This window comes from Pseudomonas sp. A1230 (genome assembly GCF_044218825.1).
GTDB lineage: Bacteria > Pseudomonadota > Gammaproteobacteria > Pseudomonadales > Pseudomonadaceae > Aquipseudomonas > Aquipseudomonas iridis.
The window spans coordinates 854804-912474 of sequence record NZ_CP162582.1 but is presented as its reverse complement, the minus strand read 5'-3'; the positions used below and the strand labels follow the sequence as shown (position 1 = coordinate 912474).

Annotated in this window: 45 protein-coding genes (2 of these 45 running past the window's edge); 31 read left to right on the top strand and 14 right to left on the bottom strand. The window is 59.0% G+C overall.

The window, feature by feature from the left end; genetic code table 11:
* From AB4P97_RS04295 to AB4P97_RS04275, 5 genes are all read left to right on the top strand, one after another.
* Window positions 1–641, top strand: partial view of a hypothetical protein gene (locus AB4P97_RS04295; RefSeq protein WP_395602098.1) — the 3' portion only. Its footprint begins 1273 nt before the window's first position; only the last 641 of its 1914 coding nucleotides appear in the window; its start codon lies off the left edge, out of view; the stop codon is at window positions 639–641.
* Between the two features lie 108 nt (window positions 642–749).
* Window positions 750–4367: a calcium-binding protein gene (locus tag AB4P97_RS04290; RefSeq protein ID WP_395602097.1), complete on the top strand. Its 3618-nt coding sequence runs from the start codon at window positions 750–752 to the stop codon at window positions 4365–4367.
* Between the two features lie 307 nt (window positions 4368–4674).
* The gene (locus AB4P97_RS04285) at window positions 4675–6339 is read left to right on the top strand and encodes a hypothetical protein (RefSeq protein ID WP_395602096.1); all 1665 of its coding nucleotides are present in this window, start codon (window positions 4675–4677) and stop codon (window positions 6337–6339) included.
* Window positions 6340–6458: 119 nt separating this feature from the next.
* Complete coding sequence (locus AB4P97_RS04280) at window positions 6459–8411, top strand: hypothetical protein (protein ID WP_395602095.1); 1953 nt, start codon at window positions 6459–6461, stop codon at window positions 8409–8411.
* A gap of 201 nt (window positions 8412–8612) precedes the next feature.
* Window positions 8613–12116, top strand: a complete 3504-nt coding sequence (locus tag AB4P97_RS04275) for a calcium-binding protein (protein ID WP_395602094.1) — start codon at window positions 8613–8615, stop codon at window positions 12114–12116.
* A gap of 147 nt (window positions 12117–12263) precedes the next feature.
* On the opposite strand, the gene uraH is transcribed toward AB4P97_RS04275, so the two are convergent.
* Entirely contained in the window at window positions 12264–12617 is a 354-nt protein-coding gene (uraH, locus tag AB4P97_RS04270; protein WP_042558430.1) for a hydroxyisourate hydrolase, read from the bottom strand.
* 442 nt (window positions 12618–13059) lie between these two features.
* Here uraH and puuE point away from each other — a divergent pair, with 442 nt between their 5' ends.
* The 8 genes from puuE to AB4P97_RS04230 all read left to right on the top strand — a co-directional run bounded on the left by puuE (window position 13060) and on the right by AB4P97_RS04230 (window position 21225).
* Window positions 13060–13986, top strand: a complete 927-nt coding sequence (gene puuE / locus AB4P97_RS04265) for an allantoinase PuuE (RefSeq protein WP_042558428.1) — start codon at window positions 13060–13062, stop codon at window positions 13984–13986.
* Window positions 13983–14498, top strand: coding sequence for a 2-oxo-4-hydroxy-4-carboxy-5-ureidoimidazoline decarboxylase (gene uraD / locus AB4P97_RS04260; RefSeq protein ID WP_042558427.1), 516 nt, complete (start codon window positions 13983–13985; stop codon window positions 14496–14498). Before puuE ends, uraD begins: the two co-directional genes overlap by 4 nt.
* Before the next feature lie 89 nt (window positions 14499–14587).
* Window positions 14588–15583, top strand: coding sequence for an allantoicase (gene alc / locus AB4P97_RS04255; protein WP_042558426.1), 996 nt, complete (start codon window positions 14588–14590; stop codon window positions 15581–15583).
* Between the two features lie 147 nt (window positions 15584–15730).
* Entirely contained in the window at window positions 15731–16234 is a 504-nt protein-coding gene (locus AB4P97_RS04250) for an ureidoglycolate lyase (protein WP_042558425.1), read from the top strand.
* A gap of 50 nt (window positions 16235–16284) precedes the next feature.
* A complete protein-coding gene (locus tag AB4P97_RS04245) occupies window positions 16285–17598 on the top strand; it encodes a urate hydroxylase PuuD (RefSeq protein ID WP_047300351.1) in 1314 nt (437 codons plus the stop codon).
* 166 nt (window positions 17599–17764) lie between these two features.
* Window positions 17765–19123, top strand: a complete 1359-nt coding sequence (locus AB4P97_RS04240) for a nucleobase:cation symporter-2 family protein (protein WP_115148220.1) — start codon at window positions 17765–17767, stop codon at window positions 19121–19123.
* 158 nt (window positions 19124–19281) lie between these two features.
* Window positions 19282–20067 carry an outer membrane protein OmpK gene (locus AB4P97_RS04235; protein ID WP_042558423.1) on the top strand — a complete coding sequence of 262 codons (786 nt, stop codon included), beginning with the start codon at window positions 19282–19284 and terminating at the stop codon, window positions 20065–20067.
* A gap of 372 nt (window positions 20068–20439) precedes the next feature.
* Window positions 20440–21225, top strand: coding sequence for an outer membrane protein OmpK (locus AB4P97_RS04230; protein ID WP_042558422.1), 786 nt, complete (start codon window positions 20440–20442; stop codon window positions 21223–21225).
* A gap of 137 nt (window positions 21226–21362) precedes the next feature.
* On the opposite strand, the gene AB4P97_RS04225 is transcribed toward AB4P97_RS04230, so the two are convergent.
* Together AB4P97_RS04225 and AB4P97_RS04220 are read right to left on the bottom strand one after the other, a co-directional pair.
* Complete coding sequence (locus AB4P97_RS04225; RefSeq protein WP_042558421.1) at window positions 21363–22535, bottom strand: patatin-like phospholipase family protein; 1173 nt, start codon at window positions 22533–22535, stop codon at window positions 21363–21365.
* A gap of 35 nt (window positions 22536–22570) precedes the next feature.
* The gene (locus tag AB4P97_RS04220) at window positions 22571–23503 is read right to left on the bottom strand and encodes a lipid A biosynthesis lauroyl acyltransferase (protein ID WP_042558420.1); all 933 of its coding nucleotides are present in this window, start codon (window positions 23501–23503) and stop codon (window positions 22571–22573) included.
* A gap of 117 nt (window positions 23504–23620) precedes the next feature.
* On the opposite strand from AB4P97_RS04220, the gene minC reads away from it, so the two are divergent.
* The 7 genes from minC (at window position 23621) to AB4P97_RS04185 (ending at window position 30316) form a co-directional block, all read left to right on the top strand.
* Window positions 23621–24358, top strand: a complete 738-nt coding sequence (minC, locus tag AB4P97_RS04215; RefSeq protein WP_042558419.1) for a septum site-determining protein MinC — start codon at window positions 23621–23623, stop codon at window positions 24356–24358.
* A 169-nt stretch (window positions 24359–24527) separates the two neighbouring features.
* Window positions 24528–25340 (top strand): septum site-determining protein MinD, encoded by an 813-nt coding sequence (gene minD / locus AB4P97_RS04210; RefSeq protein WP_042558418.1) that lies wholly within the window; start codon window positions 24528–24530, stop codon window positions 25338–25340.
* Window positions 25340–25594: a cell division topological specificity factor MinE gene (gene minE / locus AB4P97_RS04205; RefSeq protein ID WP_003223146.1), complete on the top strand. Its 255-nt coding sequence runs from the start codon at window positions 25340–25342 to the stop codon at window positions 25592–25594. The genes minD and minE overlap by 1 nt, the downstream gene beginning before the upstream one ends.
* A gap of 91 nt (window positions 25595–25685) precedes the next feature.
* A complete protein-coding gene (locus AB4P97_RS04200; RefSeq protein WP_016982865.1) occupies window positions 25686–26321 on the top strand; it encodes an RluA family pseudouridine synthase in 636 nt (211 codons plus the stop codon).
* A 194-nt stretch (window positions 26322–26515) separates the two neighbouring features.
* The gene (locus AB4P97_RS04195; RefSeq protein ID WP_042558417.1) at window positions 26516–27805 is read left to right on the top strand and encodes a M18 family aminopeptidase; all 1290 of its coding nucleotides are present in this window, start codon (window positions 26516–26518) and stop codon (window positions 27803–27805) included.
* A 100-nt stretch (window positions 27806–27905) separates the two neighbouring features.
* A complete protein-coding gene (locus tag AB4P97_RS04190; RefSeq protein ID WP_162835980.1) occupies window positions 27906–28082 on the top strand; it encodes a hypothetical protein in 177 nt (58 codons plus the stop codon).
* A 77-nt stretch (window positions 28083–28159) separates the two neighbouring features.
* Window positions 28160–30316, top strand: coding sequence for a mechanosensitive ion channel family protein (locus AB4P97_RS04185; protein ID WP_042558416.1), 2157 nt, complete (start codon window positions 28160–28162; stop codon window positions 30314–30316).
* A 49-nt stretch (window positions 30317–30365) separates the two neighbouring features.
* On the opposite strand, the gene AB4P97_RS04180 is transcribed toward AB4P97_RS04185, so the two are convergent.
* Together AB4P97_RS04180 and AB4P97_RS04175 are read right to left on the bottom strand one after the other, a co-directional pair.
* Window positions 30366–30614, bottom strand: coding sequence for a bacteriocin immunity protein (locus tag AB4P97_RS04180; RefSeq protein ID WP_235378442.1), 249 nt, complete (start codon window positions 30612–30614; stop codon window positions 30366–30368).
* Between the two features lies 1 nt (window position 30615).
* Window positions 30616–32562 (bottom strand): S-type pyocin domain-containing protein, encoded by a 1947-nt coding sequence (locus AB4P97_RS04175; protein ID WP_052491506.1) that lies wholly within the window; start codon window positions 32560–32562, stop codon window positions 30616–30618.
* A gap of 305 nt (window positions 32563–32867) precedes the next feature.
* On the opposite strand from AB4P97_RS04175, the gene AB4P97_RS04170 reads away from it, so the two are divergent.
* Window positions 32868–34202, top strand: a complete 1335-nt coding sequence (locus AB4P97_RS04170) for an amidohydrolase (protein WP_042558414.1) — start codon at window positions 32868–32870, stop codon at window positions 34200–34202.
* A gap of 481 nt (window positions 34203–34683) precedes the next feature.
* On the opposite strand, the gene AB4P97_RS04165 is transcribed toward AB4P97_RS04170, so the two are convergent.
* Window positions 34684–35397: a UTRA domain-containing protein gene (locus tag AB4P97_RS04165; protein ID WP_042558413.1), complete on the bottom strand. Its 714-nt coding sequence runs from the start codon at window positions 35395–35397 to the stop codon at window positions 34684–34686.
* 350 nt (window positions 35398–35747) lie between these two features.
* Between AB4P97_RS04165 and AB4P97_RS04160 the strand changes: the two genes are divergently transcribed.
* The 6 genes from AB4P97_RS04160 to AB4P97_RS04135 all read left to right on the top strand — a co-directional run bounded on the left by AB4P97_RS04160 (window position 35748) and on the right by AB4P97_RS04135 (window position 41182).
* Window positions 35748–36815: an ABC transporter substrate-binding protein gene (locus AB4P97_RS04160; protein ID WP_042558412.1), complete on the top strand. Its 1068-nt coding sequence runs from the start codon at window positions 35748–35750 to the stop codon at window positions 36813–36815.
* A gap of 180 nt (window positions 36816–36995) precedes the next feature.
* Window positions 36996–37802, top strand: a complete 807-nt coding sequence (locus AB4P97_RS04155) for an alkaline phosphatase family protein (protein ID WP_395602093.1) — start codon at window positions 36996–36998, stop codon at window positions 37800–37802.
* A gap of 5 nt (window positions 37803–37807) precedes the next feature.
* Window positions 37808–38644, top strand: a complete 837-nt coding sequence (locus tag AB4P97_RS04150) for an ABC transporter permease subunit (RefSeq protein ID WP_162184598.1) — start codon at window positions 37808–37810, stop codon at window positions 38642–38644.
* Window positions 38631–39431: an ABC transporter permease gene (locus tag AB4P97_RS04145; RefSeq protein WP_042558409.1), complete on the top strand. Its 801-nt coding sequence runs from the start codon at window positions 38631–38633 to the stop codon at window positions 39429–39431. Before AB4P97_RS04150 ends, AB4P97_RS04145 begins: the two co-directional genes overlap by 14 nt.
* Window positions 39428–40417, top strand: coding sequence for an ABC transporter ATP-binding protein (locus tag AB4P97_RS04140; protein ID WP_042558408.1), 990 nt, complete (start codon window positions 39428–39430; stop codon window positions 40415–40417). The genes AB4P97_RS04145 and AB4P97_RS04140 overlap by 4 nt, the downstream gene beginning before the upstream one ends.
* A 111-nt stretch (window positions 40418–40528) precedes the next feature.
* A complete protein-coding gene (locus AB4P97_RS04135) occupies window positions 40529–41182 on the top strand; it encodes an HAD family phosphatase (protein WP_042558407.1) in 654 nt (217 codons plus the stop codon).
* 97 nt (window positions 41183–41279) lie between these two features.
* Here the strand turns inward: AB4P97_RS04135 and AB4P97_RS04130 are convergent, their stop codons facing one another.
* Window positions 41280–42242 carry a zinc-binding dehydrogenase gene (locus AB4P97_RS04130; protein ID WP_042558406.1) on the bottom strand — a complete coding sequence of 321 codons (963 nt, stop codon included), beginning with the start codon at window positions 42240–42242 and terminating at the stop codon, window positions 41280–41282.
* 138 nt (window positions 42243–42380) lie between these two features.
* On the opposite strand from AB4P97_RS04130, the gene AB4P97_RS04125 reads away from it, so the two are divergent.
* Together AB4P97_RS04125 and AB4P97_RS04120 are read left to right on the top strand one after the other, a co-directional pair.
* Window positions 42381–44465, top strand: coding sequence for a carboxy terminal-processing peptidase (locus AB4P97_RS04125; RefSeq protein WP_162184575.1), 2085 nt, complete (start codon window positions 42381–42383; stop codon window positions 44463–44465).
* 134 nt (window positions 44466–44599) lie between these two features.
* A complete protein-coding gene (locus AB4P97_RS04120) occupies window positions 44600–46390 on the top strand; it encodes a bifunctional diguanylate cyclase/phosphodiesterase (protein WP_042558404.1) in 1791 nt (596 codons plus the stop codon).
* 20 nt (window positions 46391–46410) lie between these two features.
* On the opposite strand, the gene AB4P97_RS04115 is transcribed toward AB4P97_RS04120, so the two are convergent.
* The 7 genes from AB4P97_RS04115 to AB4P97_RS04085 form a co-directional block, all read right to left on the bottom strand.
* Window positions 46411–46827, bottom strand: a complete 417-nt coding sequence (locus AB4P97_RS04115) for a hypothetical protein (RefSeq protein ID WP_042558403.1) — start codon at window positions 46825–46827, stop codon at window positions 46411–46413.
* Window positions 46827–51623, bottom strand: coding sequence for an RHS repeat-associated core domain-containing protein (locus AB4P97_RS04110; RefSeq protein WP_395602092.1), 4797 nt, complete (start codon window positions 51621–51623; stop codon window positions 46827–46829). Before AB4P97_RS04110 ends, AB4P97_RS04115 begins: the two co-directional genes overlap by 1 nt.
* Before the next feature lie 236 nt (window positions 51624–51859).
* The gene (locus AB4P97_RS04105; protein ID WP_047300331.1) at window positions 51860–52267 is read right to left on the bottom strand and encodes a sel1 repeat family protein; all 408 of its coding nucleotides are present in this window, start codon (window positions 52265–52267) and stop codon (window positions 51860–51862) included.
* Window positions 52268–52639 (bottom strand): hypothetical protein, encoded by a 372-nt coding sequence (locus AB4P97_RS04100; RefSeq protein ID WP_003223109.1) that lies wholly within the window; start codon window positions 52637–52639, stop codon window positions 52268–52270. It lies immediately after the preceding gene.
* A complete protein-coding gene (locus AB4P97_RS04095) occupies window positions 52636–52977 on the bottom strand; it encodes a helix-turn-helix transcriptional regulator (RefSeq protein WP_042558400.1) in 342 nt (113 codons plus the stop codon). Before AB4P97_RS04095 ends, AB4P97_RS04100 begins: the two co-directional genes overlap by 4 nt.
* A gap of 112 nt (window positions 52978–53089) precedes the next feature.
* Window positions 53090–53545: a YkvA family protein gene (locus AB4P97_RS04090; protein ID WP_042558399.1), complete on the bottom strand. Its 456-nt coding sequence runs from the start codon at window positions 53543–53545 to the stop codon at window positions 53090–53092.
* 294 nt (window positions 53546–53839) lie between these two features.
* A complete protein-coding gene (locus AB4P97_RS04085; protein ID WP_042558398.1) occupies window positions 53840–54556 on the bottom strand; it encodes an FKBP-type peptidyl-prolyl cis-trans isomerase in 717 nt (238 codons plus the stop codon).
* Window positions 54557–54826: 270 nt separating this feature from the next.
* Between AB4P97_RS04085 and AB4P97_RS04080 the strand changes: the two genes are divergently transcribed.
* The gene (locus tag AB4P97_RS04080) at window positions 54827–56635 is read left to right on the top strand and encodes a di-heme-cytochrome C peroxidase (RefSeq protein WP_042558397.1); all 1809 of its coding nucleotides are present in this window, start codon (window positions 54827–54829) and stop codon (window positions 56633–56635) included.
* Window positions 56632–57671, top strand: partial view of a catalase family protein gene (locus AB4P97_RS04075; RefSeq protein ID WP_042558396.1) — the 5' portion only. 127 nt of this gene lie beyond the right edge of the window; only the first 1040 of its 1167 coding nucleotides appear in the window; it begins with the start codon at window positions 56632–56634; its stop codon lies beyond the right edge, outside the window. The genes AB4P97_RS04080 and AB4P97_RS04075 overlap by 4 nt, the downstream gene beginning before the upstream one ends.

The following is a 57671-nucleotide window of genomic DNA, read 5'->3' as shown; positions in this document are numbered from 1 at the left end:
AGGGGACGGCACAGACGGTCGCCAAAACCCTGTTCGAACGCGCTGACAATTCCGCGCAAATTACTTCCACCGGCCTGCACCATATTTATCAGGTACTGACGCAGTGGAACTGGCGAGCCACCTCCGGCGTGCCGCCACTCGGCGATCCCATGCTCATGTTGCGAGAGGCCCCGCGTGTCGAACATAACGGGCGAACCTTGCTACCGCTGACCGCCGCGCCGGACGCGCCACTGCATAGCCTGACCTTTGATCCGCAGCGTTTTCCCGAAGACTGGAGTTACTACCTCAGGACCCTTTCCAACCAGGCCTTGAAGCAGTTGACCGGTGGCCTGCTGGTGCGCGCCGGTTATGACGTCTTCCCGCTGACGCCTCACCATCAACGGCCCACGCTGGTGTTTCGCGGTCCAGCCACCGATGACGTGTTCATCTTGAAACTGGGGGTGGTCGAGGGTAATGCCATTGCCCTTCACACCCAGGCCGGCACCGAACTGCTGGACCCGGCCCTGCCCGCCAGCATTGGCCAGCCAGCGTATGCCGCAGTACAGGCGGCCCATGCGAAGAATCAGCTGATCTGGCTTCTGGGCGGCGTGCTCAACGTCAGGTCGAAGCCTGAGTCCGTGTTCATTATCCGAGAGCGCTGAAATCCGTAAGCGACGCCAGCCTGGCAGCGTGCCCCTGCGCTGCAAGGCTGCGCGCCCGCTCTGCGTTTTTTTCAACGACCGATCAGCAGCCAGCAAAAATGAACAAGGATGCTCAAATTGCCTAGCACTCAGTCTTCCACGAATATCCATCTGGATGACGCCGTCGTCGTCACCGACATTGGCCTGCGCGCCAATCAGAAAACGCCGTCGACACTCGACATCAGCGCCGCCGAGAGCACGCCTGCGAACGCCAGGCGCAACAGCAAAGCCTCGCAGTTGCGCATCGTCGACGAGCTCTTCGGCCCGCTACAAATCGGCCCTTATTCCGTCACCCGGACATCCCTCGACGCTCTGGGCGCCACCCTGCTCGGAGAACAGCTGAACGGAAAAAACACTTTTTTCCGAGAGCCGAAACAATCCTTCTTGAACCAGCTGCAGTTAGACCCGATAGCCATCGAAGCGCAGATGAAATTGACCACAGGCGCAGACGATTATTTGCTGCCCTCGCTGCTGTTCGAACTGGCGAGCATGCGCCCCCTGACTGCCCCGGCGATGCTCAGGGAAACCGATCCGTCGCTCGCCGATCCGCGCAAATACCGCCATGCGCTGGGCAAGCTGTTGAACGCTGCGCAACGGCTCGATATCGGCGACACGCAACTGCCCGGACAAGCGTCCGGACGCCTGTCCGGCTGGGTCAATCACGCGAAGAGTGCGGGCATGGCCAGCATGGGCATGGGGCTGCAGTCATTTGGCGTCTACAGCGGTCTGCGTGGCTTGCATGACGCCATCCGCAACAAGAATGAATACGAGACGATATTCAACGGTGCCAGCGTCGCCGGTGAGCTGGCTTCAATGGTGGTTGAAGTGTCCGTGGCCAAAAAAGCAACGCTGATGATTCAGGCCAGTCGTAGTGCCTGCAAAGGCTTCGTCCACACGCGGATCGGCGTACGGCTCGGACGCTCGGCCGGATTGCTCGCCAGCGTCCTGACCCTGCCCTTCGACATCATCGCCGCCGTCGACGCTTTTGATGCAGCGTCCAAGGCCACCGGCAAGCAAGCGGTTGACCACTACGTCGAGGCCGGCCTGAGCGTCACCAGCGCCGCCATGACCGTGCTGCTGGGCTTCGCGGCGTTGGCAGGTTTCTCCGCGGCAGGCCCGGCGGGTCTTCTGGCCGGGCTGTTTCTGGTGGCCGGTGCCCGCGTGTGGGCCGGAGTGCGCGCCGTGGATGACATTGATGACTACATCGAACTCACCACCCATGAGCGACTGCGCACCGGCTGGTTTGCCTTCTGGGGCGTCGACCCCGACACCGCGGTGCAGAATCGTTATGACCTCGCCAAGGCAACGGCTGAGCACGCGAGGTTGCTGCAAACCACCGCGCGACGACTGCTCGACGGAACGCTCAAAGAGCAGATTGAAGCCGTGGTCGATGGCGGCTTTGTCGCGGAATCGAACCCGGTGCAAATCCGCTTCTACAACTGGTCGCGGGAAACCATGGAAGACGCCACGGTCAGCCGTGTGCAAATACATGACACCGATGACACGCTGGACGCCCGTGGCGGGGTGAATGAGCAAACCCCGGGGGCGTCACTCGGCACTGCCGGCGAGCACAAGGGCGTGTTGTGGTTTATCGGGGGCGGTGACGACGACATCCGCGGCGTCGAACACAAACCCAACGTGTTTCATTACAGGAGCGGCACCAAGAAGCTGACCGGGGGCAACAGCGGCGATCAGTTCGTGTTCAAAGACGCAGCCAATCAACTCAAGAACGCCTCGGCGCAGGGTCGGCTATCGGCACTCGACGGTGGTGAAGGCAACGACACATTGTCATTGGCCGATGCCATTGCCGAACCAGGCGCAGGCAGGCTGGGCTACCACGTAGACCTCAAGGCAGGGCTGATGTCGGTGATCAGCCTCGACGATTCCACCCATCAGCGAAAACTCGAGCCGCACACGTCCCTGACCAGCATCGAGAATGTGACAACCCTTGCGGGCGCCAGCAATGAAGTCATCGCCACGCAAGCAGCCAACATTATCCAGGCGTGGGGAGACGACGATATCCACGCCGCCGAGGGCGATGACCGCATCGATGTGTTCGGCGCTCATGCCACAGTGCACGGAGGAGCCGGCAGCGATACCTACAGCATTGCTCACGTGGCCGGTCATGTGTCGATCATCGAGGATGGCGCGCAAGACAGCATCATCGGTCTGGACTGGCGCAAGGAACTGATTGTCAGCTGGACGCTGGAAGGCGCACACCTGGTCATCACCTCGCGGTTTGATCTGGATGACGACCTGAGTCGAATCGTCAGGATCAAGGATGTCTACCAACAGCGCGGCGAGCAACGCGTGCTGCAAAATGCGAAATTGCTGTTCATCACCCGCGATGGTTTCCACCTGGTACCGGACCTGCCCGCCACGCTCGACACCCCAGGGCCGATCACTCTGCAGGTGACGATCATCCGACCGGGCAGCACAGCCGGCCCGGTGATTGTCTACGAAGATGAACAGACGGACCCGCGGAAAAAGCTTGAGCGTTACTACATTCCCCGAGGCGAACGCCTCACCACGCTGCGCATTACCGAGCACTCACCGAAAGCCCTGAGCATGGTCTACCTGGATTACGCCAGCCAGGAAATCTCCAGCATCGAGGCGTACTACAACGCCACGATCAAATGCGAGCTGGCGTTCGACCGCATCATGTATACCGAATGCGGCCTGTCCCTGCGCTTCGGCCAACATGAATTGCTCATCAAGAACCTCGCCAGTTCTCACAGTGTCGGCACTATCGCCATCGGGGAGCGCTTGACTCGACCGGCCCTGGCGGTGAATCAGCCGATCATTCTGGTCATGAACGACGGCGTGTCATGGCGGCTCGAACAACCGCCCATGGCCGACGATTTTTTCGCCAACGAAACGTTTCGCAACAGCACCTCCAACGCCTGGAAAACCAGCGTCGCGCTTCCCCTCAAACCATGCGCCGGCACCTACCCTTTCTATCGGCCTGCAGACAATCCCGGGCATCAGCTGCGCGCCAGCAACGTCTGCATCGGGTTGAAAAGCCTGCCGCGGCAACGCGCAATCGAGCACCTCGTCGGCGAGGGATCCACCTACCTCGTGCACCTGACGCGCAATATAACGTTGCGTATCTCGACCCCCGGCGCACTGGCCGACGCCCCGGCGCAGTTGCCTTATTCATCGGTATGGGAGCTCGACGCGACGCAACTGGGCGCAGTCGAGATCAGCCTCGCCGATCATCTGCTGCGCATCGGCGACGTCATTGTTCATCTGCCGCAATACAGCCAGCCAGACGACCTGATTGACCAGGTGCACGTCATCACCCGCGGGGGGATCGTGCACAGCGTCTACATCGAGTTCGAAACGATCTCCGTCAAGCACATTGATGCGCGCTACTTCGATCCCGAATTCGACTACGCCAACGCGTTAGCGGCGACCCCTGCGCGAGCGCGACACCTGGCGGTACAAAATGCCGTGGTCCGGGAAAACGCTCTGGCCCAGCCGATTTTTGATCCGCGCGACCGCAGTTGGGCAACGTCAGACGAGCCGCTGCACAAGCTCGCGTTCACCCAGCTGCAGGTCTTGAACCGTTGCGACCACCAGCTTGAGGTTTGCCAGGATTTACTGCAGTTCGCCCTTCAGGCCGACCCGCCGGTGACCGCCGAGCAACTGATGGCGCTGAAGCAACATTGCCTGGCGCTGCTCTGACCTTCAGGCAGTGCGTTGAAAACCGGTGCCCGGCGCGCGGCTTGTCCAGCGGAGCGCATGACACCGTAAAACCGACCGCCTCGCCATCTGATGGCTCCCCCCTTTATTCAGGAAGATACCTATGGCCAAGCCGCCCAGGAAAACCAGCGTAACCACGACACCGCCCACATCTCCAGCCTCAAGGCCGGTTGCGGGTGCGGAAGTAATCCCCGCTCCGATCACAATCTCTCACGTCATGGGCGCCGCTCATGCCCACAGTTCGACACCCTCCGCACCGCCGACTTCCCCCTCTTCTGGCGGAGCGAACGTGCAATCGGCCGTCGTCGTTACGGCCATTGCGGACCCGTCGCGCGCCCGAACGCTGGGCGCCATCAGCGCCACTAACTGGCCGAAGGACAAAATCCATGAGCTGCGACCCGTGTCGAGCGACAGTGGCCTGTTCGAAGGTTTCGACGGACAGATTTATGCGTTCGTCGGCGACCGCGATTACATGTGGGTCGAGCGCCGCGCAAATGGCGAATATCGAAGTCCTTTGGTGACGCGGCCGGGCGCAGAATTGAGTTTCAGAAAACTCGAAGGTGAAGCCCGCTGGCATGCCGATTGGCTGCCTTCGCAGCCGGTACCCGACCCAGATGTGACGCGCAACGACGCCCGGCCCAAGCCTCTCGGGTTCATACCGCCATTTCTGGCGGCCACCCTGACCTCCCGCGAACACTCGGCGCAGGGCTTGCGTTACGACGCTGCCAACCGGCCCTATGTCGATACACTCGAAGGCACCATCATGATTCATCGTCATCCGGATGGAAGCTATCAACAGAAATCCGCTGACCGCTTCATCCCGACGGGCCCGATGGTGGAGCAAATGGCGGGGCAGAAAATCTGGCGGTTCATTCAGAACGCCGAAGAAGGCCAGGCATCGAGTCAACATTCGGCCAGTACTGATGGCGCCAGCGTTGACGCCATTGCTCAACCGGGCACGCGCCCCCACGTGGCAGAACGGCCACAGCCGCTGGCGAATGAACAATGGATAAACTGGGGCAAGGAAAACAAGCCGGAAAACGGTGAATCCATTGCCATCAACGGCCGCCACTACCCTATCGTGCCGGTAGGCAACCAGACGAACGACGCCACACGCGTGTACTTTCTCAGCCATCCGGATTTTTCGCCGAGCCATTTCGAGACGTTCGAGCGCATGCTGCGCGAGGCGCCGGCCCTTCAACCCGTGCCGATCTGGCGTAGCACTGATACGCCATTGAAGGTACGCGTCGGCGAGACATCGTTCACCCAGCCCCTGACGCAATCGGTCAGGGACATGTTCAGCGAGTTTTCCGATATCACTGCCCGAGCCGTCGCCAGAATGTTGTTCGAGCGTGCCGACAACTCGCGCACGATCACCTCCGCCGGTCTGTTGAAGCTGCAGTGGATAACCGATCAATGGCGGCGCAAGCCACTGGGTGCGGCTTCGTCGTTCGCTGATCCGGTGGACATGCTGCCAGTGGCGCCACGGGCGCAAATTGGTGGCCGAACCACCGTCCTGCTGCCGCCCGAGGTGGACGGCCCGCTGCAACGCCTGACATTCGACCCGCTGCGTTTCCACGAGGAGTGGACCAAATACCGCAGCAATTCGACGTTTGCCGGCCTCAGGTTGCTGGTCAGCGGGGTGCTCAGACGCTGCGGCTACGAAGTGGCGCCCTTCACCCGCTTTCAGGATTGGTCGTCGCTGGTTTTCCAGGGCAGCAACCGGGACAAGGTCTATTTCATGAAGGTGGGACAAGTCACCGGCAACGCTTTTGCGCTGGGCCATTCTCCGGAAGCGGAATTCGCTGACCCGCATCTGCGGGCAAGGATTGGCGACCCCGCCTATACCGCCCTTATGCAAGCCAGGACGGAGGACAGAATCGTCTGGCTGCAGGGCGGTGTCCTCAGTGACGGACTGGGCCGCTACTGTGTGTTCATCATCAGAGAAGCGTGACGTCAGCCCTGACACGGGGAGGCGCAGACGTGACGATTTTTGAGGACGATATATAGATACCGCCAGTGAAAAAACCGCTTCGAAGATGATGGAACTTCAATCATCAGCGGTACACAACCATGGCCAAACCTCCACGCAAAATCCCCTCTTCTTCGACCTCCCCGGACGGCTCCACGTTGCCCACCCGCTCGACTGCCGCGCAAGGCCCCGATGCCATTGCAGCCGTGAGCGGGCCGGGATCAAGCAGGCAAACCCGCGCACCCGGCACCGATGAGCACGCGGTCGAAGCCACCGCCAGTGAAACCCCTTGGGAAAGCGCCGTTGTCGTCAATCCGCTCCCTGGGGCAACGCCCGAGCGAGTGGCGGCAGCCATGGCCATGATTACGCTGCGCCCGGAGCAGGTGGCCACGTTGCGCACCATTGACAACGAACCGGGGCTGTTCACGAGCGAGGACGCAAGAACGTATGCCCACCTTGGCGAAGGCACCTACTTTCTGGCAGAACGCAACGCGGCCGGCGAGTACCAGGTGCCTTTACTCGCCACCCCGCATTTGCCCGGCCCGACGCTCAGAAGAATCGACGGACAGGCGCTGTGGCGCATTGAGGCTCCAGACTGGATGCGCGCCCCACCCTCTGACTCATCGCCCTCGGCTGGCGCGCCTGCCAGGCCTGCCACGCCGCTGTTCCTTTCACGGCAAATGGCAGAGACGTTGACCCATCCGGACGACTCGAGCCTGGGACTTCGCTTTGACCGAAAAAAACGCACGTACGTCGACATGCAAGACCCGCAACCGGCAGATTCGAACCTGAGCAATACGGTGCAGGTGCGCAGAAATTCCGATGGAATCTATCAGCAATGCCATGCGGGAGAGCGCACGCCCTCGGGGCCGCTGGTCGAACAGATTCCAGGCACCCGACTCTGGCGAGAAATTCCCCGGGCGACGACAGCCGAACAGGCGCACTCGCGGCCAGACGTCGATCAGCGCGCTGTCAGGCCTGACTCGCCGGAACCGGGCCCGAGCAAGCGTCCCCGGCTGGAGGCTGAAGAGCGACTCACCCCAGATACGGACCTGTTCGCTGACCGTCTGTTGCTCGATGCCAGCGGCGCATTGAACCTGTCCACCGGCTACTGGCGCAACTGGGGCAAACCGCAAAAACCGGCGGATGCCTCAATAGAAATAGCCGGGCTTCATTATCCGATCGTGCCGCAGCCGCTGCAGGCCAATCCACGTCTGGTCTATCTGCAAAACCCACGATTTGCGCCAGGTCGTTTTGACGCATTTGAGCGAATGCTGGTGGAAGAACCTGCGCTGCAACCGATATGGGCCGTCAAGCGCGAGAGTGGCTGGGCCGTGATGGAAAATCGCATGCCGTTCGCGACACCGCTGACGCAGCAAGTCGCCAACTCGTTCAATTACATGGCGCCCGACTCGGCGAGCGCCATTGCCCGGGAAGTATTTGACCGGGCGGCCTATCAAAGAGCAATTGACGGCAACGGACTGGCGCGACTCAATCAGACTTTCCGGCATTGGAGCGACAGGGCCAAAACCTTTTCACCCCGTCGCGATCTGAGCGATCCACTGATGATGCTGCCAGCGCTGCCCACCACATTTGGCGCGACCGCACCTCACTGGAGGATCCAACTCCCGACCCGCACTGCCGACGAGTTCCAGCGCCTGAACTTTGATCCCTCGCGCCTGCCCGAGTGGAGCGCCTATCTGGCGGGCCCTGACAGCGCCAGCCTGCAGACCCTGTTCAAAACCGTCCTGCAGCACAATGGCTACAGCCTGTATGCCAGCAGTCGGGCACTCAACGAGAACGCCGTGGTGTTTCACCGTGAAGGACTCGATGCCGTGTTTGTGCTGAAAATTCCGGATGATCCGCACAACCTGTTGCACCGTGCCACGCTGCCGGGGTTCGAGATTGCCAACCCGCAATTTCGCGCCGTAGTGGGCGAGGCGGCGTACCTGAGGCTGCTTACGCTAGTCAGCGAGATGAAAATCATCTACCTGGTGGGTGGCATTGAACTGACGGGTATGTCGCCCGCGCTCTATATCGTGCGTGAAAGTTGACTCCCTCACTTAAACAAGCTTGGTAAACACTGAATCAGAGATAACTGGAGCAGCCTTATGCTGCTCCAATTGGCATGCCTTTTAATAAATAACCGACAGCAGTTTGCCGCAATGGGCGGTAACTTCCCGCCGATATACACCTGAAAAACTTGCAATTAGCATGGCGGCGCACATTCAACGCAACTGAACAAGGAAGTTCAAATGACTGGCCCCGTGAAACATCCGTTTCCAATGCAGGATGCTGTGGTTGTTACAGAGTTTGGCGATCATGCCAACCTCTATACGGAATCAACGATTGATTTTGACCGTGACACCGCCACTGACAACGAGACATCCCATACCCAACGCAAGCCCAATCAATTAAAAGACCTCGACGCTTTATTCGGTCCGATGAAAATTGGCGCCTACTCGATCACACGAAGATCACTCGATGCCCTCGGCGCCACGGTTAACGGCGAACCGCTGACGGGCGATAACACGCTGTTTCATACCCCCCGCCGCTCTTTCATCAATTCGCTGCAATTCAATTACAGCGAAATCGAAAAACGCATCAAGATCACCTCCTTCGGCGACAACTACCTGCTTCCAACCTTTCTCTACGAAATGGCGATCGCACGCCCCGCCGATGCGCTTGCGATCATAAAGGAAGAAGCCAATCCACCGCTGGACGAAAGTGGCTATCGCAAAAAAACCATCCAGCTTTTGAATGCAGCCCAGAAGATCGATCTGCGCCTGATCAGTGACGGCAAGGCCAACTACCCCCGCTGGGCGCTGATCAGGCAATACGGCACCCTCGGCGCGAGCGTCGGCCTGCAACTGTTCGGCATATTGATGGGCCTGCGCGGAGTCCACGACGCCCTCCAGGTCAACAATGGCGGCGAGGCCATTTTCAATGGCCTGGGGGTGGTGACGGAAGGTGCTTCGATCGCTTTCGACGTGGCCACGACGCGCATCGGCAAGGGCATGATCGAAGCCGGCAACAATGCTTTCAAGGACTTCGCCAAAACCCGGGCCGGACTCAGATGGTCGCGCACTGGCGGAATCGTCGGGGGGGCACTGACCTTGCCTTTCGACATCATGAGTGCGGTGAGGGAGTTGAAGGCTGCCGAGGCACGATCCGGAAAAGAAGCGGCAGACCACTATGTAGGCGCCGGTTTGAACATTGCCAGTGCCGCGATGACGGTAGTTCTGGGGTCCGCGGCCATGGCCGGATTTTCGTTCGCCGGCCCGGTCGGCCTGGCTGCCGGCGCGATGATGGCCATCGGCGCGCAGATCTACGGCGCGGTGCGCCTGGTCGATGACATCGATGACTACATTGAACTCACACTGGAGGAGCGCTGGCGTACCGGCTGGTTCAAGTTCGTATTCATGGATCCCGACCAGGACATTCTCAATCGCTATGAAAGCGCCAAGGCTCGGGCCGAACATGCTCGCCAATTGAAAACAACGGCCAGGAAATACCTCGACGAGACCATGAAAGACACCACGGAGGCGGTGGTTAACGGTGCATTCGAGGTCACGCTGCTTCCCCGGCGCGAGTACGTCACACAGTGGGGTCTGAAAACCTCGAAAATCGTCTACATCCCGCATCTCAGCGATGCAGACGATCTGATAGACGCGCGGGATGGCGTCACCACGCAAACACCCGGCGCCGAACTGGGCAGCGCCGACAACGGCAAAAACATTTTATGGCTGCTGGGCGGCGGGAATGACACGGTCACAGGCGTGGAAAACAAACCCAATGTTTTCTACTTCACGAACGGCAAGAAAGTCCTCACCGGGGGCGTCGAGAATGACCGGTTCATTATGCAGAACGCGGCCCAGGTGCTCGACAACCCTGACCCCGACGATACCCGGCATTCCATCCTCAGAGGGGGTGGCGGTCGCAATTCGCTGGAGTTCGACGGTACGCAGACATCGCAGGCTGGCGGCCGCGGCTATGACCTGGACCTGTCCGCCGGGACCTTGCATGTCTTCACCCCGGATGCCGCGTCCGAAGAGGGCAACAGGTACTCCTTCAAAGCGCTGCTGGAGCGTATCAACGAGATTCATACACTGAGCAATGGCACGACGATCGTTACCGGCTCAAAGGACGCCGATATCATTGTGTCGCGAGGCAAGGATACGATCCACGCAGGCGACGGTGACGACACGATCCATCTGCACAAGGAAGGCGCCGCAGCCTTCGGCGGGTCGGGACAGGATATCTACAACCTCCCGCAAACCGCCAATAACCTGTCAATTACGGAGGACGGTGTTGAAGAAAGCGCGATCGTGCTCGACTGGAGAATGGATCTCATCGAAACATGGCGAATCGTCAAAACCACGCTCGAGATCACATTGAAGTTCGACTTTGATGACGCTCGTCGCAGCAAGCTGTACATCCACGATGTGTACCGACAGACGGATGGCGTGCGAGTGTTGATCAATAACAGAATTACCGTTGTCACTCGGGACAGGTTCCACCTCAAACCCGATCTGCCTGAACAAATTACTGAAGCCACATCCGTTGAGATCAAGGCAATCGTCACCCGTGAAGGTGGGCAGGAACCTGTCACCATTCTCGATGCACGGTTGGCCCACAATGTCCCGGCCAATACATTCACCGATTACTACGTCCAGCGTCATACCCGGCACAGTTCAATCATTTCCGGCCAAAGCGCGGCCCTTTACGGTTCGCGTATATTTCTCGATTTCGACAGTAGTGAATTGACCTCGGTGAACATCTTTTTCGACACAGAGATCGACTGGGAACATTCATCGCCGAGTGACAAGATCAACATCACCTGCAGTTACTATTTCCATTTCGAAGATAAAGTTCTGGAGATCAGCAAGTTTGCCACTCACAAGGCCATGACGCTGGAAGACGCGCTGCAGAAGATCGTGAATAACCAGATCAACCATGGCTACTCTCTCGTCTTCAGGGACGGCAAGGTTCATACCGTCACCCTGACCAAAGAGATGGCTGCGGCGCCGAGAACCGACTTGTATCGTCTCGCACGCAACTCGCGCTCCTTCGCCCCCGTTGCCCTGCCATTGAAGATGAAACCCGACACCTACTTCTTCCGGCTGCCTGAACAGGCACCTTATGAACTCGGCGACAGAAACTCTTGCAGCCTGTTGACCTACATTCCTGGCCAATCGCGTATCACCAGCATCGAGGGCAACGGGGGAACCTACCTGGTGCATCTGTGCGAAAAAATGATATTCCGCCTGTCCACTCCCGGTGGCCTCGAGAATGCCGTCCACAGGCTGGACTATTCATCCACGTGGGAGCTCGATGCCCGGGAGCTCGGCAAGTTCACCATCGAGTTGCTTGGAACGCGCTTGTATCTGGGCTCAACCACCATTCATGTGCCCGAATACAGCGGCGAAGACCTCGTGGACCAGATCTTCGTCATCGACGCCCACGGGATTATTTATACCGTCGACCTGATCTTTGACATGGTGTATCCCGGTGGTCTGGACGGGAGATATTTCGAGCCGCCCAAAGATGACCAATCACCCTGGCCGGAGGCATTCGCCGGGATTGCCGACAAGGAAATGCGCGTCAGCCACATGATTATGGCCGATGGCAGCGCAGGCCACTTGAAGTACAACCTGGCGCAACGCAAATGGACCTTGAGCAGCGACCCGTCTCGCGACATCAGCTATTCAGATTTGCTTGTGCTCAACCGCTGCGGGCACCAACTGGCGAAGGCATGAGCACTTCGCCCGGTCTGAGCCTTGAGCGCGCGCGACCGAACATGGCAGGCCGATTCGCAGACGAAAAAAAGCCCGCAGTGTGAGCGGGCGAAAGACCAAAGAAGCTATATGCGCAGTCGCTTCCCGGCAGGGGCAGCCGCTTGGGGGTCAGCTGCCCCGATACGTGGAGTAGCTGTAAGGCGAGATCAGCAATGGAACGTGGTAGTGATCCTGTTCGGCAGAGATGCCGAACCGCAGCACTACCACATCCAGAAACGCCGGCTCCGGCAGTTGCACACCACGGGCGCGGTAGTAATCGCCAGCGTGGAACTGAACCTGATAAACCCCGGTACGGTAGTCATCGCCCTGCAACAGCGGCGCATCGACCCGGCCATCGCTGTTGGTTGTCGCGCTGGCGACCAATTCCAGCTGCGAACCTTCAACGCGGTATAACTCGACCTTGATCGAGCTGCCCGGGCAACCGTGTGCAGCGTCCAAAACGTGTGTAGTCAAACGTCCCATTGATTCTGCGCGCCTGCCTGCATGGAGCAGTCAGACTTCGCGCCTCCCGAAGTCAGTTGAAAAGGAGACCGCACCGATTCGGAGCACGAAAAGCTGCGGCGAGCGGCTGATTAAGACACTTTTCAAAAAAATTGTACACAATAAAAACGACATTTTTTGCTTCGTCCCCGCCATCCGGGGCTTTTCTCCCGGTCTACCCCGCAAGCGCATGAACATTGCACCTTACATCCATTAACTGACTAGTCAGGCAGGTTTCTTGCAGGCTCACGCCAATAGCAGCAAAAGATGACAGTCGGTGAAAAATGCGAAAATTCAGGCTTACAAAGTGCGATTAAAGTTGTATACAATCAGCCCATCGCTGTGACGCCAGCCTGCAATCTCATCGCCAGGCAGCCACGTAATCCCGACTTTGAATAAGTCATGAACAAGAAGGAAGACTGCAGTGAGCGCTGACTACCCACGCGACCTGATCGGTTACGGCAGTAACCCTCCTCACCCACACTGGCCGGGCAATGCCCGTGTAGCCCTGTCTTTCGTGCTCAATTACGAAGAAGGCGGCGAGCGCAATATTCTGCACGGTGACAAAGAATCCGAAGCGTTCCTCTCTGAAATGGTTGCCGCCCAGCCGCTGCAAGGCGAGCGCAACATGAGCATGGAATCGCTTTACGAGTATGGCAGCCGTGCGGGCGTCTGGCGGATCCTCAAGCTGTTCAAGGAATTCGATATTCCGCTGACCATCTTCGCCGTCGCGATGGCTGCCCAGCGCCACCCGGACGTGATCCGCGCGATGGTCGAGGCCGGTCACGAGATCTGCAGCCACGGCTACCGCTGGATCGACTACCAGTACATGGACGAGGCGCAGGAACGCGAGCACATGCTCGAAGCCATCCGCATCCTCACCGAACTCACCGGTGAGCGCCCGTTGGGCTGGTACACCGGTCGCACCGGCCCGAATACTCGTCGCCTGGTCATGGAAGAAGGTGGTTTCCTTTACGACTGCGACACCTACGACGACGACCTGCCCTACTGGGAACCGAACAACCCGACCGGCAAGCCGCACCTGGTGATCCCGTACACCCTCGACACCAATGACATGCGCTTCACTCAGGTGCAGGGTTTCAACAAGGGCGACGACTTCTTCGAATACCTCAAAGACGCGTTCGACGTGCTCTACGCCGAAGGTGCCGAAGCGCCGAAGATGCTCTCGATCGGTCTGCACTGCCGCCTCATCGGCCGCCCGGGTCGCATCGCTTCGCTCAAGCGCTTTATCGAATACGCCAAAAGTCATGAACAGGTGTGGTTCAGCCGTCGCGTCGACATCGCGCGTCACTGGCACGAAACCCACCCGCACCAAGAGGCAGCCAAATGAGCCGCTTTCAAACCCTGCAACCGTCGACCCTGAGCCGCGACGCCTTCGTCAAAGCCTTCGCCGACATTTACGAGCATTCGCCATGGGTGGCCGAGAAGGCCTACGACCTGGGCGCAGACGCCTCGATCGACGAGATCGAAACCCTGCACCAGCGCATGAGCGACATCCTGTTGAGCGCCGATCACGCCAGTCAACTGGCACTGATCAACGCTCACCCGGACCTGGCCGGCAAAGCCGCCGTCCAGGGCGAACTGACCGAAGCCAGCACCAATGAACAGGCTGGCGCCGGTATTCACCAATGCACGGCCGAAGAGTTCCAGCGCTTCACCGAGCTGAACGACGCCTACAAAGCCAAGTTCAAGTTTCCCTTCATCATGGCGGTAAAAGGCAGCAACCGGCATCAGATCCTCGCGGCGTTCGAAACGCGCATTCACAATTCGGCGGATACCGAATTCAAATGCGCGCTGGCGGAGATCAACAAGATCGCCCTGTTCCGTTTACTGACCCTCTAGCGAAGCCTGACCCGAGCATGTCAGACGCGGAGAATGCCCAGGGTCTTGCAAGCATCCCCAGCCAACTTATTTAAAGGCAGACAAGAAGAATGAAAGCTTACGCCGTACCTTTCGAGAAGTTCGTCAACCTGGCCGATGCCCGTCTGGGCACCAAAATCATCTCGGTCACCGATGACTGGTTCGCAGACGCCAATCGTCTGTTCCAACCGACCCCGGCCGTATGGAAGGAGGGCGTGTTCGATGACAACGGCAAGTGGATGGACGGCTGGGAATCGCGCCGCAAGCGCTTCGAAGGCTTCGACAGCGCCGTGATCCGCCTGGGCGTTCCGGGTTCGATCAAAGGCGTGGACATCGACACTTCATTCTTCACCGGCAACTACCCGCCATCGGCCTCTCTGGAAGCGTGCTTCCTGGCGTCGGGCGAGCCTGACGAAAACACCCAGTGGACTGAAGTGCTGTCGGCCGTCGAGCTGCAGGGCAACAGCCACCACTACCACGAAATCAGCAACGACAAAGCGTTCAGCCACCTGCGCTTCAACATCTACCCGGACGGCGGTGTTGCCCGTCTGCGCGTGTACGGTGTGCCGCATCGCGACTGGTCGGCTGTTGGCGACAATGAGCAAATCGACCTGGCAGCCGCCCTTAACGGTGGTCGCGCCCTCGCCTGCTCCGACGAACACTTCGGCCGCATGAGCAACATCCTCAACCCGGGCCGTGGCATCAACATGGGCGACGGCTGGGAAACTGCACGTCGTCGCACGCCGGGCAATGACTGGGTGATCGTCGCACTGGGCCACCCGGGCGAGATCGAAAAAATCATCGTCGACACCCTGCACTTCAAGGGCAACTACCCGGACACCTGCTCGATTCAGGGCGCGTTCGTCAAGGGCGGTACTGACAGCCAGATCGAAACCCAGTCGCTGTTCTGGCGCGATCTGCTGCCAAGCCAGAAACTGGAAATGCACGCCGAACACACCTTCGTCGAGCAGATCAAGGCACTGGGCCCGATCACCCACATCCGCCTGAACGTGTTCCCGGATGGTGGTGTGAGTCGCCTGCGCGTACTGGGCAAGGTCGCGAAGTAATGCTGAGCCTGTAGGAGCTGCCGCAGGCTGCGATCTTTTGATCTTAAAAACAAAATCAAAAGATCGCAGGCTTCGCCAGCTCCTACAGGAATCGCGCAAGACGCACTGACAAGTTGAACAACACAGAATTCGGATAAGAAGAACAGCATGCGCACACTGACGATTGAACCGCTGAGCAAAGAAGCCTTCGCCCCTTTCGGTGACGTGATCGAAACCGACGGCAGCGATCACTTCATGATCAACAACGGTTCGACCATGCGCTTCCATAAACTGGCGACGGTCGAAACCGCTCAGCCGGAGGACAACGCGATCATCAGTATCTTCCGCGCCGACGCGCAGGACATGCCGCTGACCGTTTGCATGCTGGAACGCCATCCGCTGGGCAGCCAGGCTTTCATTCCGCTGCTCGGCAACCCCTTTCTGATCGTGGTCGCGCCACTTGGCGATGAACCTGTATCAGGCTTGGTCCGCGCCTTCGTCACCAACGGCAGGCAGGGCATTAATTACCATCGCGGCGTTTGGCACCATCCGGTGCTGACGATCGAAAAGCGGGATGACTTCCTGGTGGTTGATCGCAGTGGCACAGGCAATAACTGCGATGAGCATTTTTTCAAAGAGGATGAGCGTTTGATCCTCGCCCCCCACCAATAAGAGAAGGTCTGATCACTCGACAACAGAGTGACAGGCGAGAGGTAAAGACTGTGGAAGCACATCTGTTGGAATGGCTGAACCTGAGCGTGCGCTGGGTTCACATGATTACTGGCGTGGCCTGGATCGGCGCGTCGTTCTATTTCGTCTGGCTGGAGAACAACCTCAACCGCGTCAACCCGAAAACCGGTCTGGCCGGTGATCTGTGGGCGATCCACGGTGGCGGCATCTATCACCTGGAAAAATACAAACTGGCTCCCCCGACCATGCCGGACAACCTGCACTGGTTCAAATGGGAAGCCTACTTCACCTGGTTGTCGGGGATCGCGCTGCTGTGCGTAGTCTTCTACTACAACCCGACGCTGTACCTGCTGGCACCCGGCAGCAGCCTGACCGGCCCTGAAGGCGTTGCACTGGGCATTGGCTCTCTGTTCGTCGGCTGGTTCGTCTACTCCTTCCTTTGCGACTCGGCGCTGGGCAAACGCCCTGCCCTGCTCGGCTTCATCCTGTTCGTGCTGATCATCGGCGCGGCGTATGGCTTCAGCAAGGTGTTCAGCGGTCGTGGTGCGTACCTGCATGTTGGCGCGATCATCGGCACCATCATGGTCGGTAACGTGTTCCGCATCATCATGCCGGCGCAACGTGCACTGGTAGCGGCGATTGCCGAGAACCGCACGCCGGATCCGGCGCTGCCGGCCAAAGGCCTGCTGCGTTCGCGTCACAACAACTACTTCACCCTGCCGGTGCTGTTCATCATGATCAGCAACCACTTCCCGAGCACGTATGGCAGCCAGTACAACTGGTTGATCCTGGCCGGGATCGCGGTGTTTGCAGTGTTGGTGCGTCACTACTTCAACACCCGCCACGACAGCCACAAGTTTGCCTGGACGCTGCCTGTTGCAGCGGTGGGCATGATCACTCTGGCGTACGTCACCGGCCCTGCGCCGATGTCGACCGCACCGGAAGTGGCCAAGGCTCCAGCGAAAATCGAGTACCAGCCATTGCCGGAAACTGCAGTGGGCGGTGGCTTGAAACCGGCTGAAGCGGCGCAACCTGCTGCACCTGCCGAACCTGCAGCAGCACCAGCGCAAGCCTCCAACGCCGGCCCAGGCTTCGACAAAGTGCACAACGTGATTCAAGAGCGTTGCACAGTTTGTCACTCGGCCAAACCAACCAGCCCGTTGTTCAGCGCAGCTCCGGCCGGTGTGATGCTCGACACCCCTGAGCAGATCCGCCAGAACGCGGCGCGGATCCAGGCGCAGGCCATCACCACGCAGATCATGCCACTGGGCAACATCACACAGATGACCCAGCAGGAACGTGACCTGATCGGTGCATGGATCGCCCAGGGAGCCCAGACCAACTAAGTAACAAAGCTTCGCGAGCAGGCTCGCTCCCACAGAGATCGCGCATTTCCTGTGGGAGCGAGCCTGCTCGCGAATCGCCTTAGCGCAGTTTTACCTGATGCAAAGAAACAGCTGTGAGCCACCCGGCAGCTGTTAATCACAAGAATAAAAAGATCCGAGGTGTTGCATGTCCGAGCTGTCCAAAGCGCGCATCCCCGACGCACCCGCCATTCAGCGTTTGCCCCTTTTGCAACTGATTCTGGTCGGTTTGCAACATGTTCTGCTGATGTACGGTGGTGCCATTGCGGTGCCGCTGATCATTGGACAGGCCGCTGGCCTGAGTCGTGAAGAAATCGCCTTCCTGATCAACGCCGACCTGCTGGTCGCTGGTATCGCCACCATCGTGCAGTCGCTCGGTATCGGCCCGATGGGCATTCGCATGCCGGTGATGATGGGCGCCAGTTTTGCCGCTGTCGGCAGCATGGTCGCCATGGCCGGCATGCCCGGTATCGGTCTGCAAGGCATCTTCGGTGCGACGATCGCCGCCGGATTCTTCGGCATGATCATCGCGCCGTTCATGTCCAAGGTCGTGCGCTTCTTCCCGCCGCTGGTGACAGGCACCGTCATCACCTCGATCGGTTTGTCGCTGTTCCCCGTGGCCGTGAACTGGGCTGGTGGCGGCGTTGATGCCGAACAATTCGGTTCACCGATTTATCTGGCCATTGCCGCACTGGTGCTGGCCACCATCCTGCTGGTCCACCGTTTCATGCGCGGTTTCTGGGTGAACATTTCCGTGTTGATCGGCATGTGCCTGGGCTACGTGCTTTGCGGCGCGATCGGCATGGTCGATCTCAGTGGCATGGCCGCTGCGCCGTGGGTTCAGTTCGTCACTCCGCTGCATTTCGGCATGCCGAAGTTCGAACTCGCACCGATCCTGTCGATGTGTCTGGTGGTGGTGATCATCTTCGTGGAGTCCACCGGGATGTTCCTCGCGCTGGGCAAAATCACCGGCCAGGAAGTCTGCCCGCGCATGCTGCGTCGCGGCTTGCTGTGCGATGCCGGCGCCTCGTTCTTCGCCGGTTTCTTCAACACCTTCACCCACTCCTCCTTCGCGCAGAACATCGGCCTGGTGCAGATGACCGGCGTGCGCTGCCGTTCGGTGACCATCGTTGCCGGCGGCTTGCTGATCGTCTTGAGCCTGCTGCCCAAAGCCGCGTTCCTGGTGGCATCGATTCCTTCAGCGGTACTCGGCGGCGCAGCGATTGCGATGTTCGGCATGGTCGCCGCCACCGGGATCAAGATCCTTCAGGAAGCCGATATCGGTGACCGGCGCAACCAGTTGCTGGTGGCGGTGAGCATCGGCATGGGCCTGATCCCGGTGGTGCGGCCGGAGTTCTTCGCCCATCTGCCGATGTGGATGAGCCCGATCACCCACAGCGGCATCGCCATGGCAACGCTCAGCGCGCTGACGCTGAATCTGCTGTTCAACATCCTTGGCGGCGCCGAGCGCGCCGCGATCAACGACTGCCACGCGCACCCGCATTAACAGCAACACCGATAGCCCCTTGTGGGAGCGAGCCTGCTCGCGAAGACGTCATCAGCTTCAACACTCTCGTTGACTGATACACCGCTTTCGCGAGCAGGCTCGCTCCCACAGGGAAAGCAGCTCTGCGCCTGAAAAATAAGAACAAGAGGGAGCAACAGATGATTCGCACGCAAACCAACCTGCTGTTGAGCGGCGGCCTGCTCGCCGCATCCCAGGCCATGGCCGGCGATTTACTGCTCTGGCAGACCAACAGCCTCAGCTACCTGTACGGCAAGAACTTCGCGATCAACCCGTCGATCCAGCAGACGGTGACCTTCGAGCACGCCGACAAGTGGAAGTACGGCGACAACTTTCTGTTCGTCGACAAGATCTTCTACAACGGCCAGGAAGACCGCAACAAAGGCCCGCACACCTTCTACGGTGAATTCACCCCGCGCTTCTCGTTCGGCAAGATCTTCGACCAGAAAATCGAGTTCGGCCCGATCAAGGACGTGCTGCTGGCGATGACCTACGAGTACGGCGAAGGTGAAAGCGAGGCCTACCTGATCGGCCCCGGCTTCGACCTCAAAGTGCCTGGCTTCAATTACGTCACCCTGAACATCTTCCGCCGCCAGACCGAAGGCCCACGCCCCGGCGATGGCGTCTGGCAGATCACGCCCGGCTGGTCCTACAGCATTCCGGTGGGCAATTCCGACCTGCTGATCGATGGTTATCTGGATTGGGTGGTCGACAACGACGAGAACTCGCGCGGCACCTACCACGCCAATCTGCATATCAATCCGCAGATCAAATATGACCTGGGCAAAGCCCTGGGCTGGAGTCAGAAGCAGCTGTATGTCGGCACCGAATACAGCTACTGGAAGAACAAATACGGCGTCGAAAACAGCCATAACTTCGACACCAATCAGAACACCGCCAGCCTGCTGGTGAAGGTGCACTTCTAAGATGGCCCGCAACCGTGCCCCATGCCTGTCGTCGGTGCTCTGTTGCGGGGCACTTGAGGCGAGGCCTGCGAGTCAGTATTCTCCGCGGCCTCTTGAATTCGGTCTAAAAAAAAGCCCGAATTTAATTCCTGACCAGCGGGCCAACTTATCCCGGCCCCGGTCAGTACCGAGGCACTCCGAAAACACGCTCAATCGACTGTTTTTCAGCAGCCGACGGGCGTTTTTTTGCTTTTCGAAAAGCCTTGGCTCAGCTTTTGCTAACAGCAAACAAGCTGACCGATCGGATGACTTTTTGCAGCAACGAAAAAAGGCGCCACACCAGAGCGCCGATCAAAAAAATAAACGTGGAACACCTACTTTGGGAGCAACCGAATGAAACGTATGTGCACCAGCCTGATGCTTGCGGGATCCTTGCTGGCCGGGGGGCAGGCCATGGCCGAAGGCCTCCTGCAATGGCAGGACAACAGCCTGACTTACCTCTATGGCAAGGACTTCCAGGTCAACCCGCGCATCCAGCAGACCGTCACCTTTGAACACGCTGACGGATGGAAGTACGGGGACAACTTCTTCTTCCTCGACAAGATCTTCTACAACGGTGAAAAGGACTTCAACAACGGTCCGAACACCTACTACGGCGAGTTCCAGCCACGCATCTCGCTGGGCAAGGTTCTCGACCAGAAGATCGAGTTCGGCCCGATCAAAGATGTCCTGCTGGCGATGACTTACGAGTTCGGCGAAGGTGACACCGAGTCCTACCTGATCGGTCCGGGCTTCGACCTGGCCATCCCGGGCTTCGACTACTTCCAGCTGAACTTCTACCAGCGTCACACCGAAGGCTCGCGCGCCGGTGACAACGTCTGGCAGATCACCCCGGTGTGGTCCTACACCGTGCCGGTGGGCAACTCGAACATCCTGATCGACGGCTACATGGACTGGGTGACCGACAACGATTCCAACTCAAAAGGCGACTACCACGCCAACCTGCACTTCAACCCACAGGTCAAATACGACTTGGGCAAGGCGCTGAGTTATGGCGAGAAGCAGTTGTATGTGGGTGTTGAATACGATTACTGGAAAGACAAGTACGGGATCGACGACACCGGTGCGTTCAAAACCAATCAGAGCGTGACCAACTTCCTGGTGAAGTTCCACTTCTGATGCGGGTATAAGTGGCGTCTGCAAGGACGCCATCGCTGGCAAGCCAGCTCCCACAAGTTCTTTGGTGTAGACAAAATCTGTTTACGACGCAAAGCCCTGTGGGAGCTGGCTTGCCAGCGATTGCCGCACCACCGGGTTCAGGCTGGAACCACCGCTTCGGACAGCCCCAGAAACCGGCACAGCTCCTCACGCTTGGCCAACGCATCCCGCCGCCCCAAATCAATCAGCTCGCTGCAATACCCCGCCTCGAACAGCAGGTAACTCAACACCCCTGCCCCACTCGTCCTGGTCGCACCCGGCCCACGCAAGAACAACCGCAACGCCGCCGGCAATTCCTGGCGATGCCGCGCCGCGATCTCATCGATCGGCTGACTTGGCGAAATCACCAGCACCTCCACTGGCGCCACGCCCAATGCGCGGGTCGGCGTGCCATCGGGCATCAAATGGCTGAACTGGTTCAAGCGCTGAAGCAACTCGATGTCGCTCTCCAGACTGTCAATGAACGTGCTGTTGAGCATGTGCCCGCCGATCTGCGCCAGCGTCGGCTGCTGACCGGTGTAGGTGCGTTCCAGCGGCTGCTGCGGATCAACCCCGCGCGGGTTGCCGCTGACGCCCACCACCAGCACGCGAGTCGCGCCCAGGTGCAGCGCCGGGCTGATCGGCGCTGATTGGCGCACCGCGCCGTCACCGAAATACTCCTCGCCGATTTTCACCGGCGCGAACAGCAACGGAATCGCCGAACTGGCCAACAGATGCTCCACCGACAACTGCGTCGGCACGCCAATGCGCCGATGACGCAGCCACGCATCGATCACGCCGCCGCCCTGATAGAACGTCACCGCTTGCCCCGATTCGTAGCCGAACGCGGTCACCGCCACGGCGCGCAATTGCTTTTGAGCGATGGATTCGGCAATGCCGGGCAGGTGCAGCTTTTCATTGAGCAGATCGCGCAGTGGCGAACTGTTGAGCAGCGCCACCGGCATTTGTCGACCGATGCCGAGCAAGCTATGGCTGACAAACCGACTGGCCTGATGGATCACGCCAGGCCAGTCACTGCGCAGCACGCGATGGCTGCGAAAGCCCTGCCAGAACAGTGTGAGGCGTTCGATGGCGGCGCGAAAATCGGTGGCGCCGCTGGCCAGGCTGACCGCGTTGATCGCCCCGGCCGAAGTGCCGACGATCACTGGAAAAGGGTTGTCCGCGCCCAATGGCAGCAACTCTGCAATCGCCGCCAACACCCCTACCTGATAGGCCGCCCGAGCCCCGCCGCCGGAAAGAATCAAACCTGTGACCGGTTCAGCAGGGCTCATCGCAACACTCCATGGTGCTTAGGGGGATGGGTCAATCAACCGCGTTTGGCGTACAACTTCGGCTCGCCCGGCGGACGGCTCTTGAAGCGGCGATGCGCCCACAGGTATTGCTCGGGGCAGGCCCGCAGCGCGCTCTCGACCCACTGATTGATGCGGATGCAGTCGGCCTCTTCGGTCTCACCGGGGAAACCTTCCAGCGGCGGATGGATGACCATGCGGTAACCGCTGCCGTCGGCCAGGCGCTCCTGAGTGAACGGCACCACCAACGCCTTGCCCAACCGTGCAAACTTGCTGGTCGCGGTCACGGTGGCGGCCTGAATGCCGAACAGCGGCACGAAGATGCTCTGCTTGGCGCCGTAGTCCTGATCCGGTGCATACCAGATCGCCCGACCTGAGCGCAGCAACTTGAGCATGCCGCGCACGTCGTCGCGCTCCACCGCCAGCGAATCGAGATTGTGCCGCTCGCGCCCACGACGCTGAACAAAATCGAACAGCGGATTCTTGTGTTCGCGGTACATGCCGTCGATGGTGTGTTGCTGGCCGAGCAGCGCCGCGCCGATTTCCAGGGTGGTGAAATGCGCCGCCATCAGGATCACGCCTTTACCTTCGCGCTGAGCTTGCTGCAAATGCTCAAGACCTTCGATGTGCGCCAGTTTTGCCAGGCGCTCGCGGGACCACCACCAGCTCATCGCCATTTCAAAAAAGGCGATACCGGTTGAGGCAAAGTTTTCCTTGAGCAGACGCTTGCGCTCGGCGGCGGACTTTTCCGGGAAGCACAGTTCCAGATTGCGTTTGGCGATGCGCCGCCGGTCGCCGGCCACGCGATACATCAACGCGCCCAAAACTCGACCGATGGTCAGCAGTGCCGGATACGGCAACTGCACAATCAGCCACAAAAGCCCCAGACCGCACCAGAGCGGCCAGAAGCGTGGAGCAAGAAATGCTTTTCGAAAACGCGGGCGATCCATTAAAGCTTCCGTAAATACAGTGGCCGCGCATTCTACATCGTTCGACCCGGCTTGCGGCTCGCGGGCGTTCTCGTTATAAGTCTCGGCACTTTTAGTGACAAGCCGTTGTATGCCGATATGAGCCAAATCCAATCGCCAGACCAAGATCCCGTGTTCCAGTTGAAGGGCAGCATGCTGGCCATTACCGTGCTGGAGCTGTCCCGCAACGATCTCGAAAGCCTTGATCGGCAACTGGCCGCCAAAGTCGCACAGGCGCCAAATTTTTTCAGCAATGCACCGCTGGTCCTGGCGCTGGACAAACTGCCGCCCGGCGAAGGCGCCGTCGATCTGCCAGGGCTGATGCGCATATGCCGTCAACATGGCCTGCGCACCCTGGCGATTCGCGCCAGCCGCATCGAAGACATCGCCGCTGCCATCGCCATCGACATCCCGGTGCTGCCGCCGTCCGGCGCCCGTGAACGACCGCTGGAAACCCCGGAAGTCGAAGTCAAAAAGAAGCCGGAAAAACCGCCAGAGCCGACCATCAAACCGACCCGTGTTATCACGACGCCAGTGCGTGGTGGCCAACAGATATATGCCCAGGGTGGCGATCTGGTTGTGGTTTCGTCGGTCAGTCCGGGCGCGGAACTTCTCGCCGATGGCAACATCCATGTATACGGCCCAATGCGTGGCCGGGCGCTGGCCGGCGTGAAGGGCGATACCAAGGCACGGATTTTCTGTCAGCAATTGAGCGCTGAACTGATCTCCATCGCCGGTCATTACAAGGTTTCCGAAGATTTGCGTCGCGACCCCATGTGGGGCTCGGGCGTACAGGTCAGCCTGTCGGGCGACGTGTTGAACATCATTCGGCTTTAACGGATACTGCCGCATTTTCCAAGCATCTCTAAAACGTAGCGAAAACGGCTCAAACGAAGTAGGAAAAAGGCCAAAAGCCAAATTCCAGCCAAGGCTGTCCGACTGCAGTAGTTTTCAAGAGATGTTTTTCAGGGGCTAAACAGTCCTTCTTCCTTAGGGGTGAAACACCTTGGCCAAGATTCTCGTGGTTACATCCGGCAAGGGTGGTGTGGGTAAGACCACCACCAGCGCCGCTATCGGTACCGGCCTCGCTCTGCGCGGCCACAAAACAGTGATCGTCGACTTCGACGTGGGCTTGCGTAACCTTGACCTGATCATGGGTTGCGAGCGCCGCGTGGTGTATGACTTCGTCAACGTGGTCAACGGCGAAGCCAACCTGCAACAGGCCCTGATCAAAGACAAGCGCCTGGAAAACCTCTACGTACTGGCCGCCAGTCAGACCCGCGACAAAGACGCGCTGACCGTAGAAGGCGTGGAAAAAGTCCTGATGCAACTCAAGGCAGATTTTGACTTCGTGGTGTGCGACTCCCCGGCGGGCATCGAGAAAGGTGCACACCTGGCCATGTATTTCGCCGACGAAGCGATCATCGTGACCAACCCGGAAGTGTCCTCGGTACGTGACTCCGACCGCATGCTCGGCCTCTTGGCCAGCAAGTCGCGTCGTGCCGAACAAGGCGAAGAGCCGATCAAGGAACACCTGCTGCTGACCCGATACAACCCGCAGCGCGTCAGTGATGGCGAAATGCTGGGCGTCGAAGACGTGAAGGAAATTCTGGCAGTGACCCTGCTGGGTGTCATCCCGGAATCCCAGGCTGTCCTGAAGGCTTCCAACTCGGGTGTCCCGGTTATTCTCGACGACCAGAGCGATGCCGGTCAGGCCTACAGCGATGCCGTTGATCGTCTGCTGGGCAAAGAAAAAGAACATCGTTTCCTCGATGTTACGAAGAAGGGATTCTTCGAGCGCCTGTTTGGAGGTAGGTAATGAACCTTTTTGACTTCTTTCGTGCCAACAAAAAGCCAAGTACCGCCTCGGTAGCGAAAGAGCGTCTACAGATCATCGTGGCGCATGAGCGCGGCCAGCGCAGCACGCCGGATTACTTGCCAGCCTTGCAGAAGGAACTGGTCGACGTGATCCGCAAGTACGTCAACATCGGTAACGACGACGTACATGTTGCACTGGAAAGCCAGGGCAGTTGCTCGATTCTGGAACTCAACATCACCCTGCCTGATCGTTAAGTCGATCCGGTAGTCGCTACGGCGGCTCAGGGCCATTCCGACCCCGGAATGGTTCTGAGCCGCCGTTGGCATTTGTTACGAGGCTGTTTTAATGCCGTTGTCCAACATCCACATCCTCCATCAGGACGCCGCCGTACTGGTGGTCAACAAACCGACCCTGCTGCTCTCGGTGCCCGGCCGCGCCGACGACAACAAGGACTGCCTGATTACCCGCCTGCAGGAAAACGGCTACCCGGAAGCGCGCATCGTTCACCGTCTGGACTGGGAAACCTCGGGGATCATTCTGCTCGCCCGTGACGCCGATACCCATCGCGAACTGTCGCGCCAGTTTCACGACCGCGAAACCGAAAAGGCCTACACCGCGTTGGCCTGGGGTCAGCCGGAACTGGACAGTGGCAGCATCGACCTGCCGCTGCGCTACGATCCGCCAACCAAGCCACGTCACGTGGTCGATCACGAGTTCGGCAAACATGCGCTGACCTTCTGGCGTGTGCTGGAGCGTTGCGGCGACTGGTGTCGCGTCGAGCTGACGCCAATCACCGGCCGTTCGCACCAGTTGCGGGTGCACATGCTGTCGATCGGTCATCCGCTGCTCGGTGACGGCCTCTACGCACACGAGCAAGCGCTCGCCGCCTGGCCACGTCTGTGCCTGCACGCGAGCATGCTCAGCTTCACCCATCCGCAAACCGGCGAACGCCTGCGCTTCGAGTGCCCGGCGCCGTTCTGACAAACTCCGCAAGGCCCATGCAGGAGCTGCCGCAGGCTGCGATCTTTTGATCTTGCTTTTGATTGACGGAATTCAAGATCAAAAGATCGTCCGGTCGCGGCGCGAGCCTGCGGCAACTCCTACACGGATCCACTTCAGATTCAATTCCCTGGTCAATGCGTTAAACTCCCGCCCATTGCTGTCTGGAGCTTCTTATGCGCGAAGAGTTGAACCAAGGCCTGATCGACTTCCTCAAGGCCTCCCCTACCCCGTTCCACGCTACCGCCAGCCTGGTGCAACGTCTGGAGGCTGCCGGTTTTGTGCGCCTCGACGAGCGCGAGCCATGGACCACCGAGGCCAACGGCCGCTACTACGTCACCCGCAATGACTCCTCGATTGTCGCGATCAAAATGGGCCGCAACTCGCCGCTGCACGGTGGCATCCGCCTGGTTGGCGCACACACCGACAGCCCGTGCCTGCGGGTCAAGCCGCAACCGGAACTGCAACGCCAGGGCTTCTGGCAACTGGGTGTTGAAGTCTACGGTGGTGCGCTGCTGGCGCCGTGGTTCGACCGTGACCTCTCGCTGGCCGGCCGCGTAACCTTCCGCCGCGACGGCAAAGTCGAAAGCCAGTTGATCGACTTCAAGGCGCCCATCGCGATCATCCCCAATCTGGCCATTCACCTGAACCGTGAAGCCAACATGGGCTGGGCGATCAATGCCCAGACCGAATTGCCGCCGATTCTTGCGCAGTTCGCCGGTGACGAGCGCGTCGACTTCCGTGCCGTGCTCACCGATCAACTGGCGCGCGAACATGGTCTGAACGCAGACGTCGTGCTCGATTACGAGCTGAGTTTCTATGATACGCAGAGTGCTGCAGTCATTGGCCTGAACGGTGACTTCATTGCCGGCGCGCGACTCGACAACCTCCTGTCGTGCTACGCCGGCCTGCAAGCCTTGCTCACTGCCGAAACCGACGAGACCTGCGTGCTGGTCGCCAACGACCACGAAGAAGTCGGCTCCTGCTCGGCCTGCGGTGCCGATGGCCCGATGCTCGAGCAGACCCTGCGCCGTCTGTTGCCCGAAGGTGATGAGTTCGTCCGTACCATTCAGAAATCCCTGCTGGTTTCGGCCGACAACGCCCACGGCGTGCACCCCAATTACGCCGACAAACACGACGCCAACCACGGCCCGAAACTCAACGCCGGCCCGGTGATCAAGGTCAACAGCAACCAGCGCTACGCCACCAACAGCGAAACCGCCGGGTTCTTCCGTCATCTGTGCATGGCTGAAGAAGTACCGGTGCAAAGCTTCGTGGTGCGCAGCGACATGGGCTGCGGCTCGACCATCGGCCCGATCACCGCCAGCCACCTGGGCGTGCGCACCGTCGACATCGGCCTGCCGACGTTCGCCATGCACTCGATCCGCGAACTGTGCGGCAGCAATGACCTGGCGCATCTGGTCAAAGTGCTGAGCGCGTTCTACGCCTGCCGCGATTTGCCGTGACCCACTGTAGGAGCTGCCGAAGGCAGCTCCTACACAGATCAATACCGATCAGCCCAAAGCGGCCTAGACTTACATCATTCATTTCGACAAGGCAGTCACCATGATCTCGATGTCCTCTTTCCACGCCATGCTCATTCCCATACTGTGCGGAATGATCCTGCTGGCCATCGGCTTCAACTTCCGCGACAAGAACGCGGGTGTGTTCGCGATGTGGATCGGCATGCTGACGATCCTCGCCACCGTGGTCTACAAGATCCTCGCCAAACTCAACGAATAAACCCGCGCCCGGCTCGCATTGCTTTCGGCGGGCTCGTACACTTCAGCGAATCCGCCCGTTGCGAGGTTGACCGCCTAGTGTTTGCTCGTCTGTTTGCTCTGCCCTGTATTTTCCTCATCTGCCTGATGACGTTGCTGCCAGTGGCGCCTGCCCACGCGGTCGGTCTGCCGGGCCTGCTCAATACCAGCAAGGCGCAGCCCGAAGCCCAGGAACCGCTCGGGCAGTCCCTCGACGAAGTCATCAAGTCGCTGGAAAACGACAAGCAACGCGCGCAGTTGCTGACCGATCTGAAGAAACTCCGCGACGCCACGAAAAAAGCCCAGGCCTCACCTGAACAAGGCGTGCTCGGCCTGATTGGCGGCACACTGAGCAATTTCGAGAAACAGTTCTCCGGCGCCGACAGCCCGGTGACGCGCTGGTCCAGCGAGTTCGATCTGGCCAAGGATGAGTTCAAGGCGCTGATACTGCCGGCCAGCGAATGGCTGCCCATCATCTTTGCCTTCGCCATCATTCTGATGGTCTGGAGCCTGCTCGCCGCCGCGCTGATCTGGCTCGGCCATCGCGTACGCATGCGCTTCGGTCTCACCGAAGAACTGCCGCAACACCCCAAGGCCCTCGACATGTTGCGCTTCGCTTTACGCAAACTCGGGCCGTGGCTGATCGCCCTGGTGATCACCGTTTACATGAGCTACGCGCTGCCATCGTCACTGGGCAAAAGCCTGGCGATGCTATTGGCCTACGCGCTGGTGGTTGGCACCTGCTTCTCGGCAATCTGCGTCATCGCCTTTTCCCTGCTCGACGGCCCGCACCGCCATCGTGCTCTGTACATCCTGCGCCATCAGGCGTTTCGGCCGCTGTGGCTGATCGGCAGCTTCGCCGCGTTCGGCGAAGCCCTGAGCGACCCGCGACTGGTCGAAGGACTCGGCGTGCATCTGGCGCACACTGCCGCGACCATCGCCAATGTGCTCGCGGCACTGTCGACCGGATTGTTCATCCTGCGTTTCCGCCGGCCGGTAGCGCACCTGATTCGCAACCAGCCGCTGTCCCGCCGCCTGACCCGCCGCGCCCTCAGCGACACCATCGACATCCTCGGCACCTTCTGGTACGTGCCAGCGCTGGTGCTGGTCGGCATCTCGCTGTTCGCCACTTTCGTTTCCGCCGGCGACACCAGCACCGCGCTGCGCCAGTCGCTGATTTGCACCGTGCTGCTGGTGTTGTGCATGGTCATAAACGGCCTCGTCCGCCGTCATTCACTCAAACCGCAACGCGGGCCGAAACGCCACGCGCTCTATTCCGAGCGCCTGAAAAACTTCTTCTATACCCTCGCGCACCTGTTTGTGTGGCTGGTATTCATCGAACTCGGCCTGCGCGTCTGGGGCCAGTCGCTGATCGGTTTCGCCGAAGGTGACGGCCATGACATCAGCGTCAAACTGTTCAGCCTGATCGGCACACTGATTTTCTCCTGGCTGATCTGGATCCTCGCCGACACCGCCGTGCACCACGCCCTCACCCGCTCGCGCAAAGGCCTGGCCAACGCACGCGCGCAAACCATGATGCCGCTGATCCGCAACGTGCTGTTCGTGACGATTTTCATCATCGCGCTGATCGTCGCTCTGGCGAACATGGGCATGAACGTCACGCCACTGCTGGCCGGTGCCGGTGTCATCGGTCTGGCCATCGGTTTCGGCGCGCAGTCACTGGTCGCGGATTTGATCACCGGCCTGTTCATCATCATCGAAGACTCGCTGGCCATCGACGACTACGTCGATGTCGGCGGCCACCTCGGCACCGTCGAAGGCCTGACCATCCGCACCGTACGCCTGCGCGACATCGACGGCATCGTCCACACCATCCCGTTCAGCGAAATCAAAAGCATCAAAAACTACTCGCGGGAATTCGGCTACGCGATCTTCCGCGTCGCCGTGCCGTACAACATGGAAATCGATGACGCGATCAAACTCATGCGCGACGTCGGCCAGAAAATGCGCACCGACCCGCTGCAACGTCGCAACATCTGGTCGCCACTGGAGATTCAAGGCGTGGAAAGTTTCGAGTCCGGCAGTGCGATCCTCCGCGCGCGATTCAAGACTGCGCCGATCAAACAGTGGGAAGTTTCGCGGGCCTTCAACCTGTCGCTCAAACGCCATCTCGACGAAGCCGGACTCGACTTGGCAACGCCGCGCATGAGCGTGCAAGTGATCACACCGGGCGCGGAGTATAAAAAGGAGAACTGAACCCGAATGTGCCCCCCTATTGGCAGGCAGTGCCAATAGGGGGGTATTTTTATTGATCTTTGAAACCGGGTTTACCGTTAGCGGAGCGCCAGTTTTTTACCTCCAAGACAACATTTTCAGGCCCATCCTTGCCTTCTTCCGGGTAGTAGATCAAATCTGAGCCAGAAGGATGCTCAACTAGCCGCTTAAACTCAAGAATGGCTAAAATTTGCTGTTTCTCTGTACGAAATCCTGAGTTATAGATTTTCCTGACAAATTCAAGAAAACTTTTTTCACTCATTTCCTGTATTGATTTCACATCAAAGCCCTTTATGAATTTCAATATGCGCCTTAGGGGTGACAATACTTATATTGTCAGCATTATATAAATCCCCACCCTCTGCCAAACCCAACTTGTGATGCAGCTCGTACTTTACTCTTGCTCCCGCAAAATCACTATCTCTTACTATCGGAGCTTTACCTTTTTTCATTTCGCTTAAACTCGCCGCATTAAACAACTCAGCTAATCTTTCCTCGTTGAAAACAGCCTTCCACAATCTCTCTCTAAAAGCCCTGAAGCTTTTGAACTGCCGCCCTCTCAACTTCTCAGCGATTTCCGCTGGAATCGCCGCGCCCTCGCCTTGCGCAGCCGCCTCCAGCCATCTACTCGGAACCGGTTCTCCATAACCGCTGGCAACCCCCGGATCATTCCGACGGTCCCGGAACATGACGTACTGCGGTGGCAGTCCCGATTCCGGCGGAAAAACCAGAATGAAGTCGTCGAAGTGAATGTTGCCCGGGACAGGATAGGTATCGATCCGTCCCTCAATCGGGACGAGATTGCCGCCGAAGTATCGCGGTGGAGCTGATTCTTCGACGGGCAACTGCGTTGAACTGTCAGTCGGCGTTACTGAAGGCGTCCAGACCACGGTTGTTGGCGGAAGGTCAGTAAGCGTGGTGCCGTAGGTGTTTTCCCCGGGGTTATAACCGGCTGCAATCACCCGTACGCCGGAAGGGAGTCTTTTACCGCCGACCGGAACAACGAGCAGTTCCACCAGATTGCTTGTCAATGGCCGGGGACTTAAACGTACGGGTAAATCCAGCAACGCCCTTTCGCTTGCCAGCCTGTGCAGATCCGGTAAAGGCCCGGGTAGCAGGTCCGACAACGGATGGCTGAGCACGAAGCGCTCGGGCAACTCACCATTGCCCAGCGTCGGTGAATAGATGAACGCACTCACACCCACCATCAGACCCGACGCCGTGCCTGCAGCGAGACCCGACAGGCCGGCAACCGCCGAGCGAATGACGGCAGCTAAACCAGCCATCAGATTGTCGGCAATGGCCACTGCGCCACTGGATGTCGCAAAAACCAACTGGGCGTTGGCGACATTGCCCTGAAGGCGCAAGGGAACGCCATGACCCAGACCTGGGCGCTGGTCTTCAATCGAGCGATTGGCCTGTTCGGCATCCTCCAGTCGGCGCTTTTCCTCTGCGAGCCGGCGTGCTTCAGCTTCTGCCTCAAGCGTTGCCCGCTCCTCGGCGAGCTTTCGCTCCCGGGCTTGCGCCGCCAAACGGGCTTGCTCTTCCGCCAGTCGCTTGATTTCATTGGCGGCGGCAATACGCGCTAACTCTTGCGCCATACGGCGCGCTTGATCCTGCGCAGCACGGGCCTGTTCCTCAGCAACCTGCCGAGCATGTTCCGCCGCCAATCGCGCCTGCTCTTGGGCAATCCGCTCAGTCTCTTGTGCTTGTACGACGGCAACAACTTCCCTGAGTCTTGCGGACTGGGTGTTCAGCAACCCGATGCCTTCAACCAGCAACTTGGCGTTAAACAGCGCACTGTAGGCTTGCAACACAGTGACGCCAGAGTTTCGCCGATTCACCTGTGGCAAGCGGCCGCTATTATAAAACCGTTCAACTTGCGCCTGACCGAATCGCTGGATGGCAACATCCTGTGTCGACAACAAAGCCGTGTACTTGCGGGCGATCAGCGAATCTCTAAAGCGCAACTCTCTCGCCAAGGCCTCCAGCGGAGGGAGTGGAATTGAATCGCCTCCGTTTCTGACGTGCGCAAGTTCAACTTCAAGTACTTGTGCCAGGTTTCCGGAAACCGACTTGTAAGCATTTTCCAAATCCAGAATTTCACCCAGCGGGGCGAAATCAACATTTCGCCCCGAACCATCCCCCTGCCCTAAATAATGTAAATATTCATCTTGTTTATCCGGACGCACAACAATCGGCGGAAGCGTTATTCCATTACGCTGCATTTATAAATCCTCCATGGACAATAGTTTTCGTCGCGCTGGCCGGTCACCCTCAAACAGCCACTAACGTGACCGGCATCTGGAGAAATTTATGGAAATAAATGTTGTGCAGTGCGGTACATAGTTATCGCCCGCGTTTTTTCTGTCACGCCGGAAGGAACTGATAAAGCGGTAGGACGTTTCTCTAATACTCTTTTTCTTCAGCAACTTTGGAAGGTAGCGCAGCGCTTCAATCACCCAAGAGCACTTACCTGCTGGGCGTTTGTCACAGACAGGGAAGCCAAGAACAATAAACAAGGAGAAACCCGATGCAGCTGACACGCATTGCCCAAGCCGTTTTCATTTCCCTGCTCGCTGGTCACGCCGGTGCTGCCACGCTGGACAGCACCCGCGAACAAATCGCCGCACAAGCCAAACAGCTTGAACCGCAACTGCTGGAAACCCGCCGCGACATCCACGCCCACCCCGAGCTCGGCAACACCGAAAAACGCACCGCCGAGCTGGTCGCCAAACAACTCAAAGCCCTGGGTCTGGAAGTCAAAACCGGCGTCGCCCGCACGGGCGTAGTCGCCATCCTCAAGGGCGGCCTGCCCGGCCCGACCGTGGCCTTGCGCGCCGACATGGATGCACTGCCAGTCAAGGAAGTCGCCGACCTGCCATTTGCCTCCAAAGCTAAAGGCACATACCTCGGCAAAGAAGTCGGCGTCATGCACGCCTGCGGCCACGACGCCCACACCGCGATCCTGCTCAGCACAGCGAAAATTCTCACAGGCATGCGCGACACCCTGCCCGGCACCGTGGTGTTCTATTTCCAACCGGCCGAAGAAGGCCCAAGCGACTTCATTCCCGACGGCAAAAACACCTGGGGCGCGAAAATGATGGTCGAGGAAGGCGTGATGAAATCGCCGAAACCCGACGCCGTTTTCGGCCTGCACGTCTGGGCCGGCATCCCCGCCGGCCAGATCGCCTACCGCCCCGGCGCCACCCTCGCCAGCTCCGATGACCTGCGCATCAAAATCCTTGGCAAACAAACCCACGCCGGCCGCCCGTGGGACGGCATCGACCCGATCACCGTCGGTGCACAAACCATCGTCGGCCTGCAAACCGTGGTCAGCCGCCGCACCGATATTTCGTCTTATCCGTCGGTGGTCAGCATCGGCACCATCAATGGCGGCACGCGCTACAACATCATCCCCGAATCAGTCGACATGACCGGCACCATCCGCTCGTACGACTACGGCATCCGTCAGAAACTGCACGCCGACGTACGCCAGACCATCGAGAAAATCGCTGAAAGTGGCGGTGCGAAAGCCGATGTCACCATCATCGAAAAATACGACCCGACGATAAACAACCCGGCGCTGACGGACAAAATGCTGCCGACATTGAAGTGGGCAGCCAGGGATGACGTGGTGAATGCGCCGCTGGTGGGTGGCGCGGAAGACTTCTCGTTCTTCGCCAAAGAAGTGCCGGGATTGTTTGTGTTTCTGGGCGTGACGCCAAAAAATCAGGACATGAGCAAGGCTGCACCGAACCACAATCCGGGGTTCTTTGTGGATGAGTCGGCGTTGGTGGTGGGGGTGAGGACACTGGCCTCGCTGGCGACGGATTATTTGTATGCCAATGCGGGGGCGGGCAAATAAGCTTGAGGTGAACGTGGGGGCGCTTTCGCGAGCAGGCTCGCTCCCACATTTGGACCGTGTGCAGCTTGCCAGAGACTGGTCGGCTGTCACGCCGCCAGCGCTGGCAAACCAGCTCCCACACAAAAGCAAACCCCGCCCTTCGCTTTTCACCACTCAACAGGATGAGCGTTAGCTCGGCTGCAGCTCTTGATCTCAAAGGCCCGTCGGCAGGCTGAGTGGAGGGATTGATCCGGGGGTGGGAGCGAAGCGACCGTTCGACGAAGTCGAACACATCGAGAGGAGGTGCAGCGAAGCAAACCGGAGACGATGCGCCCGGATCAATCCCGGAGCGAAGGAACCCGAGCCACAGCGAGGGCCGAACGTCAGGGTAAAGCCCTTTGCTTCCTTTGGGGCGTTTGCCAAAGGGAGTCGACCGTCAGGGCGAAACCATAAGAGGCCGTTACCGCAGCAACGAATATTCACCCAAAACAGTCAAACAACATCAAACAACATCAACCCCTACGTGAATCGCATCATGTCGCCAAAACTCCAGATCACAATCAATCAACCGCTCATGCTGATCATAATTAACCCGGGCAATCCGCAACCCCGGGCTCCCCACCGACACCCGTAAAGCCGCCGCCGCATCCACCGACAAAGACGTCGGCACAATCTCGAACCGCACTCGCCCATAGTGCAAATCGTAATGCCGCGCATACAACTCGGTAATCGACTGATTCAGATCAAACTCCAGAATCCCCGGAAAAAACTGCGGATTCAGATAATGCTCAACATAAAGCACCAGCCGCCCATCAATCCGCCGCGACCGACAAATCTGAATCACACTCGACAACGCCGGCAGTTGCAACCACGCACACACCGCCGCCGAAGCCGGTTGTAGTCGGGCCGAAATAACCTCGGTCGAAGGTACCCGTCCCTGCGCACTGACCATCGCGTGAAAGTGACTGCGCTGTATCAGGTTGTACGCCAGACGCGGCGGCGAAACGAACCAGCCCCGCCGCTCCTCACGATAAATCTGGCCCTGCGCCTCCAACTGCAACAACGCCTCACGCACAGTTATCCGCGTCGTGCCGAACAACTCACTGAGCTTGCGCTCGGCCGGCAATTTGCTGCCGGGCGCCAAAAGTCCGTGGTCGAGTTGCTCCTGCAACACCTGGCCGATCGCTGTCACCGCTTTTGTTGCCTCATCGCGCATCAACGTTACCTATCTGGACTAGACCAGCACTGTTTCGGGGCAAGACTGCACGACGATCACGCCGTTTCCATGTGCTGCAAGCCTAGGCAGTGCAGATGACCGAGAGATGACAAAACGGCTCAACGGTCGCACTCACGACTTGCAATACATCGGCCAAATCCCTGCCCTCCGGGGCTTTGGGCATGGTCTACGCTTATCGAGCAGCCGCAAAAACCGGGCAAAAAAAAGGCCTGACGCCAGGTCACCGACATCAAAGTGTCATCCAGCCCCCTTAAATTGGCTCAGGTATTGCTGACCTAGACCAACACAAACCGCAATCGCAGCGTTGAACACGACCAAGGAGCTTCGGAATGAAACAGCTTTTCCTGGCAACACTGTTAGGCTCGACCATTGCCATGTGCACCGCCGCCATGGCGGCCGACACCGATCTGAAAACCCTCGAAGCCGCTGCGAAAGCGGAAGGCGCCGTCAACAGCGTCGGCATGCCCGATGACTGGGCGAACTGGAAAGGCACCTGGGAAGACCTGGCCAAAAAATACGGCCTGAAACACATCGACACCGACATGAGTTCAGCTCAGGAAATCGCCAAGTTCGCCGCAGAAAAAGACAACGCCAGCGCAGACATCGGCGACGTCGGTGCTGCCTTTGGCCCGATCGCGGTCAAACAAGGCGTGGTGCAACCCTACAAGCCAAGCACCTGGGATCAAATCCCGGACTGGGCCAAGGACAAGGATGGCAACTGGGCTCTGGCCTACACCGGCACCATCGCCTTCATCGTCAACAAGAAGCTGCTGCACGGTTCCGAAGTGCCAACCAAATGGGCTGACCTCAAGGGCGGCAAATACAAGGTTTCCATCGGTGACGTGAGCACCGCCGCACAAGCTGCCAACGGCGTTCTCGCCGCAGCACTGGCCAACGGTGGCGACGAGAAAAACATTCAGCCTGCCCTGCTGCTGTTCGCAGACATCGCCAAGCAAGGTCGTCTGTCGATGGCCAACCCGACCATCGCCACCATGGAAAAAGGCGAGATCGAAGTTGGCGTGGTCTGGGACTTCAACGGCCTGAGCTACAAAGCCAAGATGGCCAACCCGGATGACTACGTGGTGCTGATCCCGTCTGACGGTTCGGTGATTTCCGGCTACACCACCATCATCAACAAGTACGCGAAAAACCCCAACGCCGCCAAGCTGACCCGCGAATACATCTTCAGCGACGCCGGCCAGACCAACCTCGCTCGCGGTAATGCGCGTCCGATCCGTGCCGAACACCTGCAATTGCCGGAAGACGTGAAGGCCAAACTGCTGCCGAACGAGCAGTACAAAAAGGTCACCCCGATCAAGGACGCCGATGCCTGGGAAAAGACCTCGAAAGCTCTGCCGCAGAAGTGGAACGAAGAAGTCATCGTAGAGATGAAATAAGGCGGCTGATCCCTACTGCGTAATCTGTTGAGATCCAAATGTGGGAGCGAGCCTGCTCGCGAAGGCGTTGTGTCAGTCGACATCAATGTTGAATGATCTGCCGCTTTCGCGAGCAGGCTCGCTCCCACAGGGGATCCGGGTTGAATTTGAAGTTTCCTGTTTCGCGGAGTTTTTGCCCCTATGAAGCACAACGTCATCCTTGTCGTGCTCGACGGCCTCAGCCATGAAGTCGCGTGCCACGCCATGGGGCATCTGCAGGCTTACATTGGCGCAGGACGCGCCGCGCTCTATCAGTTGGAGTGCGAGTTGCCGGCCCTGTCCCGACCGCTTTATGAATGCATTCTTACCGGCGTGCCGCCCATCGACAGCGGCATCGTCCACAACAACGTCTCGCGCCTCTCCAGTCAGCGCAGCATCTATCACTACGCCCGCGACGCCGGCCTGAAAACTGCAGCGGCGGCTTATCACTGGGTCAGCGAGCTGTACAACCGCTCGCCATTTGTGGCCGCACGCGACCGTCACACCGACGATCCATCGCTGCCGATCCAGCACGGACATTTCTACTGGAACGATCACTACCCTGATTCGCACCTGTTCGCCGATGCGGAAAACCTGCGCCTGCGCCACGCGCCGAACTTCCTGCTGATCCATCCGATGAACATCGACGACGCCGGGCACAAACACGGCCTCGACAGCTCGCAGTACCGCAACAGCGCGCGCTCGGCCGACATCATCCTCGCCGACTATTTGCAGGGCTGGCTCGACGCGGGTTATCAGGTGCTGGTGACCGCCGACCACGGCATGAACAACGACCGCTCGCACAACGGCCTGCTGCCGGAAGAACGCCAGGTGCCGCTGTTCGTCCTCGGTGACGCCTTCAGCCTCAACGCAGGCGCTGTCCCCAAGCAGACCGAAATCTGCGGCACGGTCTGCGAACTGCTCGGCGTGCCCCACGACAAACCTGTGTGCCGGGAGCTGCTCAAGTGAACGCTATGACTCGCGGCAAATGGCTGGCAGCCCTGTGCCTTGTGCCCTTCGCTTTATTCTTTATCGTCTTCGAAATCGCCCCGCTGATCTGGGTGATGATCAACAGCCTGCAATCGGAAGAATTTGGTTGGGGCGTTGAAAACTTCACCAAAATCTTCAGTTCAAAATTCTATTTGCAGGCGATCCAGTACAGCCTCGAGATCAGTTTCTGGTCGAGCGTATTCGGCATCATCATCGCCGTACTGGGTGCGTATTCCCTGCGCCGGGTGGATTCGAAACTGCGCAATTTTGTGAATGCCTTCGCCAACATGACCAGCAACTTTGCGGGTGTGCCGCTGGCTTTCGCGTTCATCATCCTGCTCGGTTTCAACGGCAGCATCACGATCATGCTCAAGCAGGCCGGGATCATTGAAGACTTCAACCTGTACTCCAAAACCGGGCTGATCATCCTCTACACCTATTTCCAGATTCCCCTCGGCGTGCTGCTGCTCTATCCGGCCTTCGACGCCTTGCGTGAAGACTGGCGCGAGTCCGCCGCGCTGCTCGGAGCCAACGGCTGGCAGTTCTGGCGCCACATTGGCTTGCCGGTACTGACCCCGGCACTGCTCGGTACTTTCGTGATCCTGCTGGCCAACGCCCTCGGCGCTTATGCCACGGTGTATGCGCTGACGACGGGCAACTTCAACGTGCTGCCGATCCGCATTGCCGCGATGGTTTCCGGCGATATTTCGCTCGATCCGAATCTGGCCAGTGCGCTGGCCGTGGTGCTGGTCGCGCTGATGACCATCGTCACCGTCGTGCATCAACTGCTGTTGAAGAGGAGCTACCATGTCTCGCGTTGAATCCGGCCCGGTCGGCATCTACCACCGCGTCGTGGTCTACCTGCTATTCGCCATCCTCTTGCTGCCGCTGGTGGGCACGCTGATCTACTCGATTGCCAGCAGTTGGTCGGCGACCATTCTGCCCAGCGGCTTTACCTTCAAGTGGTACATCCAGTTGTGGAGCGACCCGCGTTTCCTCCACGCTTTCGGCCAGTCACTGCTGGTGTGTGTCGGCGCGCTGGTGCTGTCGGTGGTGTTGATCCTGCCGCTGTTGTTCGTGGTGCATTACCACTTCCCGAAACTCGATGCGCTGATGAACATCCTCATCCTGCTGCCCTTCGCGGTGCCGCCAGTGGTGTCGTCCGTGGGCCTGTTGCAACTGTACGGTTCCGGGCCGATGGCAATGGTTGGCACGCCGTGGATTCTGATCGGTTGCTACTTCACCGTGGCGCTGCCGTTCATGTACCGGGCGATTACCAACAACCTGCAAGCGATCAACCTGCGCGACCTGATGGACGCTGCACAACTGCTCGGTGCCAGCACCTTTCAGGCGGCGATTCTGGTGGTACTGCCGAACCTGCGCAAAGGCCTGATGGTGGCGTTGCTGCTGTCGTTCTCGTTCCTGTTCGGCGAGTTCGTGTTTGCCAACATCCTCGTCGGCACCCGCTACGAAACCCTGCAGGTCTATCTGAACAACATGCGCAACAGCAGCGGGCACTTCACCAGTGCGCTGGTTATCTCCTACTTCTTATTCGTGCTGGTCCTGACCTGGATCGCCAACATCTTGAACAAGGACAAAAGCGAATGAGCTATGTCAGCGTCCAACATCTGCAGAAAAGTTATGCGGGCACTACCGTATTCAGCGATATCGACTGCGAAATCAACAAGGGCGAATTCGTCACCCTGCTCGGCCCCTCCGGTTGCGGTAAATCCACCCTGCTGCGTTGCATCGCCGGCCTGACATCGGTCGATGGCGGCAAGATACTGCTCGATGGCGTCGACATCGTGCCACTCAGTCCGCAGAAGCGCGGCATCGGCATGGTGTTCCAGAGCTATGCGCTGTTCCCCAACATGACCGTGGAACAGAACGTCGCGTTCGGCCTGCGCATGCAAAAGGTCAACGCCGACGACAGCCACAAACGGGTTACCGAGGTGTTGAAACTCGTTGAACTGAACGACTTCGCCAGCCGTTATCCGCATCAACTGTCCGGCGGCCAATGTCAGCGCGTTGCCTTGGCCCGCTCGCTGGTGACTCGCCCGCGATTGTTGTTGCTGGATGAACCACTGTCAGCACTTGATGCGCGAATTCGCAAACACCTGCGCGAGCAGATTCGCCAGATCCAGCGCGAACTTGGCCTGACCACGATTTTCGTCACACACGACCAGGAAGAAGCGCTGACCATGTCTGACCGGATTTTCCTCATGAATCAGGGAAAAATCGTACAAAGTGGCGATGCTGAAACCCTGTATACGGCACCGGTCGATGTGTTCGCTGCGGGCTTCATCGGTAACTACAACCTGCTCGACGCAGAGCAAGCATCGAAGCTGTTGCAGCGCCCGATCAATCACCGCATCGCCATTCGCCCGGAAGCCATCGAATTGAGCCTCAACGGCGAGCTCGACGCGCAGATCCGCAGCCACAGCCTGCTTGGCAACGTCATCCGTTATCGCGTTGAAGCACGCGGCGTGGAACTGGTAGTGGATGTGCTCAATCGCTCGGCCGCCGATCTGCATCCCGACGGTCGGCGTCTGGCGCTTTCCATCGATCCGACGGCCCTGTGTGAGGTCGCTTAAAAGCAGCTGCAAGCTTCGAGATACAAGCTTCAAGCTGTAGACTGCGACCCACCTCATTTCCACTCTTGCAGCTCGAAGCTTGTAGCTCGCAGCTGTTCTCGGAGAGAACCGATGGCTTTGGCAATTTTTGATCTGGACGAAACCCTGATTCACGGTGACTGCGCCACCCTCTGGAGCGAGCAGATGGGACGCTTGGGGTGGGTCGACCCCGAGTCGTTCATGCGCAAGAACAACGAACTGATGGATGCCTACAGCCATGGCAAATTGCGCATGGAAGACTACATGGAGTTCAGCCTCGAGCCGTTGATCGGCCGCACGCCGGAAGAGGTCGAGCACCTGGTCGGCCCGTGGGTGGAAGACTTCATCGAGCCGATCATCTTCAGCGACGCGACCAAAACCATCGCCGCCCACCGCAAGGCCGGCGACCGGATTCTGGTGATCTCGGCCTCGGGCACGCACCTGGTCAAGCCGATTGCCGATCGATTGGGCATCGACGAAATTCTCGGCATCGAACTGGAAATCGCGCACGGCGTATACAGCGGTCACACCGTCGGGACCCTGACCTACCGCGAAGGCAAGATCACCCGCTTGCTGGAATGGCTGGATGCCGAAGAAGAAAATCTGGAGGGCGCGAGTTTCTATTCCGACTCACGAAATGACCTTCCGTTGTTGCTGAAGGTGGATTTCCCGCACGTGGTCAATCCGGATCCGGTGTTGCTTGAGCATGCCGAGAAGTCCGGCTGGCCGATCCACATCTGGAAGTAAAAAACAAAAGATCGCAGCCTTCAGCAGCTCCTACAGGGCGTTTACTTTGCCAATGCAGGAGCTGCCGAAAGCTGCGATCTTTTGATCTTGCCGTTTTTCAGCTAACGCTGTCGTCAATCACCAAGACCAGTTTCCCCGCCACCGTATTGCTCGCCAGCTCCGCAAAAGCCGCCTCGGCATCTTTCACCGGGAAAGCCTTTGCCAATTGCGGTTTCAACCGCCCTTCGGCAAACAACGGCCACACGTGCTGGCTCAGGTCACTGAACAGGTCTGCCTTGAACTGATCGTCACGGCTGCGCAAGGTCGAACCCAGCAATTGCACACGCTTGGCCATTACCTGTGCCAGATCCAGTTTAGCCTCGCGGCCACCCATCAGACCGATCAACACCCAGCGTCCATCCAGCGCTATCAGCTTGAGATTCAGCGCCGAATAATTCCCGCCGACCGGATCGAGGATGACATCGAACGGGCCGAGGTCGCGCAGGCTTTCCAGATCATCCGTGCGCACCACCCCGCCCTGCGCGCCCAGACTTTCACAGTAGGCCAAACGTTCGGCTGAACCGACGCTGACCCAGCACGGATTGCCGAACGCCTTGCACAGCTGAATGGCGGCTGAACCGATCCCACTTGCTCCGGCGTGCAAGAGAACTTTCTCACCCGGTTTGAGCGCCGCAAGTTGAAACACATTCAGCCAGACTGTTGCGTAAACCTCAGGCAATGCCGCCGCTTCGATCAGCGAGACACCTTCCGGAACCGGCAACACATGCCGCCCGTCGACCACCACCTCTTCGGCCATCCCGCCCCCGGCCAGCAAGGCGCAAACCCTATCGCCTACCTGCCAGGACGAACCTGCGCCGACCTCGCTGATCACCCCCGAGCACTCAAGACCGAGTACCTGGCTGGCACCCGGCGGAGGTGGATAAAGCCCTGCCTTTTGTAATAAATCGGCTCGATTGAGGCCCGCTGCCGCCACGCGAATGCGAACTTGTCCTACATCACATGTAGGACTCGGCTCTTCAACCCATGCCACTTGACCTTCCACGCCTTGCAATGCCTTCACAGTGCCTCCATAGTGAGTCTGGACTGAGCCCGAAGCTGTAGCGCCGGGCTTTTTGCATTATGCGACCGGCTCTTGTAGAACCGGCGACTTCAAAGACGGCCTAATATGCGTTATCAATTGTCCCCGCGTCGAATCAGCATGAAGCATTTGCTCCCCAGCACCGCCCTAGCACTTTTCATCGGTATCGGCCTGTTGCCGGTGTCGGGCAATACATTCGCAGCCAACAGCTGGGACAAGTTACAGCCTGATCGCGACGAAGTGATCGCCAGCCTGAACGTCGTCGAGTTGCTCAAGCGTCACCACTACAGCAAGCCGCCGCTCGACGATGCGCGCTCGGTGATCATCTATGACAGCTACCTCAAGCTGCTGGATCCGTCGCGCAGCTACTTCATGGCCAGCGACATCGCCGAATTCGACAAGTGGAAGACCCAGTTCGACGACTTCCTCAAAAGCGGCGACCTCAACGCCGGGTTCACCATCTACAAGCGCTATCTGGATCGCGTCAAATCGCGTCTGGACTTCGCCCTTGCCGAGCTGAACAAAGGCGTCGACAAGATGGACTTCAACACCAAGGAGACCTTGCTGATTGATCGCAAGGACGCACCTTGGCTCAAATCCACCGCCGAACTCGACGACCTGTGGCGCAAACGCGTCAAGGACGAAGTCCTGCGGATGAAGATCGCCGGCAAAGAGCCCAAGCAGATCCAGGAAACCCTGACCAAGCGCTACAAGAATCAATTGTCGCGTCTGGATCAGACCCGTCCGGAAGACATCTTCCAGGCTTACATCAACACCTTTGCCATGTCCTACGATCCGCACACCAACTATCTGTCGCCGGATAACGCGGAAAACTTCGACATCAACATGAGCCTGTCCCTCGAAGGCATCGGCGCCGTGTTGCAGAGCGACAACGATCAGGTGAAAGTCGTGCGTCTGGTGCCAGCAGGCCCGGCCGACAAGACCAAAATGGTAGCCCCGGCCGACAAGATCATCGGCGTTGCCCAAGGCAACAAAGAGATGGTCGACGTGGTTGGCTGGCGTCTGGACGAAGTGGTCAAGCTGATCCGCGGCCCGAAAGGCACCGTGGTGCGCCTGGAAGTGATTCCGGCCAGCAATGCACCGAACGACCAGACCACCAAGATCGTGCCGATCACCCGTGAAGCGGTGAAGCTCGAAGACCAGGCCGTGAAAAAATCCGTGCTGAACCTGAAACAGGACGGCAAGGATTACAAACTCGGGGTGATCGAGATTCCCGCCTTCTACCTCGACTTCAAGGCGTTCCGTGCCGGTGATCCGGATTACAAGAGCACCACCCGTGACGTCAAGAAACTGCTGACCGAACTGCAGAAAGAAAAAGTCGACGGAGTGGTTATCGACCTGCGCAACAACGGCGGCGGTTCCCTGCAGGAAGCTACCGAGCTGACCAGCCTGTTCATCGACAAGGGCCCGACCGTCCTGGTGCGTAATGCTGATGGCCGCGTCGACGTGCTGGAAGATGAAAACCCGGGCGCGTTCTACAAAGGTCCGATGGCACTGCTGGTCAACCGCCTGTCCGCCTCGGCTTCGGAGATCTTCGCCGGCGCCATGCAGGACTACCACCGCGCACTGATCATCGGCGGCCAGACCTTCGGTAAAGGCACCGTGCAGACCATTCAGCCGCTGAACCATGGCGAACTGAAACTGACCCTGGCCAAGTTCTACCGGGTTTCCGGTCAGAGCACCCAGCACCAGGGCGTCCTGCCGGACATCGACTACCCGTCGCTGATCGACACCAAGGAAATCGGCGAGAGCGCCCTGCCGGAAGCCATGCCGTGGGACACCATCCGCGCGGCGATCAAACCGGCGGCCGATCCGTTCAAGCCGTTCCTGGCACAGCTCAAGTCCGAACATGACACGCGCACCGCCAAGGATGCCGAGTTCGTGTTCATCCGTGACAAGCTGGCCCTGGCGCAGAAACTGATGCTGGAAAAAACCGTCAGCCTCAACGAAGCCGACCGCCGTGCCCAGCATGCAGACATCGACGCCAAGCAACTGGTGATGGAGAACATCCGTCGCAAGGCCAAGGGCGAAGAGCCGCTCAAAGAGCTGAAGAAAGAAGACGAGGACGCCCTCGCAGCAGCCGAGCCGGACAAGCTCAAACCAGAAGACGATGCTTATCTGAGCGAAACCGGGCGCGTTCTGCTGGATTACTTGAAGCTGAGCAACCAGGTCGCCAAGAAGTAAGGTGATGGCGATTTAATGCTGACGATCCCCGGATCGTCATCAAACAGTCATCATTCTGTCGTGCAATAAAGGACTGGGAGCCACTCTCTTCATAGAGAGGGCTCCCAGTCCTTTTTTTATCGCCAGAGATTGCCATGACCACGACCGAACAGCTGAGTGCCTTGAGCTCGATCCTGACTCAAAGCGGATTACACAGCCTGTTTCAGCCGATCATCTGTCTCTCAGAGCGCCGCATTCTCGGCTACGAAGCCCTCACCCGCGGCCCGTCCAACAGTCCTCTGCACTCACCGATCGCGCTGTTCGCCGTGGCGCGTCAGGCCGGGCGTCTGAGCGAACTGGAGATCGCCTGCCGAAAAAGTGCTTGCCGCCGTTTCAACGAGCAGCAACTGCCGGGCAAGCTGTTTCTTAACGTCTCGCCGGAATCCTTGCTCGAAGCCGCGCACCAGCCGGGGCGCACGTTGCAACTGCTGCAGGACTTCGGCATTCCACCTAGCCAGGTGGTCATCGAACTCACCGAACAGACGCCGATCGACGACTTCCAGTTGTTGCAGACCGCGTTGCATCACTATCGGGCCATGGGTTTTTCCATTGCGCTGGATGATCTCGGCGCCGGATATTCGAGCCTGCGCCTGTGGTCCGAGCTGCGCCCGGATTACGTGAAAATCGACCGGCACTTTATCGACGGTATCCATCAGGACGCCTTGAAGCGCGAGTTCGTCGGGTCAATCCTGCAAATCGCCAAGGCGTCACGGGCTCAAGTGATTGCCGAAGGTATCGAATTGCCGGAAGAACTGGCGGTGCTGACGGAAATGGGTGTCGATCTAGTGCAGGGTTATCTGCTCGGCCGCCCGCAAGAGCATCCACCCCGCGATGCCCGCGCTTTGATGCCCAAACACGACAGCAGCGCGGTGGCGCTGAACGACGAAGGCAGCGATCTCAGTGCCTTGCTCAACGAGCAACCGGCCGTGGGGCGCGATACGCCGACCGCCACCGTGCTGGAAGCCTTCCGCCGCCAGGCCAATCTCAACTCGCTGGCAGTGCTGGACGAACAAGGCCAGCCGTGCGGCATCGTCCACCGCCACTCCCTGTCGGATGCCTTGCTCAAACCGTTCGCCACCGACCTGTTCGCCCGCAAACCCATCAGCCGCCTGATGAACGACGACTTCCTCGCCGTGGAAATGAGCCAGTCGCTGCAACAGGTCAGCCGCCTGATCACCAGCCGCGCCCGCCAACGCATCGAAGAAGATTTCATCATCACCCTCAACGGCGGATACCTCGGCCTTGGCCGGGTGATCGACGTACTCAAACTGATCACCGAACTGAAAATCCAGCAGGCCCGCTACGCCAACCCGCTGACCCTGCTGCCCGGCAACGTGCCGATCCAGCAATGCCTGACCCGCCTTCTGCAGCAAGGCCGCGAGTCGGTCATCTGCTACGTCGACATCGACAGCTTCAAACCCTTCAACGACATCTACGGCTACGGCCGCGGCGACGAAGTCCTGCTGTGCCTGGCGCAATGCCTCAACGAACGCGTCGACCCCTCCCGCGACTTCGTCGGCCACATTGGCGGCGACGACTTCCTCCTCGTCCTCGGCCCCGAAGACTGGCGCAAACGCCTCAATCAATTGCTTGATGATTTCCAGAGCCAATGCCGACGTTTCTATCGCCCTGAACATCTGGAGGCCGGATGCTTTATCGCGCCGAATCGACAGGGTGTGCGGCAGGAGTTTCCGTTGCTGTCACTATCGATCGGCGTCGTCCACCTGCATCCCGAAGCTTGCGCACAACTCGACGCCGGTCAACTTGCGGAGATGGCTTCGCAAGCGAAGCATCATGCGAAGAATGTGCCAGGGTATAGCGTGCATGTTATCGAAAGTATGAATGCTCTACCCTTTACCGAAGCGCTCGTTTCTGGCCATCGTTGATGTTTCGAACCACTCCAAAACTACCATACAGAACGATCTTCACTAGCGGCTTTTGCAAGATCCAGCTCCCAAACCTCTATCGCCAACTTATAGATATCTAAGAAAAAACCGCGTGGACTATCCAGTGAGCCCCACTCTCCACGAGGCCAACTTGCGGCTTCGCACGGGTCGATCTCGAACAAAAGCTGAAAGTCGTATGTTGGATCTTCTAGTTTTGCTTTCAAGTGTTCAAGTAATACCAGCCGATGCCTATAGGAGAGGTACGGCAGATTCAGACAATACTTTCTGATCAGAACCTCCCGATCACCAGACTCATTGGGGTTGTACACCCCGAGCTCTACACCTCGAGTTTCTTCTCGATCATAAACATCGAACATACCAATGAACCACATCAACCCTGGTTCAAAAGGCTTTTTTAAAAAAGGATGTTTCAACATTACTTACCCTCAGCAGGAAACCCTGTAAATGGCCTCTGTGTATTTTCCTGATCGAATTTCACTTCAAACCAATTCATATTTTCATTGAGGCTTGGATTTTGCTCATCCGCCCTATTTGGCTTATACCCACGCCCTGCCCCAGGCAACTCCAACCTAACTATTGGATTACGTCTTTGATCTTCCCCTGTGTGCATAATTAAACCATCTTTATCCTTTGTCATCGCTTTATTCAAAGCGCCCAGATGCATCCGCCAGTTATGGAATTGTGAGCTTGGGTTTCCTCTAGGTGGTATTGGAACGACGCCAGTGTGAGGATCAGCGCCATTGATTGCTCGCTGTTTTAGGGCTCGATCGGGAATTTCAGAACTGTGCTTTTTTACAGTGTGCATATCATAGAGTTCTTCATATTCATGTACCCGACGCTTCGCATTCTCTTCAGCCACCTCATCAAGCCTCGCCCGTCGCTCCTGCGCCGTCATTTTCGGCAGCGGGGGCGCGCCCTCTTCGACGACCACGCGACCAGCCTCGTACCGCATCGGACGACGCGGTGCTGACGGCGGACAATTGGAACTCAACCCCAACGGATCCACCCACCCCGTCGGATTCGGCACGTACTGGTACTGATTCAACCCACCCGCCAACTTGATCGGGTCCGGCGTCAAATACCGTCCAAGCCTTGGGTCGTAATACCGATGCCGGTTGTAGTGCAGCCCGCTTTCCGCGTCGAAGTACTGCCCCTGAAAGCGCAGCGGTTGATCCAGGTATTCCTCGCCGGCCAGGGTGATTGCGGCTACTTTGCCGTAGGCGTCGTATTGCGCCGACCAGACGATTTCGCCGCTGTAGTCGGTGAGTTCTTGTGGGGTGCCGAGGTGGTCTAGTTGGTAGTAGAACGGGCAGGCCTTTTTTGGGCCTTTGCCGTCGAGCAGTGCCAGCGGGCGGAAGGTGCCGGGTTCGTAGACGTAGCTGCGGTGCTGGGTTTTGCTGCTTTCGGCGACGAGGTGGTCGCCTTGCCAGAAGAACTCGGTTTTTTCGCCGTCGACGGTTTTGCTGATCCGCCGGCCGAAGGCGTCGTACTGGTAGGTCGCGGTTTTGCCGTCGGGGCGGGTCAGGCCGATGAGGCGGTGCTGGCAGTCGTAGCGGTATTCGGTGACGAGTTTCTGCGCGGTGCCGCGGCGTTCGCGGATCAGGTTGCCGAAGGCGTCGTAGTCGTAGTGGCGATCGCCCTGCATCAGCAGGCGGTTGCCCTTGATGTGTGTCGGGCCGGGGCGCTCCTGCATGAGCAGGTTGCCGGCCGGGTCGTGGGCGAAGGATTCCGGTAGTTCGTCGCGTGAGTGGCGCACCCGGATCAGGCGGTCGAGGGCGTCGTAGCCATAGGTGCGTTGGCCGTGACGGGTGTCGGCGATGTGCTCCAGATTGCCATTGGCGCTGTAGGCATAATCGCGGCGGTACAGCGAATCGTGCTGATGGCCTACGGCGTGGGCGAGCAGTCGGCCCTGATCGTCGTAGGCATATTCGCTGAGCAGCAAACCTTGCTGGCGTTGTTGTTCGCGGCCCGACTGGTAAACGTGTTGCGTCAGCGGCGCGCCGTTGAGGTGGATGGCGGTCAGTGCGCCGCCCTTGGCGTACTGATAATCGAGCTTGCTGTTGTCCGGCAGGCGCATGCGTTTGAGCTGGCCGCAGGCGTCGTAGGCATAACGCAGCGTGCCCCAGCCCTGATGCTCGGTGATCAACCGATCCTGCAGGTCGTATTCGAAGGCCAACGGATGTTTCTGGCCGTCGTCGACGCCAGTCAGCCGACCGAGGCGGTCGTACTGATAGATAACCTTGACCCCGTCAGGCAAGGTCTTGATCAGCAGGCGCCCGGCCGCATCGCGCTCGTAGCCCGTGACCAACACCGAGCCGTCATCGCCGAACTCGGTCTTTTCCAGCAGATGACCGTTAAGATCGTAGGCGTAGGCCGTACGCCGCCCGTCGAAGCCGGTTTCCTGTCGGATCAGTCCGGTCGGCGTGTAGTCCAGCCGATACTTTTCGCCAGACTCGTTCTCGATTTCGGTGAGCAGCAGTTGCGCATGGTCGTAGCGGTACTGCACCCGCGTGCCGTCGGGGTTGATCCGACGCGATACCAGGTGCAGGTCGTCGTCATACTCAAAACGGGTGATGCGCCCGAGTTCGTCGCGTTCGGCGGTGACCTGGTTGTAGGCGCCATAACTGTAGGCGCGAGTGGCACCCGTAGGAGAAGTCGTCTGGACCAGTCGGCCAACAGCGTCCCAATGCTGACGCGTGACCGCACCGTGTTCATCAGCTGTGGTAGTCCTGCGCCCCAGTGCATCGTAGGAAAAGCGCCGCACACCACCATCGGGCAGGGTTTCTTCAACCAACTGACCGAGGGTGTTCCAGACAAACACATGCCGACTGGTGTCCGGGTAACGGATCGACAGCAGCTGCCCGCGAGCGTCGTAGTGGTAATGGCTGACCTGACCATCAGGATCGACCGCCTCAGTGACATCGCCCTGAGCATTGCGTCGGTAGGTCCATACCGCGTCGCCACGGGAACGGCTGTGCAGGAAACCGTTGCGGTACTCGTAGGACGTTGGCACATCGTCCGGCGGAAGCAGCGCGATCAGCCGTCCGACATCGTCGTAGCGGTATTCGGTGACGGCGCCTAAGGGATCCTGCTCGGCGACCAAGCGGCCCGAACCGTCGTAGGCCTTGAGGTGTTCGCCGCCATCGGCCTCGACCTTGCGCACCAGCCGTGCGCGGTCATCGTGGACGTAGGTTTCTTCGGTGCCATCGACGTAATGCACGACGACACTGCCGTCGTCATGCCAGACATAACGCGTGTCCATCTGCGAGAACGACGCCCAGTGCCTGACACAACGGGCAGCTTTGCCAGCGCGTTCCCACTCCCAGAAGAAACTCGCGCCGCCCGTGAGTTGGCGCTGCAGGATGACGTGCTGATCGTCGTAGTCGTAACGCTCGCTGTCGCCAACCGCGTTACGCACCTCGACCAGACGCTGATAGGCGTCGTAGCGATAACTGACAAGGGTGTGTTCGGTGTGCCAAGGTTCGGCAAGGTTCAGCGCCGAGTCAAAGCGCTGGTAATCAACCGCGATCAGATGCGCCCGGTCATAACGCAACAACAGCGCCCGACCCGCGCCATTGTCCAGACGCTGAACCCGATCCTGCCGATCCCGAACAATGCGCAGACGATTGCCATACGCATCACTAACCGCCGTCAGACGCCCGGCCCGAAAGTGATAAAACCGTGCCGCATCCCCCGCCAGCGCGAGGATCAGTTCTTCCGGTTCATCCCCGAGAAAAATCGCCGCCCGCGACAGACTGTTATGAATCGCCGGGCGCTCAACACTTGGCAACGGGAACCGCGTACGCCGGTTTTCATGATCAACCCAAACAACACCGTCGCGATCGAACTCCAGCCGATGCGCCAGCGAATGACTCCAGCCAAACCCCAGCCCGACATCGATTTCGGCGGCACTGGTGCGATACAGCCTTGTGAACTCGAATGGCAGCAGCCCATCGAGCACACCATCGCTCAGGGTCAGCAGTTCCTCGCCGGTAACCATCGACACCGGGCAGCCGTTGGTACAGGTCTGCGGTACGCAATCGGCGCTGTTGCCGTTGGGGTTTTTTGCCTGGTCCGGCGAATCGTCGTGGTGTTCGTCTTTTTTCAGCAAGGTGTTGCGCTTGGCATTCCAGCGCAATTGCATCCGGCCTTTTTTGATACCCGCGGCGATCCCGCGCGCGGCAACAGTCTTGTATTGATCAACGTACTTGATGAAACCGCTGACGATGCCGAACATCGCCTTCACCAACCGCACCAGCGCCGAGAGCAGTTGAACCGCGTGACCTGCCAGACGTAGCGTCAGATAAGCGATCCCTCCGCCACCACTGGCGAAAGTCAGAATGACGGCAATCAGCACGTCGATCAGCACTTGCACCATCATCATCGATAGCGCTTGCGCGGTTTTACCGGCGATCTGGCTCGGCGGCAGCATCTCCAGCCACAGGCTGGCGGTACGCAACAGCAAACACAGCGTCGCTTCGTCACTGACCAGTAACTGAAGCTTCTCCATGACCTCAGGAGCCGTGGCGGCCAGATCAATCAGGTAAGTCGCGCCACTGCCCAACCGCTCGGCAAACTTGCCCGGATCCTTGAGAATGTCCGACAGCATCCCGATGCTGTCCCACACCCCCTCGATCGCCGCCCAACTGCCGGCGAGCATGCCGTTGCCCGCCGCCGTCGCCACCGAATGCGACCACTGCGGCTTGAACCCTTGCCATTCGCCGCGCAACCAGTCATCCAGCTCACCGGTTAAACCGTCATAGGACTTGAACAACGCCCTGACCTGTTCCACGGTGACCTCACCGTGCACATGCACGCGATAGAACTTACCTTCTGTTCCCCTGAATTCGCCCTTGCCTTCGGCATTGAGGGTGATGGGTGTTGTTTCGCCTCCATCCACAGCCACCACATCGACCACGATGTTGCCCAGCGGAATGTCGTAGACCGATTCGAACTTGCTCTCGATCAACATCAATCCGCCCTTCGGGCACTGGACGATATTGGAGAAAAATGCGTCGTCGCTGCTGCTGACGGCCGTAGTGCGATCGCCGAAGCGGATGATCCGCTCCATGCCCACCAGCGACGGCAGATCAGCGGCGTGGCTGACAGTGTCGGCCGTGCGGCTGGCCCAGTGTTCGAGCTGTTCGCGGTAGAGACTGAGGGTGTCGGGGAAGCTGTCGAGTGCTTGCTCGATGCGAGTGATGGCTTCCATCAACGCACGTCGGGGTGCTGGGCGGACTGAGTTACCGGGTCGAACATGAGCGTTCCCTCGCGCAAAAAATAGGCGCGGGAACTGTGCGGCGGATCAATCAGAAAAGAAGTCAGGCGAGTAAGCGATGGCTGTAGGATTTATCTGCAAAAACAGCAAAAGAGCTAAACGAGCAGACAAAACGCAAACGGGGCGTGAGGTTTCCCTCACGCCCCGTTTATCGGACGACACAAATGGATTTACTGCGTTGAATCTCCAGCACCCAGCTCTTTCAATTTAAGCTCGGCCAACGGGTGCCCGGCCTTGGCGGCCATTCCCCACCAGCGCGCGGCTTCGGCAGGGTCTGGCGCTTTGCTCGCGGTGCCAGCCAAGCTGATCACACCAACCTGATAGGCCGCTTTGCCATCACCCGCCAGAGCCGCCAACCGCAACAGGCGCACGCCTTCTTCACGCGCTCCCAGCCCCACACCGCGAAAGGTCAGAATGTGGCCATAGAAGCTTTGCGCGCCGACATCGCCGAGGTTGGCCATGCGTGCAAACTGACCTTCAAGCCAGCGCCACCCGCGAGGCTGGCGCACAAACCATGACCAGTGAAACAGCCTGCGAGCCAGCCAATAGCTGGCCCGCGCCTTGAGTCGTAGAAACACTCAGGCCTCCGCTGATTCCGGGTATTCATACTCGAAAACCCTGACCACTTCCGATGCATGCCAGGACGCTGCGGCAACGCCATCGGACGGCCCGGAAAACCGCCCCAGACGTTCGACACATTCAAAAAAACCGGTGCGCGGCAAACGACTCGCGCCTTGGCTGATCACCAGCGAGCTGCGCAACGGCTGTTCGGCCTTGGCATCCAGCGCGGCCAGGTGCTCAAGCGCGGCAGTCAGGGTTTGCATCGCCGGTGTCGGCAATTGCAGCCGTTCAAGCAAGGCCCGGTAGGTCAGCAGATGACGCTGTCGGCGCGCCTGGTCCAGTTCCCCGAGTAATCCGTCCCAATGTTGACGACTGATGCGTACGCTCACGATTCATCCCTCCACCCTGGCACCGTCAGCTCCCAAGCGAGGCTACGACGAATCGCGGCGTCAGGCAGACGCTCACCACTTTCGATCATGGCCAGATATGACGGGCTAATGCCTACCGTGCGGGCCAACGCCTCGATGGCGATGCCCTTCCCTTCGCGCAAACTGCGTAGTTGATCCAGACCTGGAAGAATCGGGTCCGGCGTTGCCGCGAGCGGCTCTGGAGCCTGCTGCGACGGTGCTTCTTTGATACCTGCTGCTTTTAGTAGAGCCTGATACTGAGCCCAAGGCAGAACCGCGTATTCGGGTTCGCCATCGCGTGCAATTATCTGAATATCCATGACTACCCCGTAGGACAACAACACTTAGCGAGTCGGCACTTTTCCCTAGAAGTGTAATCCTAACAGCGGCCAAGGTCGCGAGGGGTATCTATCTGTCTGCGAGCCGAATGAATCAGGGCTTTTTCGGACCCTGGAGCTGAAGTTGTTCGGGGGTATCGGGCAAGCGTTCCGCGACTGCCAGTTTTTCCGGATTCTGGCGATTGCGCCAGAGCCGGAAGGCACCGAGTTCATCATCGAGGACTTTCATCAGCCAGGCGAGGACGGCGATGTCATCGAGCATGCCGAATACCGGGATGAAATCCGGAATCGCGTCCACCGGGCTGAGAAAGTACATCAGGCCCGCGACCACTGAAACCAGAGCCTTGCCACTGATCGCCCGGTACTCTCCGCGCCAGTAGGCCAGACACAAAGCCTGAAGCAAACGCAGGTCATCCTTGAGCTTGCCGAGCCGATTGCCTTGCGCCGCGCCTTTGCTGGCCACCGCGAACAGCAAGGTCGGCAGACGGCCGCGAGCCAGCAGGCGGCCAGCCAAAGGCAGGAATCGAGCGAAATTCCACGGAGCTTTCATCTATTCCTCCCGTTGAAATGTTATCCACACAAATTGTGGATAACCTTGTGAACAGAGCTGCATTTGCGCGCTGAGAGCCCCGTTTTATAAGGGCTGCGCTCAGATCGGGCGTTTTTTACTCACATAAAAAACCCCAATATTTCATTGACTTGGCGGCTCAGGGCGTCTAGCGCGGGCAGCCTCAAAGCCTATGACTCCTCTGACCGGCGTCGGTTCGCTTTGTTTACCCTTCTCAAGGTCCAGATGCAACAACGCCCCGCATAAGCGAGGCGTTGTTGTCGAAGCCGTTACCGATTACTTGGCAGCGGCGTCTTCTTTGGCTGGATCCTTGATAGCCAGCAGTTCCAGGTCGAAGACCAGAACCGAGTTGGCCGGGATTGCCGGGCTTGGCGATTGCGCACCGTAAGCCAGATCGCTAGGGATGTACAGTTTGTACTTCTCACCAACGTGCATCAGTTGCAGACCTTCAACCCAACCCGGAATCACGCCGCTCACCGGCAGATCAATCGGGCTGCCGCGCTCGACGGAGCTGTCGAAGACGGTGCCATTGGTCAGCTTGCCAGTGTAGTGAACGGTCACTACGTCGGTAGGCTTAGGCTGTGCGCCGTCGGCTTTCTTGACCACTTCGTATTGCAGGCCGGAAGCGGTAGTAGTCACACCAGCCTTCTTGCCGTTTTCTTCGAGGAATTTCTTGCCGGCGGACGCCGACTCTTCGCTCATCTTGGCCATACGCTCTTCGGCACGCTTTTGCAGCGCGGCGAAAGCTTCGACCAGCTCTTCATCTTTCAGCTTCTGTTCTTTCTTGCCGACGGCATCTTCGATGCCCTGGGCTACCGCTTTGGAGTCCAGATCATCCATGCCTTCCTGAGCCAGGCTCTTGCCCATGTTCAGGCCGATACCGTAGGAAGCTTTTTGCGCCGGGGTTTTCAGCTCTACGCTGGTCTGCGAATCACAACCCGCAAGTACCAGGCTAACCAGGGCTACCGCCGCCGCCAACCGATGCTGTTTCATGCTATTTCCTTGTTCATGCGCCGAAAGGGCAATCGAGTAAAGCCGCGAGCTTATCAGGCCGCCACGACCAATGGCTACCGGCATGAGAGCAGGAAACTTCCGATAAGTTCAGGGATTAAAACGCATTGGGGCGCAGACACGATGAAGCTTCTGTCATCTGCCGACGACAACGACCGACTCTCCTTGCTCCAACATCTGGCCTAATGGCAACTTGCCACACAAGGTCAGGCTCAGGCATAACAGCGCAACAATTCGACAAGGATGTTTAACTTGCGCCTCTTACTCCGCGTTCTGACCCTGATCGCGCTCCTGCTGGGACTCGTCCTTGCGGTGGTTTTGTATTACGTCGCCAACCCGAAATTGCCCTTCTACACCCCGGCCCAGCAGGTGCATTACCTGAATCAGTGGACTGAGCAGGAGCGGCAGACCTATTACTTCACGCCCCAGGGCACACAGGTCAAAGGGCTGCGCTATGAATGGTTCCAGGCATTGGAGTTGCCATTCTCGCAGCAGCGCTTCGCCTCCCCTGAATACCTCGCACGCTTTGGCTTTTTGATTGATCCGCAGCAGAAAGCCACGCCAGACAACCCTGGCAACCTTCCGGTCGGTTTCGCACGACACCAGAATCCTCGCAGCTCCGAGCAATATCTGGACATAACTTGCGCGGCTTGCCACACCGGTGAACTGCGTTTCAACGGTCAGGCTGTTCGCATCGACGGCGGCACGGCACAGCATGTCCTGCCTTCCAGCGTTCCTACGTTACGCGGTGGCAGTTTCGGACAGGCATTGGTCGCCAGTCTGACCTCGACTTACTACAACCCGTGGAAATTCGAACGCTTCGCGCGAAGCGTCCTGGGCGATGACTACGACGCTCGCCACGAACAGCTGCGCAAGGATTTCAAAGCCTCGCTGGACACCTTTCTGAAAGTCGCCTGGAACGACACTCACCGCGGCCTTTACCCAACTGAGGAAGGGCCGGGCCGTACCGATGCGTTCGGGCGAATTGCCAACGCGACATTCGGCGACGCGATTTCCCCCGCCAACTATCGCGTGGCCAACGCGCCAGTGGACTACCCGCAACTGTGGGACATGTGGACGTTTGACTGGGTGCAGTGGAACGGTTCGGCGCAACAGCCGATGGCGCGCAATATTGGCGAGGCTCTGGGCGTCGGCGCGACTCTGAACTTCTTCGATGCCAACGGCCAACCGCTGCAAGGCGATGACCGCTACCCCTCCAGCGTGCGCGTGCGCGACCTGAATAAAATCGAAGAAACCCTGCAACGCCTGCAACCGCCCGCCTGGCCCGAGGAGCTGTTCGGGGCGGTCGACAAGGCGCTGGCCGCCAAGGGCCGTACGCTGTTTGCCGAAAACTGCGCCAGTTGCCACGTCCCGCGCAAGACTCAGGAGGGCGACCGCTGGGTGCAGCATTTGCACATGTTGCCCGTCGCGGTGATCGGCACCGATCCGAACGCGGCCAACAACGTTGCCAACCACCGCTTCGACCTGACAGCCCTGCAATGGAATCTGCAGGAGCTGGAAAAAATGGACGTAAAACTGCATCCGTCGCCCAAGGAACCGCTGGACCTGGGCCAGTTGTCTGTGGCCAAAGGCCTGGCGTACGTCACCGCATTCGTCGAAAACCGTGCTTATCGCGAGGCAAACGTCAGCCCTGAAGAAAAACCTCGTCTCGACGGTTTCGGTCTGCCCATCGGCGTGCGCGAAAAGGTCGCCTACAAGGCGCGCCCACTGGCTGGCGTGTGGGCCACCGCACCGTTTCTGCACAACGGCTCGGTGCCGAGCCTTTATCAGCTGCTGTCGCCACAGGATGAGCGCGCCACCACCTTCTATAAAGGCACCTTCGAATACGACCCTCGGCATCTGGGCTATCGCACCGAAGCCTTTACCAACGGCTTCCTGTTCGATACGCGGATCAGCGGCAATCGCAACAGCGGTCATGAATTCCGCGCCGGCGAACGTGGCAATGGCGTCATCGGCCGCCTGCTGCAACCTGAAGAGCGCTGGGCATTGCTGGAATACCTGAAAGTTCTCGGCGGCCCATTGGAGGCGCAATTGCCATGATCTCGACCTTCAAGAAAGAACTGCCACTGCGGGCTCGATTCTGGCTTTGGCTGGGACGTCTGCTAGGCAAAACCCTGTTGATCCTGCTCGCCATCGGCCTGCTCGGCTGGGCCATCGGCACTGCGTGGTTTGCCTGGCAGCATCGTGGCCCGGTGTCGACACTGGAGCAGATCCCGGCCGATGAGGCAGGCATGACTCAGGACGTGATCCAGACGGCTGTGCGCATCGTCGATCAACACCGTGAAGGCACGCGCTATCTTCGCGATGCTCACGCCAAGGCGCATGGTTGCGTAAAAGCTGAAGTGAAAATATTGCCGGAACTGGCTGAGTCGCTGCGACAAGGCGTGTTCAGTGAGCCGGGCAAAACCTGGCAGGCGATGATTCGCCTGTCCAACGGCAATGCCTACCCGCAGTTCGACAGCATGCGTGATGCTCGGGGTATGGCGATCAAACTGTTCGACGTTCCCGGCAAACAATTACTCGAAAACCGCCAGCATCAACATGAACAAGATTTCGTGATGTTCAGTCACCCGAACTTTTTTGTCAGCGATGTCGCCGAGTACCGTCAAAATGTGGCCGCGCAGGCTGACGGCAAAAAGGTCATGGCATTTTTCCCCGGATGGGACCCACGTACCTGGCAGATCCGGCATTTGTTTATCGCCTTGGCAACCCTGTCGCCGCCCCCCAAGAGCCCGACAGAGACTACGTATTTCTCGGTCTCGCCGTATAAATTCAGTGAAGCCAACGCCAAGTTCAGGGTGGCACCGGCCCCCGACAATTGCCCGACGTACACCCTGCCCCGGCAAAATCAGGATCTGCCGAATTTCCTGCGCAGTGCCTTGACCCAGCAGTTGTCGACGGATCGCGTCCCCGCGTGTTTTGTCTTGCAGATTCAGCGTCAGGACGCCAACCGATACATGCCCATCGAGGACACCAGCATCGAGTGGCGCGAGCGCGATGCTCCCTTCGAAACCGTGGCCCACATCACGCTGCCTCCGCAGGACTTCGACACCCCGGCGCTGAATCTCGCGTGCGA

Excerpts from the sequence above, each read along its gene's own strand:
- uraH (WP_042558430.1), bottom strand. The coding sequence starts at position 12,617 with ATGGGACGTTTGACTACACACGTTTTGGACGCTGCACACGGTTGCCCG.
- AB4P97_RS04190 (WP_162835980.1), top strand. The coding sequence starts at position 27,906 with ATGATCTCGATGTCCTCTTTCCACGCCATGCTCATTCCCATACTGTGC.
- AB4P97_RS04230 (WP_042558422.1), top strand. The coding sequence starts at position 20,440 with ATGAAACGTATGTGCACCAGCCTGATGCTTGCGGGATCCTTGCTGGCC.
- AB4P97_RS04150 (WP_162184598.1), top strand. The coding sequence starts at position 37,808 with ATGACTCGCGGCAAATGGCTGGCAGCCCTGTGCCTTGTGCCCTTCGCT.
- AB4P97_RS04175 (WP_052491506.1), bottom strand. The coding sequence starts at position 32,562 with ATGCAGCGTAATGGAATAACGCTTCCGCCGATTGTTGTGCGTCCGGAT.
- AB4P97_RS04110 (WP_395602092.1), bottom strand. The coding sequence starts at position 51,623 with ATGGAAGCCATCACTCGCATCGAGCAAGCACTCGACAGCTTCCCCGAC.
- alc (WP_042558426.1), top strand. The coding sequence starts at position 14,588 with ATGAAAGCTTACGCCGTACCTTTCGAGAAGTTCGTCAACCTGGCCGAT.
- AB4P97_RS04155 (WP_395602093.1), top strand. The coding sequence starts at position 36,996 with ATGAAGCACAACGTCATCCTTGTCGTGCTCGACGGCCTCAGCCATGAA.
- AB4P97_RS04160 (WP_042558412.1), top strand. The coding sequence starts at position 35,748 with ATGAAACAGCTTTTCCTGGCAACACTGTTAGGCTCGACCATTGCCATG.
- AB4P97_RS04165 (WP_042558413.1), bottom strand. The coding sequence starts at position 35,397 with ATGCGCGATGAGGCAACAAAAGCGGTGACAGCGATCGGCCAGGTGTTG.
- AB4P97_RS04145 (WP_042558409.1), top strand. The coding sequence starts at position 38,631 with ATGTCTCGCGTTGAATCCGGCCCGGTCGGCATCTACCACCGCGTCGTG.
- AB4P97_RS04235 (WP_042558423.1), top strand. The coding sequence starts at position 19,282 with ATGATTCGCACGCAAACCAACCTGCTGTTGAGCGGCGGCCTGCTCGCC.
- AB4P97_RS04120 (WP_042558404.1), top strand. The coding sequence starts at position 44,600 with ATGACCACGACCGAACAGCTGAGTGCCTTGAGCTCGATCCTGACTCAA.
- AB4P97_RS04220 (WP_042558420.1), bottom strand. The coding sequence starts at position 23,503 with ATGGATCGCCCGCGTTTTCGAAAAGCATTTCTTGCTCCACGCTTCTGG.
- AB4P97_RS04240 (WP_115148220.1), top strand. The coding sequence starts at position 17,765 with ATGTCCGAGCTGTCCAAAGCGCGCATCCCCGACGCACCCGCCATTCAG.
- AB4P97_RS04200 (WP_016982865.1), top strand. The coding sequence starts at position 25,686 with ATGCCGTTGTCCAACATCCACATCCTCCATCAGGACGCCGCCGTACTG.
- AB4P97_RS04290 (WP_395602097.1), top strand. The coding sequence starts at position 750 with ATGCTCAAATTGCCTAGCACTCAGTCTTCCACGAATATCCATCTGGAT.
- AB4P97_RS04085 (WP_042558398.1), bottom strand. The coding sequence starts at position 54,556 with ATGAAACAGCATCGGTTGGCGGCGGCGGTAGCCCTGGTTAGCCTGGTA.
- AB4P97_RS04275 (WP_395602094.1), top strand. The coding sequence starts at position 8,613 with ATGACTGGCCCCGTGAAACATCCGTTTCCAATGCAGGATGCTGTGGTT.
- AB4P97_RS04250 (WP_042558425.1), top strand. The coding sequence starts at position 15,731 with ATGCGCACACTGACGATTGAACCGCTGAGCAAAGAAGCCTTCGCCCCT.
- AB4P97_RS04170 (WP_042558414.1), top strand. The coding sequence starts at position 32,868 with ATGCAGCTGACACGCATTGCCCAAGCCGTTTTCATTTCCCTGCTCGCT.
- AB4P97_RS04135 (WP_042558407.1), top strand. The coding sequence starts at position 40,529 with ATGGCTTTGGCAATTTTTGATCTGGACGAAACCCTGATTCACGGTGAC.
- AB4P97_RS04095 (WP_042558400.1), bottom strand. The coding sequence starts at position 52,977 with ATGGATATTCAGATAATTGCACGCGATGGCGAACCCGAATACGCGGTT.
- AB4P97_RS04140 (WP_042558408.1), top strand. The coding sequence starts at position 39,428 with ATGAGCTATGTCAGCGTCCAACATCTGCAGAAAAGTTATGCGGGCACT.
- AB4P97_RS04115 (WP_042558403.1), bottom strand. The coding sequence starts at position 46,827 with ATGTTGAAACATCCTTTTTTAAAAAAGCCTTTTGAACCAGGGTTGATG.
- AB4P97_RS04195 (WP_042558417.1), top strand. The coding sequence starts at position 26,516 with ATGCGCGAAGAGTTGAACCAAGGCCTGATCGACTTCCTCAAGGCCTCC.
- minE (WP_003223146.1), top strand. The coding sequence starts at position 25,340 with ATGAACCTTTTTGACTTCTTTCGTGCCAACAAAAAGCCAAGTACCGCC.
- AB4P97_RS04090 (WP_042558399.1), bottom strand. The coding sequence starts at position 53,545 with ATGAAAGCTCCGTGGAATTTCGCTCGATTCCTGCCTTTGGCTGGCCGC.
- AB4P97_RS04125 (WP_162184575.1), top strand. The coding sequence starts at position 42,381 with ATGAAGCATTTGCTCCCCAGCACCGCCCTAGCACTTTTCATCGGTATC.
- AB4P97_RS04225 (WP_042558421.1), bottom strand. The coding sequence starts at position 22,535 with ATGAGCCCTGCTGAACCGGTCACAGGTTTGATTCTTTCCGGCGGCGGG.
- AB4P97_RS04280 (WP_395602095.1), top strand. The coding sequence starts at position 6,459 with ATGGCCAAACCTCCACGCAAAATCCCCTCTTCTTCGACCTCCCCGGAC.
- minC (WP_042558419.1), top strand. The coding sequence starts at position 23,621 with ATGAGCCAAATCCAATCGCCAGACCAAGATCCCGTGTTCCAGTTGAAG.
- uraD (WP_042558427.1), top strand. The coding sequence starts at position 13,983 with ATGAGCCGCTTTCAAACCCTGCAACCGTCGACCCTGAGCCGCGACGCC.